Raw genomic sequence first — 44,575 nt, forward strand, 5'->3', positions numbered from 1 at the left:
CGCATGAGGTAGACGACTCACACCTGATCAACCAGCAACGCCGCCACACCGTCTACGGATGGTGGGCCGACTAGAGAGGAAGCACGTGCATGGCACCGAGCGCCGAGTCTTAGTGACCGTCGCGCACTGACCCGCCAACCCTGGCGGGCCGCGACGGTCGGAGACGAGAACCGACCATGTCCCGCACCAACGCGCACACCCCCGCATGCGTGCTGCAGCTCCGACCGGAGCACCAGATCCACATCAACCACTACTGCGGCCGAAACGGCCGAGCCTGCGACGCCGGCGAGACCGTCACCGCCACCACCCTCACCCCGTGGTGCAGCTGGGACATCCCGTGGCAGGAAGAGCGCCGCCACTGGGGCGGGTACCGGAACGCGAAGAAGGACCGCCACGACGCGTGGTGGGGCCCGGACCGCGCCCACACCCGCGACACCCTCCACGACCTCGTGAAGGCCCACCGCGGCGGCGACCTTCTCGACGACACCGACCAGCCCGACACCGGCCACCGCCACACCCCGTGGCGCGGCGGGTACTGGGACTGACGACCACTGAACGGAGGAACACCGTGACGAAGCTCATCGCGATTGACCCGCCCGGCTGCGGCTGCACCGAGTGCATCGTCGGTGAGTACCGCCCGTTCGACCATGCCACCGCCGGTGAGCTGTACCTGCTGCTCACCGGCGAACTGGGCGACAACGTCGGGTACATCTCGGCCGGCGAGATCTCCGACGAGATCGACAGATTCACCGGCATGGACTGGAGCCTCGCGATCCAGCAAGCGAACGAAATCAGAAACGCCAATCTCAGCCTGCGGTAAGCAGGCGCGCCGGCCGTCAGGTCGGCACTCGGCCCATTTGAGTAATGAAGCTCGGGGAGGTTCTCAGCCTCCAGGGAGCCGGTTCAAGTCCGGCATGGGTCACCAGCGGTGTAGGGCAGTCCGGTAGCCCGCCTGGCTCATTCCCAGGAAGTCGCGGGTTCGAATCCCGTCACCGCAACCAACCAAGCGGCCGCGCATGAACGCGACGACCGACTTCGAAAGGACCACCTCATGGACCGCCCCGCCCTCGAGCGCAAACACGCCGACCTCGGCCTCCGGTTCACCCCCGGCGGTCTCGGATCCTTCCCGGTGCAGGCGTACGGGTGGTTGGGGGAGGACCGGTTCTACTTCCGGTTCCGGCACGACTGCGCGCAGTTGCGGGTCGGGCCGGTGGACGCGGCGTTGAACGAAGCGGAAGCGCTCCGGAGCGTGCAGCAGGAGGTGGCGTTCCGTGAACGGGACCAGATCAAGCTTGCGCTGCTCGGTCCGGACGCCGATGAGATGGAGCGCCGCTGGGCGGAGGTCCTCTCGTCCCGCCGGATCGGCAAGCGGCCGCAGCACGCAGGCACTCCGGACTTCTACCCGAACCGCGTGACCCGGCACGCGTTCCGTTCCAATGTCACCGGTGAGGAGTACGCCGGGACCTTGGAGCGGGGCGAGTTCGTCGCGCTGTTCGAGGAGATGATGCTGGACCTGCAGCCTGTACCGGAGGAGCAGCAGATCAACGAGCACACCATCGAGTGGCTCCGGAAGGGCGGCCTCTGGCCGCTCGGGACGCTCTGACCCGCTGCGAGCTGTTCCCGCGCATGTAGTTCACGGCGGCACGGCACCACCCCTTGAGGGCCAGGTGCTCTGCCGCCCCACTTTGCCGACGTGGCCCAACTGGTAGGGCATCTGCTTCCCAAGCAGAGGGTTGCGGGTTCGAGCCCCGTCGTCGGCTCCAGTCAGTCCCGGTCGCCGCGGCCTCCGCCGTCGCCCCACCAGCCATCGTTGGTGTCGTCGTCGCGGTCCCGGCCGTGACGACCCCCACCCTCGACCGGCGCCGGCTCCTCAGTCGGCTCAACCTCCGGCTCAGGGACGTACTCATCCTCGGAGCTCGCCTGCTCCTGCAGCTCGGTGATCTGCTGCTGCAAGCGCGCCTGCTCGTCGAGGAGGCGTTGACGTTCCACGGCGTCCGCTGCAGCCTCAGCGAGAGCGATCTCAGTGTCGATCTGCTTGTCGAGATCCTGGCGGACGAGCTCCATCGCGTCGACGATCTTCCCAAACCGGGTGTCGTCGACCTTCCCGGCTCCCCGGGCGGCGGTGAGAGCCGCGCCGAGCTCATCGAGCGCCCCGATGGCGGACTTCCAGTCACCTGCAGCGGAAGCTGTGCTCGCGTCCACGACGTACCCGCGCAACGCGGCCGCGGTCGCCTGGTCGTACGCCGGCGCACACGCGGACAGGAAGAGGACCGCCGCCACAGCCATGACGGCGCGCACGCCCGAACGCATCCCAACTCCTCTTGCCCGGATACGAGGATACGTGCCGCGGAGAGCGCCTCCGTACCTGAGCCGCGCATGAACTGATCGACTAGAGGAGCAGCATGGACGAAGACGATTGGGCAGCCGAGTACCGCGCGACCCTCGAGCCACAGCAGACCTACCCGCCCGGCACCGCCTGGGCTGACCTGCCGGACACCATCGAGCGGAAATGCTGCCTGTACAAGTCCTGCGGCAACACGACAATCGTGAAGACGGCCGTCCCGTTGATCGACCTGGACAGCCCGACAGGTTCGCGGCACGGATACGTGTACGCCCGCGAAAGCAACGGCGACTACTACTTCCGGGTGTGCGACACCGTCGACGAGCTCATCGAACGGGTGTGCGACACCGTCGACGAGCTCATCGAACGGGTGAACGACCCGACGTACTGGCCGGTCCGGGAGGGCTGACCGACCGCCGCCTTCTGGTGGCGGGCCACGGGGTGTGGCGAAGTTTGGTATCGCGCGCCGTTCGGGACGGCGAGGCCGCAGGTTCGAACCCTGTCACCCCGACGCGGGAGGGTCACACCTTCCACAACGACGCCGTCAAGCGGCCGAGCCATCTGGGTGCGGCGGGGCGGACGGCGTCGTCCGGGCCTCTAGCTCAGTTGGTAGAGCAGCGTCCTTTTAAGTCGCGGGTCGTCGGTTCGAGCCCGACGGGGCCCACCCACACGCACCGGTAGCTCAGCCCAGCAGAGCACCCGCCCGACACGCGGAAGGTCGCAGGAGCGAAGCCTGCCCGGTGCACCACCACCGCCCACGCGGCGCACTACGTGCGGATGTCTTCCAGCAGTCCAGGATCCCCGGCTTCCACCCGGGCAACGCCGGTGCGAATCCGGTCATCCGCTCCAGTCTCAGAGTTCCCCAGCCTCAGCGCGGCGGAGGATCTCGTCCATGCCGGTCACCACGCCGTTCCAGTCCTCGCGGAGCATCTCCATCCACCGCGGGGCGACCTGAGCTGGTGGAGCACCGACAGAGAGCCCAAGGTCAGCGAAGCGGCGGCTGGAGGGGTCACCTTCCGCGCCTTCCTCTCCGAGTCCGAGCACAGACGTCCACCGGTTCCTGAGGGTGGTGAGGTCGAAGAACGCGATCTGGTGCGCCCGGACCCGAATCACCAGCCCGTCGGGGTGGTAGTCGGATTGCCGAATGGACGCCTGCACACCGGGCCACATCGCGCGCAGGCGACCGTCGATGTCCTGCATGATCTTCTTCTCGAAGAACCCAGCCACGTCGCGTCCCTTCATCGTCGGTGGATGGAGCCTATCGGTGCCGGCCAACCGGCAGTGATCGTCTTTTGCCACCCCCAACACTGGGAGTCCCATCCGCACGCCACCCTCGGTACCGTCGGAAGGCCCCCGCGCCCTACGGCGGACCTGAACGGAGATCAGTCATGGTCGACATCACTCCCGGATCGGCAGACGGGCCGAGCGGCGCAACGGACAGCCACCCGGTCTCGGATCCCGTCCCGGGGGACGCACCCGTCGAGGCGACGGCGGCAACGCCGGCGCCGGGAGGACCACCTCCGGCTCCGCCGAGCACGGTAGGTCCCGTCTGGAAGGCGCCGTGGTTCCTACCGACCGTGGTCGGCGCGGGCGCCCTGGTTGTCGGAATCCTCGTCGGCGTAGCGATCGGCGTCCCGGTCGGATCCTCTGCAACCGAGTCGCGGCTGAAGCAGGAAGCGGCGTCCGCCGCTGCCGCCGCGGAGAAGGCAGCGGAAGAGGCGAAGTCCACGTTCTTCGCTGACGCCGTCAAGAAGTGCAACCTCGTCGCGTACGCCGACGTCGAAGATGACGGCACCACCCTGATCATCGACGGTGAAGGGGAAGACGCGCTGTCAGGCGACATCGACTTCACCGGCCTGGACTGCGTCATCGACGCGGTCGGCACGCCGAGCCGTGTAAGGGAGCTGATGTACGAGACCCGCAGCCTCGACGGTCGCCAATCAGGCAACTGGGAGGCGGAGGACGCCGAGATCGAGGCGTCATGGTCGTACCACCCGGACGATGGACTGGACATCATCTTCGAGCTCGTAAACTGATCCACGGCCTGGGCGGCCGCAACGCCCCACGCGGATGTAGCGCAGCTGGTAGCGCGTCACCTTGCCAAGGTGAAGGTCGCGGGTTCGAACCCCGTCATCCGCTCAAATATCTGGCCGGTTGGGCGCCATCAGCCCCGGCCGACGCCGCCCCACCCAACACGTCATCACGCGGCTGTAGCTCAGCGGAAGAGCGCCCGGTTTCGGCCCGGGGTGTCGGGAGTTCGAATCTCTCCAGTCGCACCGCCCGCGCATGTACGTTCCCCACCTGTGAGGAGCCGCATGCCGACCAGCACCGACCGTGCCGAACGCCCGGCCCGTCGGCCGGCGCGCACCCCGATCAGGGAGTTGAACCTCTACGACCTCGCCCGCCAGCGAACCACCGAGTCGGTCGGGGAAGCGGAGATCGACTGGATCCCCTCTGGGAAGTACCTCGACCAGGTTGCCGCGGTCATGGCTGGCGTCGGGCAGGACCGTTCCAGCGACTGAGCTTTCAGGGCGCGGCGAGCACCGTGGACTGCGCGGCAAGTTTCCGTGCGGCTGACCGCGGTGACCCCAACGCAGAGGTGAGCTTGGACGTCCTGGTGACCGTTGCGGTGTCCGCCGCCGGGTACCAAGTGAACACAGCCTCCCACCACTTCAACTGGCACCGGTAGTACGCGTACATGCGGGTTTCGTCGGCGGCAACGAGGATCGCGGCGTGCTCCTCACCGGGCATCAGGTGGCACCCCACGTCCGCCACCCTCAACTCGTTCGCCACGAGCTTGTCCAACTCGATCACCGTCGCAAACGTGTTCTGACGCTCCATATCGGATGATGGCACGGCGGCTCCTTCGGGTTCCCAGTTCCGAGCACTGTACTGCTTCGCCGGCACCGTTCGGGAACCCATCTCTCGCCCCTGTAGCTCAGTTGGCAAGAGCGTCCCACTCGTAATGGGAAGGTCACCGGTTCGATTCCGGTCAGGGGCTCCACGCGCTCGTAGTTCAGCGGAGAGAACGCTGGCTTGCGAAGCCAGAAGTCGCAGGTTCGAATCCTGCCGAGCGCACCAATTACCTCACAGCCCGAGACCCGAAACCGCCTGCCGGGTACGCGGTCTTCCCCTACGACCGGTCGCCCGCGCATGTGACGGGTGATGGAACCGCTCACCTCGACGCTCACATGCCGGCTCTACACGTTCGCTCGACGTGCCGGCACCGCCCTGGCTGAGACGTACGACGTCACCGACCGCCGCGGCGACCTCATCGGGTACGTCCGGCTCCGCCACGGGGTCTTCAAGGCGGTCGCCTACCCGGCGAACGGCTCGAAACCCCTCGCCCTCGAGGTGGAGCTCGGCGGCCGGCGAGCCACGTTCACCACCGACCGGGAACGCCGCCGATACCTGGCGAAAGCAGCGACCGCCATCCGCAAAGCCATCAAGACCGCAGCCAAGGAGGCCGCCAGATGACCGCTACCCTCACCCGAACCCAGACCCGCGCTCTCGCCACCATCGCCGAGATCATCGAGGTCGCCCCGATCCCCGACGCCGACGCGATCGAACGAGTCCGCGTGCGCGGCTGGGACGTCGTCGTCAAGAAGGGCGAGTTCCGCCCCGGCGACCTCTGCGTCTACATCGAGGTGGACTCCCACCTTGATGTCACCGACCCGAGGTTCGCGTTCCTCGCACCGCGGGGCACCCGCACCACCCTCGAAGGGTTCACCGGGCATGTCCTGAAGACCGCGAAGCTTCGCGGCCAGTACTCCCAGGGGATCGTGTTCCCGGTCGCGGAGTTCCCGGAGGTCGCCGGGTACGCGGCCGGTGACGACGTCACCGACGTGCTCGGGATCGTCAAATGGGAGCCGCCGATCCCCGCCGCGCTGGCCGGCCTCGCCCGTGGTGCGTTCCCATCCGGGATTGCCCAGACCGACGAGGAGCGCATCCAGAACCTCGCGCTCATCCTCACCGCACGCGACCATGACTGGATCCCCACGGAGAAGGTCGACGGCACGTCCATGACGGCATTCATCGAACCCGACTACGACGGTATCGCCGGCCGGAACTGGGACCTTCAGTTCGCCGAGAACCACTCCATGTGGAAGTTGGCGTTCGAGCATGATCTCCATGGCGCCCTTCGCCGGGCGTACCCCGACGCGACCAAGGCTGCCGTGCAAGGGGAGCTGTTCGGCGCCGGCGTCCAGGGGAACCCGCTGAAGCTGAACGAAGCGCGGTTCGCCGCGTTCACCGTCCAGGTCGACGGCGTGGAGATCCCCCGAGGCGAGTGGCCGGCGGAGGTCGCCGCCCTCTCCGTCCCGGTTTATGACCTCCCGTACCCGGCCACCGTCGACGAGGCGCTCGCGCAGGTCGAAGGCCTGAAGTCGCTGATCGCTCCCGACCGCGCCGCCGAAGGCATCGTCTGGCGGGCCGCGGACACGGCGCAGGTGAAGGCGGGGGACTACTACGTCCGTGCTTCATGGAAGGCCATCTCGAACAGGTACGCCATGAAGAACGATCGCTGACCTCACAACTTCCGCCGGGTGGCACCGGTGGGCGCGCGCCAGCGTACGGCGCCCGGATCGACGGCCGGAACTGGCATCCGTCGAGGCTTGGCCGGTCATCAGGCACAACCCTCCTCGAGGTGACGTATCGAGGCGCGCAGGGGGCCACCGGTAATACCGGCCCGTGCATCAGGAAGCGAACCCCTGGCCGTGACCTTGCCGCCAACAAGGAAGCCGGCACATGGTGGCTGTAGCTCAGCGGTAGAGCGCCCGGTTGTGGTCCGGGAAGTCGCGGGTTCGAACCCCGTCAGTCACCCCACGCACGCGTAGCTCAGCGGCAGAGCACCTCGTTTACACCGAGGATGTCGGGGGTTCGATCCCCTCCGCGTGCACCAGTCCGCGCATGGTGTGACCACGGCCGAAGATCGGCCCACCCCGACTCGAAGGATCACGGATGCCCGGCCCTCTCCATCTCGTCTCGCTGATTGCCGCGGCAGCAGCGGCGTTCGCTGCGGCGCTCTTCGGACTCTTTGGAGTCGTAAACGCCCAAGTGGCTGAAGACCAGGACCGCGTCCACCTACGCGAGTACGCCTCTGACGTCTACGCGGTCGAGCTGTCCGACGCCCAGGCCGACGACCTCACCAAGGAGTCGCTCACGAAGCGCATCCGGGAGACATCCGTGACCCAGGACGGCGTCCGCTACACAGTCCACGCGGTACGGGACGCCGACGACGATTACATCCTCGTCCTCCCAGACGGGAGCGAACTCCCGAAGCGCTGAGTACGGCCGGACCCGCGCATGTGATCGTCATGAAGGATCGCATCGGAGCATCAGCCCTCACGCTCGGCGGTGTCGGGCTCATCGGCGAGATCGGGTTCATCACCGCTGACATCAACGGCGCCGACCCCGACCTCGCAAACATCGGTGCGGTGGTCAGCCTGGGCGTCGTGTTCGTCGCCCTCGTCCTCGGACATGTCGCAGACCGGCTCCGCGAAGACTCCACAGCACCGTCCGCTCCCGTCCAGTGGTGGGAGTGACCAAGCCCGCTCACAGCTGATGTGAGCGCCACGCCCTAGTAGCTCAGAGGCCAGAGCAGCCGCCTTGTAAGCGGAAGGTTCGCGGGTTCGACTCCCGCCTGGGGCTCTCAACAACCGACCTGGAGACCACGATGTCCAAGCTCCGCGCCTCCATCGAGGAGGCCACACACCACTTCCGTCACAACGGGATGAGCTCCACTGACGCGAACCGCCTCGAGGGTGAGCTCCACAGAGAATTCGGGCTTGGCCTCCACACCGTCGTCGTGAGCTTCGGCGATGAGGTCGTCACCTCCTGGATCACCGACCGCTACATCAGCCCGTACTCCGACCCGCGAGCACCAGACGTTGAAGCCGCCGCGTGGCTCCGGGAGAAGCTCGGCATCCAGGTCCAGGCCGGCGGTGACCGCGAGTGGGGGTCCGACACCCTCCGCAGGTACGCGTCCGCTGAGACCGTGCAGAAGTGCGGCCTCTGACCGGGTAGGCAACGGTGGGGCAGGATGGTCGCATGGCCGACGACGCCCTCCAGTACGCGCTCCGCGCTGAATGCGAGGCGCCGCTCGACCTATTCGCGGCCGCGAACCACGAACTCGTCGAATGGTGGACGTTCACGGTCGTAGCGTTCGGTGAACCTGACGATGATCCCGGTGAGACCGCCGCGGTCGCCCAGGTGGCGGTCATCCGCAACCTCGACGACGACCCGACCGTCTGGTGGACCTTGCTTGACAGCGACTCTGCCGATCTCGCCGAAGCCGGCGCCGGGCTGCACGAGAAACTGCTCGAGGACCCGGACTGGTTCGCCGACACGTGGGCTGACCACCTCGTCATCGTCGACCATGTCACCGTCGAGGCTGCGCACCGCGGCCGCGGGCTCAGCGGGCAGATCATCCAGGCGATCGAGCGGATGTTCCCGGACGGGCTGTTGATCCTCATCCCCTCCGATCTCGACGAACGTGGGACCGTCCCGGCCGACCCGGCGCATGTCAGCCCGGCCGATCCGCGCCGCAGCCCGGAGAACTACCGGAAGCTCCGTGAGCACTGGCAGTCCGTCGGGTTCGAAGACCTCGCCGGGAAGACGATGTACCTGCCGCGGGAACGCGGCTGAGCCCGTCGATCGTCGAACGTCCGCGCATGGACGTCATGGCATCACCACGCCTCCGTGGCCGAAAGGACAAGGCAGCGGCCTTCTAATCCGCAGAGTGCAGGTTCGAGTCCTGCCGGGGGCGCCAACACGGCTGGCGGCCGACTCCGCCGAAACACCACCCCGCGCCAAGGCGCCAGACGAAAGGGACGACCATGTCCAACACCCAGTTCCCCGTCGAGCTTCGCGGCGCGAAGTCGCCCACGCTCCTCTGGGCTCACGAGCACGAGATCGAGCAGGCCGCTCTGCAGCAGCTCCGCAACATCGCAGCCCTGGAATGGGTGCACAAGCTGGCCGTGATGCCGGACGTTCATTTCGGGCTGGGGGCTACGGTTGGCTCGGTCATCGCGATGGAGCAGGCGATCAGCCCGTCCGCCGTCGGCGTCGACATCGGCTGCGGTGTGTCCGCTGTCCGCACGAGCCTGACCGTCTCCGACCTCGACGACCTTCACGGCCTCCGCCTGAAGATCGAGGAGGCGATCCCGGTCGGGTTCAACGGACACGACTCCGCGGTGAACGTCCGCCGCCTCGGTCTCGACCGCGGCTGGGACAACTTCTGGGGTTCATTCCGCGACCTCCACTCCGGTGTCCAGAAGCTCGAAGGCCGCGCCCAGGCGCAGCTCGGGTCGCTAGGCGGCGGGAACCACTTCATCGAGGTGTGCTCAGACTCCGAGGACCGGATCTGGCTTACTCTGCACTCCGGCTCCCGGAACATCGGGAAGGAGCTCGCTGAGCGTCACATCCAGATCGCGAAGAAGCTTCCGCACAACCAGGACCTGCCCGACCGTGACCTGGCGGTGTTCTTCCGAGACACCCCGGAGATGCGGGCGTACCGTCACGACCTCGAGTGGGCTCAGGAGTTCGCGCTCCGTTCCCGCGCGGTCATGATGGGCCTGTTCAAGGAGCAGGTCGCGAAGCACTTCGAGTCGAAGGGCGTCACGTTCGACGAGCCGATCAACGTCCACCACAACTACGTTGCGGAGGAGGAGATCGACGGCCGAATGATGCTCGTGACCCGGAAGGGCGCGATCCGCGCCGGCGGGGGAGAGCTCGCGCTCATCCCCGGCTCGATGGGCACCGGATCGTACGTGGTCCGTGGTCTCGGGAACGACCTGTCGATGCAGTCCGCGTCACACGGCGCCGGCCGCCGCCTGTCTCGCGGGGCAGCAAAGCGCGCGTTCGCCGGAGACGACGACGGTGCATCGGCGATCGCCGAGCAGCTCGGCAACATCGAGTCCCGCCGCGACAGCGGCATCCTCGACGAGCTCCCCGGGGCGTACAAGGACATTCACAGCGTGATCGACGCCCAGTCCGACCTGGTCGAGGTCGTCGAGCACCTCGAGACGCTCATGTGCGTGAAGGGGTAGGAGCAGTACGGCGGAGCGTTGCGGTGAACCCGTAGCGCTCCGCCATCCGGTCCGAACCCGCAGTTCCATTCGCCTCACCGAGACAGGAACCCCTCGAATGTCCACTAGCACGACGACCTCCCGCGACCTGACCGGTCTTCCGATCGATCAGCGCGGCCATAGGCACATCTCCCGACGAAGCGGCGAACCGCCCGTGGCGTTGCAGTTCGGCTCGGAAGGCGAGGACGGCGCCAAATGGTTCGGGCTAGACCTGTTCGGCGCCGTGTTCTCCTGCGAGCTGTGCGACGCCTACGCTTCCTGGACCGTGGTGGAGGACAGCGACGGGAACCCCGTTTCCGTCGCCGCGAAGACAGAATGCTCGCTTCCTGAGGGGATCACCACGGTCATCGAGCTGGCGGTGCCGAGCGGCAAGATGATCGTCAACGACGACCTGCGCCCGCTCTACAGCTGGAGCGATCCTGAACGCGGCAAGCCCAGCTACAACTCTGTCGCCGGACAGGCGCTGGCTATCGAAGAGATGGCCGAGCAAGGCTGCGCGTACGGTCCGGTTCTCAACAGCAGCCCGTCGCTGATCCGCACCGGCGACGACCAGTACATCATCAGCCACTACGACTCCGAGCTCGGCCCAGGCGAAGATGACAACCCGCACGGCGAAGCGCTGGCATCGGTCTGCACGGACCTGTGGGCGTACTCCATCGCCGACTACGACGACTGGTTGTCGAAGCTCACCGAATGGCTGGCACAGCCTGATGCCGACCTGGAGAATTCCTGGCGGATGAAGGATCTCGCCGCCTGGTTCAGGAGCGGTGCTGACCCGAAGGACCTTCCGTGGACGATCACCGTTGTCGACGTGACCCCCGGCGTGTACCGGTTCACCCACCACACAGGTGAGGCCGCCTTCGATCACGACGCTTGGCCGGCGATCTTCGCGCACGTCGAACGGATCCGCTGACCCACCGACGGCGCGTCTGGGGACTGTGCCACTCGAAGAGGGGCCACACGTTTTCTCCGTGGCAGCACGCGGTCTGGGAGGCTTGCAGGATGTCCACCATTCCGCCACCTCCGGGGCAGCAGCCGGAGCCCGCAGCATCTCAGCCGACTGACCCGTATGGCGCACCGCCGGCAGGTCAGCCGTATGGCGCCCCGGTCGCCGCTCCGACGTTCCCGTACGGGGCGCCGCAGCCGGTCGGGCCAGCGCCGTCAACCACGAACGGACTCGGGATCGCATCGATCATTCTCGGCGGTGTCGGGCTGCTTCTCGCGTTCATCCCGTTCGTGGGGCTGTTCGGTGGGTTCCTCGCGTTTGTCGGGCTGGTTCTCGGCATCATCGGAATCCTGCAGAAGAACAAGTCGCGGGTCACCGCGATCATCGGAACGTCCCTGTCCGGGCTGGCGTTGCTCCTGTCGATCCTGATGGCGATCACGTACGCGGCCGTCCTGGTCAACGCGGTCGACGAGGCCGGCATCGACGCTCCCGCTGTGGTTGAGGAAGGCGACGACGCCGCGCAGCCCGCAGATGAGACACCCGCGGAACCCGAGCTCGGCACCCGTGAGAACCCGGCGCCGTTCGGGTCCACCGTCGTCGTCGACACCCTCGACGGGCCCGTGTGGGAGGTCACCGCGGGTGCCCCGAATCTCGACATCACCGCCGACGTGAAGGCTGCCAACCAGTTCAACGACGACCCGGCACCGGGTAACGCGTACGCGTCCCTGCCTGTGACGATCAAGTACGTCGGTGAGGAGTCCGGCGCGCCATTCGATCTGTCGTTCACCTACGTGAGCCCGGCAGGGCAGTCGTACGACGGCTCCTACGTGGTCATGGACGGGCAACTGTCCGACATCTCCGAGCTCTACACGGACGCGAGCGGCACCGGCACGGTCATCATCGAGATCCCCGTCGAAGGCGCCGCAGCCGGGGTCTGGGGCGTGGAGTACATCCTCGCCGGCGAGCCGATCTTCTTCGGCAACGCCCAGTAGGCGAAACGCACCATCGAGGGTCGGGTCGCACAGCGCGGCCCGGCCCTCACCCATGCCGGAACCCGCGCATGGTGCATCCAACAGGACGAGCTGAGCACCGGCTGTCCTGTCACCCGGCCAGGCGGCGGTCCATCCCCGCCTGGTCGGAGCCATGATCCCCCATGGTGTAACGGCAGCACGGCAGCCTTTGGAGCTGTCAGGTCTTGGTTCGAATCCAGGTGGGGGAGCGTGATCCGGGCACGGATCTGGCAACATAGGCACGCGCTCCAGCGCCCCACACCCGAAGGACGACGTTGATCCGCACCCCCTCGAAGCCGCGCCCTGAGTGGCGTTCCAGGTTCGACAGCATCGGCTTCACGTTCTACGACATGGAGTCCGAAGGTGGCCGCCCGTACTGGCAGGAGGAGGCCGCGTACGGCTTCACTCTCGGCGAGGTGGACGCCCTCGAAGCGGTGACGAAGGAACTCTTCGGCCTGTGCATGGAAGCTGTCGAGCACATCGTCCGTAACGGCCGGTTCGCGGAGTTCGGGATCCCGACGTTCCTGCACGAGCTCGTCGCACGCTCCTGGGATGAGGACGACCCCACCGTGTACGGCCGGTTCGACCTCGCGTACGACGGCGGCGACACGATCAAGATGCTCGAGTTCAACGCCGACACCCCGACATCGCTTGTCGAGTCCGCCGCCGCGCAGTGGCAATGGCTGGTCGAGTCCCGCGGAGAGGACGCCGACCAGTTCAACGCCATCCATGAGCTCCTCGTCGAGCAGTGGGAGCACATCCGCACGGAGCGGCTCGCCCTGCCAGCCGGTGCCCGCCTGCACCTCGCGTCGCTTCACAACACCGGCGACGGCGAACTGATCGTCGAGGACGCCGACACAGTCGGCTACATGGCGGAGACGGCGAAGGCCGCCGGGTTCGACACGAAGCAGATCTTCATGGAGGACGTCCAGTTCGACGTCGACCGGCGCCGCTTCATCGACTCCGACGGCGAACCGATCGAGCGGATCTTCAAGCTGTACCCATGGGAGTGGATGGTCCGCGAGCAGTTCGCGGAGCTTCTCACCTCCACCCGCGACAGCACCGTCTGGATCGAACCGATCTGGAAGATGCTGCTGTCGAACAAGCAGCTGCTCGTGGTGCTGTGGGAGCTGTTCCCCGGCCATCCGAACCTGCTCCCGGCGTACACCTCACAGGAGATGCTCGCAGGCCGTGAGTATGTCTCCAAGCCGAAGCTCGGCCGGGAAGGCGCGAACGTCACCATCTACGACCAAGGCGGCCGCCCCGTCGCCCAGCAGGGCGGCGAATACGGCGAGGAAGGGTTCGTGTTCCAGGAGCGCGCCACACTCGGCCAGGTCGACGGGAAGACCGTCATCGTCGGCTCCTGGGTCGTCGGGGAGACCCCTGCCGGCATCGACATCCGCGAGACCAGCGGCCCGATCACCGGCGACCTCGCCGAGTTCGTCCCGCACTACATCATCGACGCCGAGGAGAGCCGTTGACCGCCACCCGCCGCCGCGGACAGCTCGAGCTGTCCGGAGTCGCAACCCACCGACCGTCCGCCCCGAAGATCGCCACGGCGATCGGTGTGGCCGGCGCCATGTTCCTCCTCGCCGGCTGCGCGACATTCCCGGAGGACGGGGAAGTCGTCACCGGCGCCGACGGTGAGAACTACGTCCTCCCGGACGGCACGGAGCGTCCGGTCTACCGGTCGAAGGAAGACTGCATCGCCGACGTCACCGAGCAGATGAAGAAGCTCGCCGACGCCGGTGAGCCCGTCCAGGGGGACCCTGACCAGTTGTGCGAGTCATCCGACGGGTATCACGGCCACTACGGCGGCGGGGCCCTCTGGCTCGGTCCGCTCCTGTTCTCCGGCTCCCGATGGGATTCACCGCGTGTGAGCTCCTGGGCGCCGGTCACCCAAGGCGGGTTCGCGAAGCCCGGCTCCGTCGCGCACTCCGACGTCGTCGAGAAGGCCCCGGCCGGGGCGAAGGTGGGCACCCGGGCACCGCTGTCCGGCGGGTTCGGGTCGTCAGGGAAGGCAGCTGGATTCGGGTCCTCGGCGAAGTCCGGCTCGCATTCCGGGTCGTTCGGCGGGTAACCCGCGCATGTAGACATCGAACAGGGTCCTCACGGGTCCTGGACCGGTCGTCTCACCGCGACCGCGGCATATCGCGGGATTAGATACCCCGCACGCCCTCAACGGTCGGAAGGCCGGTGAGGTGCGGGCCCATAGCTCATCAGGTAGAGCGTCTCGCTGGCAGCGAGAAGGTAGCAGGTTCGAGACCTGTTGGGTCCACAAGGTCAGGGCAAACCTGACCCCACGCAGCGACAAGGGTCACCTTCGGCTGCCGCGTTCACGCCCCCGTAGCTCAGTGGTACGAGCGCTCCCTTGGTATGGGAGAGGTCCCGAGTTCAATCCTCGGCAGGGGCTCGAGACCGGAAAAGCCGGTCTTACGCAGCGTCAATTCTGGCGACCGACGCTGCGGCACCGGGGTGTAGCTCAGCTTGGTAGAGCGCCCGCTTTGGGAGCGGGAGGTCGCAGGTTCGAATCCTGTCACCCCGACGTGGAACACAACACCGCCTTCGCGAAGGACGCCTAAGAGCCATGCTCACCTTCGACTGGGTGACCTCCGACCACCACTTCTCTCACGCCCGGATCATCGAGTTCTGCGACCGGCCGTTCTCCTCGGTCGGCCACATGAACGGCGAGTTGATCCGCCGCTGGAACAGCGTCGTCGGACCAACCGACACCGTCCTTCACCTAGGCGACCTGAACCTCGGCCCGTTCGACCAATCGCTCGCGCTGACGATGGCGCTGAACGGCGACAGAGTGCTCATGCCCGGGAACCACGACCGAGTGTCTACCGCGACGAACAAGCCCGCGTACGTCGAGACGTTCCGGAAGCGGTACGAGTCTGCCGGGTGGACGGTCGTTGACGAGATCGTCGACGTCGAAGTTTCCGGACAGCGCCGGCTCCTCGCGAGCCACTACCCCTACCGGGGCGACTCCCGCAAGGACGTCGAACGGTACGCCGGCCACCGCCCGGTCGACACCGGCCTTCCGCTCCTCCACGGGCACACCCATTCGAAGGAAGCGACCCGGCCCGGCAGCCGCGAGTTCCACGTCGGCGTCGACGCACACGACTTCACCCCCGTGCACGTCTCGGTCATCGAGGCGTGGCTCGACACGCTGCCCTGACCGGAAGCACAGTCCCGCCGCGCATGGATGGTGCATGACGGAGAACACCACCCCACGGACCTGGGACGTGCACGGCATGGACTACGGCCCTGACACGCGCGGGACCCGGTACCGGCACTTCGGCGAACACCGCTGGGTGCGGCTCTGGGGCGACCACCCGATCGTTCCGGGGCGGCTCATCGAAGATCCCGACGGAGGCCTCATGGGCTGGCTCGACGCCGACCAGCCAGGACGGGGAATCCACATGGTGGAGCTCCGCCAGCTGTTCCCGATGCAGTTCCCCTACGGCGTCCAAACCGAAGTGGATGCCGGTGGAGGGGAGCCGATCCCACTCCGGTTCGAGCCCCTAGAGGCGGCAGAGTCCAACTGATCCACCGCGGCCAACTGGCCGCATGTCTCACCCCTGAAGATCGCCGCCCAGGCCGTGATCTCCATGGCGTCTTGCCCGAGTGGCTAGGGGCTCGCCTGCAAAGCGAGAGACGTCGGTTCGAACCCGACAGACGCCTCGATCTTCATCCACTGTGGGGTCTTCGACGACGACGACCAACGCCCAGAAAGTAGCAACACCGACCGAACTACCCGAACACCGAGAGAGGAAAGAACCCCGTGACCGCCGCAGTCGTCGTGCTGAACGCCAGCTTCGAACCGCTCGGGATTGTCTCGCTTCACCGAGCGATGGCGTTCCTGCTGAAGGAGCGCGCCGTCATCGTCGAAGCGGTCCCCGGTCAGACGGTCCGGTCAGCGACAGCGGAGTACCCGTTCCCTCGAGTTGTGCAGTTCCGGGAGATGGTGCGCGTCCCCTACAAGTACGGTGTGCAGCCATGGACTCGCGAAGGTGTCCTGCAGCGCGACCGTGGTCTTGGGTGTGCGTACTGCACCAAGCCAGCACGGCCGACGACGATCGACCACATCATGCCGAAGTCGCGGTTCGTCGGGAACCCGAACACCTGGCTGAACACGATCGCAGCTCACACCGAGTGCAACGGCCGGAAGGCCGACCGCACCCCGCTCGAGGCGGGCATGCCGCTGCGCTACCAGCCGCGTGAGGTGACTACGAGGGACACGCTGCTCGTCGCGATGGCAGAGGTCGGCGCTGACCTGGTCGCCTTGGGGCTCGCCTAGTCGTCGTCCGCGGGGTCCTTCTCGACGGCGTCCTCGTCCCAGCGCCCGCCGGAGAGCAGGTTGAGGTACGCGGCGAACGCCGCCGGTTCCTCTTCCGGCGTGATGCCGTGCTCGGCCCTGTACTCCGCCCAGCTCTGCCGGTCGTTCACCTTTCAACGGTGGGCGACCGGCACGGGCTGGCGCAAGCCCTTGCCCGGCGCGAGCCCCTGGGCATGCGAGAAGCCCCGCCCCCGATGTTGCTGGGGCGGGGCTTCTCGTTTTCGCGCTGGACCTACGCGCTGAATGCGCCGCGCTTGCGCGCGACGAGGAACACGCCACCTGCGGCGATCAGCGTCAGGGCCGCGGTGAGCGGGCCTGCGAGACCGAAGCCGGTGTCGGGGTGGCCCTCCTCGGCGACGGCCGCAGCGGCTGCAGCCTTCACCGTGATGGTGCCGGACTGGTACTCGACGCCTGCGGTGTCGACGAGCACGATGTGGTGCTCGCCGGCCGGGGCGTTCGCCGGAATCTTCACGTAGCCGTCGATCTTGCCGTCGGCGTCAGCGGTGAGCTCGCCGAGGAGGATCGGGTCGGAGTGCAGGTAGACCTTGACGACCTCGTTGGCCTTGAAGCCCGAGCCGGTCACGCGGAAGTCCTCACCGGCGACAGCGTCAGCTGCCGGGACGGTGTTGGCTGGCTTCGGGGCCTCGGCGCCGGGGTTCTCCGTGCCGGGGTTCTCGGTGCCGGGGTTCTCGGTGCCAGGGTTCTCCCCACCGGGGTTCTCCCCACCGGGGTTCTCGCCGCCGGGGTTCTCCCCACCGGGGTTCTCGCCGCCGGGGTTCTCGCCGCCGTCACCGGGCTCCTCGCCGCCGTCACCAGGCTCCTCGCCGCCGGGGTTGCCCCCGCCGTCGCCAGGCTCCTCGCCGCCGTCACCGGGCTCCTCGCCGCCGTCACCAGGCTCCTCGCCGCCACCGGGCTCCTCGCAGTCCTCGGCCGTGGCCGGGCGCGACTGCTCCTCGGTGTCGCCGATCGCGGTCTCGCCGGGGACGAACGACTGCGTCGGGACGTCCCAGACCCAGTCGTAGCTCTCGGCGCCGTAGTGCGTCCATGCGAAGACGCCAGCCTCACAGTCGAGCGTCTCGGGGCCGTCGTACGCGGCTGCCGTGGTGACCGGGTCGGGCTTGACGTCGTCGGCGCCAGGACCGCAGTCAGCGGCTGCGCGCTCGTCGACAGTGGCGTCACGGGTGGTGTCGGTGACGTCGCCGCCGGTGGTGCCGGCGGGGTCCTCGATCCACGTGTCGGTGCCGCCGTCATCTGCCTCATCCCACACCCAGTCCTGCAGGACGGCGGAGGTGATGCGGATCGGGATGCTGCCGTCGAGACAGTTGGCGGGGCCGGTGGCCTCGGTGATCTCAGCGGTCACCTCGACGGCGTCCGGCTTCGGGCTGTCGGGCGCGGCGAACGCCGGCGACACGAATGCCCCAGCGACGCCCGAGCCGACCAGGACACCGGTCAGCGCGAGTGCGCCGAGCCGGGTGGTGCTCTTCTTCATGTTGGTCCTTTGGTGGATTGCGTGATTCGCGGCGGCCGCCAGCAGCTGCAATATGCACACGGACGCCGCAGGAGCATTCCCAGCGGGAACGCACCGTTGCCTCCTCATGCACACGCCGCCGCAAAACCGGGAGGATTCCCGGACACGGACGCCGAGAACCACATGCGCGGGAATCCCGCGCATGAACTTCGTATGCGCCGCCACCGGATCTTCACCATCGCCGGCGAGCTGCTCCTCACCGCTGGAGTGCTCGTCCTGCTGTACCTCGGATGGAAGCTGTGGTGGCAGGACACGATCGCCGCGCAGCAGCAGACCGCAGCGGCGTCGGCGCAGTCCGAGGAATGGATCGACGAGTTCGACCATTCCGGCCGGACCGGCGTCGACTTCGACAAGTACGACCCGCCGGTCGGCGTCGCCCCGGCCACAGATCAGGGGTTCGCGGTGCTGTACGTCCCGAGGTACGGCGCTGACTACCGACGCAACATCGCTGAAGGGTTCAGCGACCAGGTGCTCGACAGCTTCGACCTTGGCATCGGCCACTACCCGGGCACCCAGATGCCCGGTGAGGTGGGGAACTTCGCGATCGCCGGTCACCGCTCCGCGTACGGCGGGGCGATGCACTGGATCGACCAGCTGCAGCCCGGGGATCCGATCATCGTGCAGACCGCCGACGGCTGGTACACGTACCGGTACCGGAGCTCGGAGATCATCGAACCGTCCGAGATCGAGGTGGTGCTGCCCGTCCCGCGGCAGCCTGGCGTCGCGCCGGTGAAGCGGACGATCACCCTGACCACCTGCGACCCGCTGTACTCGTCCGAGCACCGCTGGGTGGCGTACGGCGAGTTCGAGTCGTTCTCCGCACCGAACGACCCGCCCGCCGATGTCGAACACCTCGTCAACCAGTAGCCGGAGGCCCACCATGTACGCAGCCTTGTTCCGCACCCTTCCAGGTCCGCTGTGGCTTCGGATCGTCCTCGTCGTGATCCTCGCCGCGGCGATCGTGCTCGCCCTGTTCGCCTGGGGATACCCGTGGATGGACACGATCATCGACCCGCAGGACGTCACGGTCGCCGACCCGGCCGCGCATGAGTAGTGGCATGACCACCATCGCCGCCGACCTCGAGGTCGAGCAGATCAACATCAAGTTCAAGCGACTCCACCCCGACGCAGTCATCCCGAAGCAGGCGAAGTACGGCGACGCCGGCGTCGACGCCCGCTCCGTCGACACGTACGTCCTCGAGCCCGGCGACACCGTCCTCGTCCACACCGGCTTCGCGGTCGAGATGCCGTACGACACCGTCATGCAGGTGTGCTCCCGTTCCGGGCTCGCGCTGAACCACTCGATCATCGTGCTGAACGCCCCCGGCCTCGTCGACGCCGGCTACCGCGGCGAGATCATGGTCATCCTCCATAACGCCAGCCGGAAGCAGTTCACCGTGAACCCCGGCGACCGGATCGCACAGCTGATGTTCCAGCGGTACCTCGTCCCGGTGTTCGTCGAGACCAACGAACTGTCCGCTTCGGATCGAGGCGCCGGAGGCGCCGGCCACACCGGAATCGCCTGATCCGCGAGGGTCCTCGGCTGGGTGTGAAACCTGAGTCACAGACCACTCTTCTCCCAGCTTTTCCCCAGCCGTTGACGCCCGAAACGGCCGCCCCGCAAACATCTGGCGTCATACGCTTTCAGACGTCCAGTGCAGGGCATGCGCTGGGCAGCAAGGGTGCCCGACCACAGTTTCGGGTTCTGGGGTCGGGCGGGCTGAGAAGGGGCCGCTTTCATCGGGTGAGTGGCCCCTTCTACCCCCACGGTCGCCGCATGGCCCAGAGGTATGCAACACCTCGACCTCCCCGCCGCCGAGTCCGCCCGCGATGACATCGCCTCGCTTCCGCCTGCAGCTCGAGCGGAGATCTCCGCCCACGCGCTCAGCACCGTCGACTACACGTACTGGCTGAAGAAGGCTGCCGCGACCGCCGTCGCAGCCGACCCGGACGCCGAAACGTTCCTGTCGACACTCGACCCCGACCCCGGCGTGAACGGCCCGGCCGTCGCCGCCCTCGTCGAGCCGCTGATCGGACGAGGTGTCCACCGGGCGCAGCTGTGGCTGCTCACCGGCGCGTACGACGGGCATCTGGCCGCCGCTGCCGCGTGATTCCGCGCATGGGAGTGGCATGAGCATCCCCTTCACCGTCCTCCTCGACATCGACAAGCCGATCGCGATGTGGGAAGAAGGCGTCGTCGACCTGGCACGGGAGATGCACCCCGACGTGGAGGTCGCTGATGCCGGCACCCGTGAGGTGTATGACTTCCTGCCCGTCACTCCGGAGCCGGAGCGTTCGTCCCTCCTCGCGGCGATGAACGCGCCCGGACTGTATCGAGGGTTCCAGGTGGTCGAGCATGCCCTCGAGACCATCGACCTGCTGCTCTCCGACGGGGTGAACGTCAAGCTCTGCTCGACACCATCACCGACGAACCCGACCTGCGCGTCCGACAAGTACTGGTGGGTCGGGGAACTCAGCAGGGAGCTCGTCAAGCGAACCACCCTGACGTTCGACAAGACGATGTGCATGGGCCACGTCCTCGTCGACGACAAGGACGTCATCACCGGCGACAACCCGAACCCGATGTGGGAACGGATCATCTACGACGCGCCGTACAACCAGCACGCGACCGGCCTGCGCCTGTACGACTGGCGCGACCTGCCGGCCATGCTCGAACCGATCCGGTTCTCGTACGAGCGGCGTGCAGCATGACCGGACCAGCCGTCCTCACTCGCGCCGCCTCCGAGGCCGCGTGGCTCGAGCGAATGCGGAACCACCCGATGCGGGGCCTCATGCCGTTCACAGTCCTCATGGACATGGATGGGCCGACAACCCACTGGTACCGGTACATCGTCGACGAGACGAAACGCCGGAACCCCGGCCTCCACGTCCACGAGCCGCACGAGCACACCAGCTGGAAGATGCTCTCGGAGCTGCCTGCCGACGAAGCTGCCGCGATGAACGAGGTCATGAGCAGCCCTGGACTGTACCGGACTATGACCGCCACCCCCGGCGCTAAGGAAGCGATCGCGGGCATGTTGGAGCTCGGCTGGCTCGTGCGGTTCTGCAGCACAGCGTCGCTGGACAACCCGACCTGCGCGTCCGACAAGCTCGTCTGGCTGGAAGAGGAGTACAGCCGCGACCTTGCCAAGACGGCGATCCTCACCGGTGACAAGACCTTCGCTCTCGGCCATGTGATCGTCGACGACAAGGACAAGATCACCGGCGACAACCCGAACCCGGTGTGGCTGCACACCGTCTTCGATGCCCCGTACAACCAGGGAGCACAGGGGCCGAGGATTGCCGCCGACTGGTCCAACTGGTACGAGGTGCTCGGCCCGCTCGCTGAGGCAGCCACGGCCTGATGAGCGGACGTCGGCGCGCGCGGAGCCGGACACACCCGATCACCGTCGGGTTCGAGGTGCTCCTCACCGTCGGCGTCCTCACCTGCGGATACCTCGGCTGGAAACTCACCCCGGATCCGCCCGCACCGCCGGTCCAGGTTGAGGCGGCAGGTCTCGCGAGCGACGACTGGGAAGCGGAGTTCGCGTCCCTGTCACGCAGGACCGGCCCAGAACTCGAGCGAATCGCTGACGAGGAGTACCGGAACCTCAACACCGACCCAGCCGACATCGGCACGGTCGTCGGAGTGCTGTACGCACCGAGGCTAGGGGACCAGTTCAAGGTGACGATCCTCGAAGGCACGAACAAGGACGACATCCTCGACACCGGCGCCGCCGGCCGCTACCAGCAGACCGCGCAACTCGGCGGCGCCGGGAACGCGGTGATCACCGCTCACCGTTCCGCGTACGGTTCGCCGTTCTGGAACCTTGCCGAGCTCCGCGTCGGCGACCCGATCTACGTCGAAACCGTCGACGGCTGGTACGAGTACCGGTACCGGAACTCCGCGTACGTCGACCCGTCCCAGATCTCCGTTCTCAACGACTGGCCGGACACCGAGAACATCGGGTTCGACCACCTCCTCACCCTCATCTCCTGCAACCCGCGATACGTGGCCAGCGAACGCCTCGTCGCGTACGCCCTGCTCGAGTCGTTCACGCCACGGAGCGAACCCGCACCGGCGGACGTCGCACCTCTCCTCGACATCGAACCTGACCGTGGGGTGCACTGGTGACCGGCAAGGGCACGGTCGCGATCGCCGCGGCCGCTGCAGCATCGATCGGCGCTGCCGCGATCCTCTGGGCTCTCGTCCTCTCCGCGCCGGCACCGGAACCTCCACAGGTCGTGCTCATCGTCCCCACGCTCGAGCCCGACGCGCCGGCGGCACCGCCTCCGGTGTACGCAGCGGAGATGACCGACTCCGGCGCCAGGCGGTTCTTCGACCACGTCGCCACCCAGGTCGCCGCGACGGGGAGCATGGACGGCGGCGCCTACGCTGCAGCGTTCGTCGCTGCCGGAGTGCCAGGCGAACTCGTGGAAGCAAGCGAATCGGTCACCACCGACGGATATGCGGCTGAGACCGTGCAGTTCTCCGTCCGCTGGGCCGACCGGTGCGTGATCGGCGACGTCGGCCACGGCACCTACACCTCGCAGGTCGAACCAGCGTTCCACTGGGGCACCTGCCTGGCCGGGAACACACGCCCGCGCACCTGGTAGTCGCCGCATGCCTCCCCGATAAGCGCGCATTGCGCGGCTTCCGGGACGGCAAGGAGTGCGCAATCGACACCGCGGACGATCTGAACCGTCTACGCGCCTGCGTTCACTCGATCCCGGACGACCCGCCCGTCTACGGGACGTGGTGGGCTGGAGATGAGGGTCGCTGGCTGTACGACCAGATCGCTGAACGGTTCGGGACACCGATCTCCGCGTGGCTGCGGCGGCGGTTCGGGACGCCCTGCGACCCCTACGACGTGGCGAACACCGCTGTCGACATCCTCGCAAGGCCCACCTCCCTCTCCGGCCTGCAGTCCGCGTACGAGCCGTGGACGTACCTGTACTCGATGATCCGGCGGGAGCTCAGCAAGCAGCTCGGCGGGTTCTTCCGGGTGGATGTCGGCGGTGACCTCAGCCGGGTGTGCGAGGAGGCGCGCGAGGAATCTCCGCTCACCCCCGTCGACGAAGCCGTCGACCAGGTGACTCGGATCCTCGCCCCACACGCGGGGATGCCACCGAACCGGCTCCGCGAACTCGTCGCGTACTTCGCCGACCACGGAGACCGGAACCTCTCGCACCTCCACTCCGTCGCCGCACGCGACCCTGAGCTCCTCCAGCGCGGATACACGAAGGGTCAGATCCTCGCCGCCGCGAACGCGGTGCTCGGCGCCCGACCTCGGCATTGGGAAGCGTCCATCCTCGGCGAAGTGATCCGGGACCGCGACTGGACGCCAGCAGCATCACCGGCGCACTGGCGGGCGATCGAGAAGTTCGGACGGCGGATGCGCCAACCAGAAGGGACCGACGTCCAGGAGTTCGCACGCGCCGGCTGATGAGCGTCTTCGCCGCATGTCCACCCGATGCCCGGCAGCCCCGCGCTGCCCGAACCGGAGGACCCACACCATGACCGATTCGTCCGTCACCAACCCGTACGAGGTCGACATCCTTCGCGGACGCCGCGCAGGCGACGAAGTGGTCGCTAAAGCACTCGACACCCTCGCAACCCTCCTCGCCGGCGGTGACGAACGGGCAGCGCTCGAAGCTGCAGCGTCACGGTTCCAGAGCTACGACATCGGCAGGTCGTTCGCGCGCGCCACCGCCGGGCTCGACCTCGGCACGATGACTCTCCGCGAAGTCCTCGCAGCCGAACCGGTGATCCCCGAATCCGTCCGCCGGCTCGTCGAATACGACCTCAACACCCCGGTCGAAAACATCCTCGCCCGCGCGGCGCAGCGGATCACCGAGCACCGAACGCTGCAGCGTCGCCTCTGGACGTCCTCACTCCCTGGCTTCGTCGCATTCACCGCCGCAGCCGCGCTCGTCTGGGTGGACGCGACGTACATCATCCCGGAGTACGTGAACACCTTCGCCAACCTGAACGCGGACGTTCCACCCCTGGCTTCAACGGTCGTCGACGCCGCATCCGTCGCCCAAGTCGTCGCCGTGTGGGCTCTCGGAGCTGTCGTCGCGGCCGTCCTGTTCCTCGCGACGTTCGGCCGTGCCGTCCCGGCGGTCCGCGCAGCCGTCGAACGGGCGTCGTTCCTCATCCCCGGTGTCGGACCTGCGATCAAGCTGGCTGCCGTCTCCCGGTTCCTGGAGGTGCTCGGCGACCTGCTGGCGGCTGGCGCACCAGAGCGTGAAGCACTCCGCGCAGCCGGCGAAGCGGCCGGGCCGGAGACGTTCCGCCGGGCCGGGAACGCAGCCGAAAGTGTCGCGGACCTCGCTTCGGTCAAGCTGCTCCCGGAGTCGGCGCGGTTCCTGTTCAACGCGAACGCTGGCGCGGTCGACCAGATCGCCCGGCGCTCCGCCCAGAAGTACCTTGCAGCCTCCAACGAGCAGCTCGACGTGTTCTCCCGCGTGGCCGAGCCGTTCGGGAGCGTCGCCGCGTACACCCTCGCCGTCGTTGTGGTGCTCGCGTCCGTCGCCCCGCTGTTCGCTATCGCCCCAGCGTTGGCTGCCTTCACCGGCTGATGAGCGTCACAGCCAACCCCGACCTCACGTCGCACGGAAGGCCTCTCGCTGCACCGGCGCCATGGATGGTCGCCACCCTCACAGCCGCTGCAACGAACGCTGCAGCGATCCCTGCCGGGCCGGTGTACCAGCTGACCCTGACCGCCGTCGCGTTCGTCGCTGGCCTCCTCGGGCAGGTCGAACCTCGCGGCGGGACGCTCAACGCCTGGCAGCTGCTCTCGTTCACCGCGGTGGTCGCCGGGACTGTGGCGACAGCGCAGGCACTCGGGACCGGGAGGGCTCCAGCGCTTGTGGCCATCGTCGTCGCATCCCTCACCGCGATCGTGTTCCTGGCGATGTCCGCAACCGGTGGGGCTGCGTCCGGCGATGTGAAGCTCGCCCCGCTGGTCGCCGCGGCAGCCGCGACCATTGACACGATCACCGCCGGCCTCTGGGTGGGATCCACGGTCCTGATCATGGGCGGCGCAACCGTCCTGTCCACGGTCCGTCGCGACAACCCTGAAACACCTCGACCCCTGGCCGCGTTCATGGCGGCCGGCATACCGATCGCGGTCGCGGTGACGTTCTGGTTCAGGCCGGAGTTGGTGGCGCTTCTCGCCTGAACACCCTCGCAAGGTTCAACCCGCGCATGAGCGTCCCGACATGCCCGGCAGAAGCTGGGCTTCGACGACCGGAAGACCCGAATGCGTGAACCCGACAGCCGCTCACAGCAGCCGAACACGAGGTGGTGCTGACGTGGCGGCCGGACACCTCGGCGAGCTCGCCCGGCCGGAACCAACCGGTGATCCCGTGCGTGACCTTGCCGCGTCCAGCTTCCAGGTGTTCGACGTGGTGCTCGACACCGAGGACGGCCGCGCCGTCATCCTCGACGGTACCGGGCATGCGCCCGACGAGATCGTCACGTTCGTCACCCACTCGGACGCGCCGCACACCTTCGTGCAGTACCCCGGCCTGGCCTCGGTGATCCGGGTCGAGCAGGGCCTGTTCGCGTGGCGTGACGACGAGCTCGTCGAATCCCCGCGCGGGCGCCCCGTGACGTTGGTCACGGAGATCCGGAAGACCGCACTGTCCGGCCGACCAGTCCTCGAGGACGACGCACCCGACGGCCCGCGCATGTTCGTCACGCACCTGAACCCCATGGAGGCCGCAGCGTGACCGACACCGCCGAGCTCAGCCGCACCCGAACGAAGATCGACCTGGTCGGATCCTTCGACAACCTCGTCTCGTTCATCGGCGAGCCAGAAACGTTCGACGTGCGCACGCAGGTGCATCTCGCAGATGCGTTCGCGCAGATGGAGCAGGCGAAGCAACGCCGCATCGGCAACCTCCTCGAGCTGGCATCCCAGACCTCCGACGCCGCCGTGAAAGCGCGGCTGCAGCGCATCGCAGCGGAGCTCCTCGGGGTGGAGGGGGTGGCGCCGTGACCTTCACCGTGCTGATCACCGGCAGCCGAGAGATCAAGCATCGCGAGACGATCGCCGCCGTCCTGAAGCAGACATGGATCGACGCGGGACGGGTCCCGCTGCACCTCATCGCCGGAGGCGCCCGAGGCGCCGACCGGATGGCCGCGGCCATTGCACGGCAGAACCCTGGCCGTCTCACCGTCGAAGAGCACTACGCGAACTGGCACCCGAACGGCCGCGACAAGCCGAAGGACAACTACGCCGGGTTCACCCGCAACCAGCTGATGGTCGACCTCGGCCCCGACATCTGCCTCGCATTCCTGAAACGCGGGGAACGCAACAGCGGCACCCGCGACTGCATCCGCCGAGCCAAGAAGGCCGGCATCCCCGTCATCGAAACCTGGGAGGACTGAATGACCTACGCCAGCACGTTCGAGCACCACGGTGCCGACTACGCGATCATCCACATCGACGGCCGCGAGTTCCGGCTCCTCGAGCAACGCCAGGAGCACTGGGGGACCACCAACGGCATCTACGTCACGACCCTCGAGGCGGACCCCTCGTCGACACCCACCATCCTCGCCAACATCGCGAGACGCTGGATCGACGAGAACCCCGCAACTCTCGACGTCGGCGTGAAGGTGAAGGTCGGTAGCCTCTACGGGGTGTTCCTCGGCCGTGATTCCGGGACCTGCGTCGTCGCACTCGAAGGACGCCGCGGACCTGCCCGATATCCCGCTCGGATGGTGCGCCCCGCCTGAGGTAGTCTCCGTTCGAGATGGAGCTGCCCAAACGAAACACCACCCATCAGGTCATCGACGAGCTCGATGTCCGCGCTGTCGCGTCCCTGATTCAGAACCCGCAACGCGGCAAAGCAGTGCTCGTGGTCACAACACCAGGTCAGACGGGTGTGCCGACCTTTGACGTCGACCGTCTCGTGCACGACGTCGAACCGGACGCCGCGGTCTTCGTGATCCCAGCCGGGCCGCTCTCATTCCACCTCACGGCACACCTGCCCGAAGGCATGGCCGTGTACGGGGGAGCTGCACGGGTGTTCCCGCCACCGCCATTCACATCCGAAGACGCACCCGTGTTCCTCGCCTACGACAAGACCGAAGCGGCAGCCAAACACCACGCTGTCGTCCGGTGCGCTTTGGACGCGACGCGTGGGGTGCAGTCCAGGCGGGGGATCTACACCACTGAAACCGTCCCCAGCTCATCTGCGGCGACGGAGCCACCGGTCGTTGCAGCACAGGCGGCGGCTGGAGCAGGGTCACCGGCCGAGCGACGGACCGCGCTGCAGCAAGCATTGGCCGCCAACCATCAGCTTCGCGCGACCATCGACCAACTTCAGACGTTGCACAACGACGAGCTCCGGAAGGAGATCGCCGCCGGGAACGAGCTCCGCACGCGCCTCGCCGCGAAGACCGGCAAGCCGGCAGCGTCGAAGGCCCGCGAGAAGGTGACGGTCGCCGCGCAGCCGGTCCTCTGGGACGCATTCACCAACCCGGAGGACGCGGTCCGCCACGCCATTCTCGTCACCTGGGTGGACCGGATCCCCGCTGGTCAGAAGCTGGACAGCCCGCTCCCGCAGTACACCGTCGGGGAGGAGTTCGCCGAGACGCTCAAGCCTCAGGAGCCGTCGATTCAGACGAAAGCCCTGCGGTGCATCGTCGACGTGCTCACCGGCTCGCAGGGAACCCGCGGAACCCACCCGCTCCGCCTCGGCATGGCCGGGAACGAGCAGCCGGTGATCCGTGAGGACGGTGCCGTGTGCATGCGGGCGTACGTGGAGACGAACACCCCGGCCGCCCGCCGGCTGCACTTCTGGAAACTGCAAGACGGGTCCGTGGAGCTCTCCCGGGTCGTCAAACACGACGACCTCACACCCTGAACCAGCCCAAGGATTGCGGGACCGCACACATCTCCCTATGACACCAACCCGGGGAGGTGCAGATGCGCCGTCGTGCTACCACGTTCCTCGCGACCCTCCTCGCCACCCTCCTGATCGCCCCCTCGATCGCACACGCCGGCTCGAAGGAAGACGAAGTCTTCTCCCTCGTCAACCAGCACCGCGCGAACGCCGGGCTGCCGGCCCTCATACGGGACAGCACCCTCGACGCGGCCGCGCTCGAATGGGCGCAGTACATGACCCGCACCGGCGACTTCAACCACTCCAGCAACGACTGGCGTGCAGCCAGGATCCCCGGCGGTTGGCGGAGCAACGGGGAGAACATCGCCGAGGGGTTCGGCACGTCCACGTCCGTGATGGACGCGTGGATGTCGTCACCAGGCCACCGGCAGAACATCCTCCAACCCGTGTACACCCGCATCGGGATCGCATTCGACCCAGCCGGGTACGAATGGGTCCAAGTCTTCGCCGGGTACACCTCCGATGGAGCGCCGGCGCCCGCTCCGCCGCCCGCACCGGAACCCGAACCGGATCCGGAACCTGCCGACGATCCCGAGCCCGCCTCCGCCGATCAGCACTCCGCACACGGCGGCCCCGGAGACGGCGGTCCGCCCGCAGCGGCGCCGGAAGAGCAGAAACCCACCCTCACGCGCCCAGACATCCGTGGGCCGAGCTCACCGCTGACCAGCACCGACCCCGGCAGCCAAAACGTGAAGGCTGAGTTCGTCACCGCGTCGGGCGGGATGATCGGCTCCATCGGGCCGGTCACCGCTTACACGTCCACGTTCCGCTCACCCTCCCCGGCGCCGATCCTCGCGATCAGCGTCGCGTTCGCCGGCCTCACCGCGCTGCTCGCCATCGCCGCCGGTACGCTCGTCCTCGCAGCACTCCGCAGAGACCGCAGGTACCGATAGCCCGCGCATGAGGTCTCCAAGAGAAGGAGACCCCACCCATGAGCGCACCCGTGTACGCGTACTGCGAGACGATCACGGCAGGACCGACGACCCGGAACCACATCCGCCCGATCACCGAAGCCGGGCTGAAGACGGGCGGCGGCGCTGACACGGTCGCGATCTGCGGCCGCGAGGTCGCTTGGGACCTCCGCACCGCGGACATCTACCACCTTCCCGGCGTCACCGCCGAGGGCGTCGACTGGATCTGCGCGAACTGCCGCGCTGAGGCGGAGCGGATCGCCGCGGCAACACCGAAGCCGGCACCCAAGGCAACCCTGCTCGAGCGGATCACCGGCCGGGCGCGTTCGTGACCCTCGAACTGCCTACGTTCGGTGACGCGTTCGCCGACGTGGTCGCCGGGCTGCCCGCCTGGGCGTGGGTCGCCGCAGCCGCCGTCGGAGTCCTCGTCGTCTGGAACCTCGCACGAGCGATCCGCCGCGGCATCCGCCGGGCGGTCGGCGCGGGCTTCCTCGCGATCGCCGTCTTCGGAGCGATGCCGGGCATCCCCGCGATCATCGCTGCCACCCAGACCAATGAGTCTCGTGTTGCCGCCGTCACCGGGTACATCGAGCAGCGCTACGGCGTCCCGATCGACGAGGAAGCCGCCGCCGAGCTCCTCTCCGGCGACGTCCCCAGCGACCTCTCCGGCATCCTGTACGTCGTCGAGCCCGCCGGCGATCTCCTCGAACTGGCCAACGAAGGCTGACCCGGCACGGTTCCCGCGCATGTGAGTCGCACCGGGCATACCTCGCGCCCGGAACGAAGGAGCAACACGTGCACGAGCCCACCCACGAGAACCTCGAACTGACCAGCCGCGGCCTGGACATCCGGTTCCTGATGCCGTCGATCGCGATGGGCGCCGCGGCGTTCGTGTCGACCATCATCCTGTTCGCCGCTTTCGCGAACGCCAACCCGGTCACCGCATGGATCGGGTTCGTGCTTTACCTGGTCTCCAGTGTCGGGTTCGTGGCCGCGCTCATCTACAACGGGCTGCAGCTGAAGGTGATCGACCAGGCACGCGCAGGACAACTCGCCGACTACATCTTCGAACGTCACGGCCTCGACCTCAGCGAAGACGCCGCGAAGGCGTTCCTGAAGCGCCACGAGATCGCCACCCGCCTCGGCACCATCCGCCTCGTCGCGCACGTCGACGGCGGCTGGGTGCTCACCACCGGCGCCGGGAAGACCCTCACCTCCGGCATCGACCTGACCGGCGCCGCGGCCGCCGCGGCCTGATGGACACGATCCGGCTCGAAGATCTCGTCTGGGGCGGTGCCAGCGGTCTCGACGCCGCCGGCGCCGCCGAGGTGTCCGCGCTTCACGCCGCGCTCGTCGCAGCTGGCGGGCTCCCGGCGAACGTCATCGCCGAAGCCCACCAGCTCATCGCCGAGCGTCGCATCAACGGACTCCCGATCACAGTGATCATGGACGACGAAGAACTCCCCATCCCGCTGCCGCACTCCGACGACCTCCTCGCGCTCGGCCGTCCGCCAGCCCGGCAGCTGCGGATGGCGCTGGCGGCCTGATCCGCGAACCGCGCATGGTACGGGCATGATGAACGTTGTGAACGAGATGCGGACCGAACTCCCCATGAAGGGGATGGACACCGCCCTGCTGTCCGACGCCATCATCCACGAGCTCAACGACCCGGACTCCGTCCAGACCATCCGCGACGCGATCTCGTTCGCCGCCTACTACCACCGGAACGACACCCGAGCACAGCGCGGCCCGCTCCCACGCGGGCCGTACATCGAGCACCCGCTGAGGAACACGCTCCGCCTGGTCCGCTACGGCGTCCGGGACGTCTCAGTGATCGTCGCGTCGATCCTGCACGACACCGTCGAAGACCACGCCGCCGAGATCGGCGAGGAACACTGCACCGACGCGAACGCCGAGGGTGCGCTGAAGGTGATCCGGTCGATGTTCGGCGAAGAGGTGGCCAACATCGTCCGAGGGGTCACCAACCCGGACCATCCTGCCGGGTTGACCCGTGCGGAGAAGCACGACCGCTACCGTTCACACGTCGCCGAGGCGATCGCCGACCCGAAAGTCGCGCTCGTCAAGGTCAGCGACTTCGTCGACAACGCCTGCAGCCTCTCCTACACCGCCGACGGCAACGCCCGAATGACCCGGAACCTCGCCGCGAAGTACGAACCGCTCTTCCCGGTGTTCGAAGACCGGATGGTCCACCCTGACATCATCGCGCTCGGCGCCAACACAGGCGAGATCCGCCGCCACCTGCAGCACGGTGCCGTCACCCTCGCCGCGGCGGCCGCCGCGGCCGCTGAGGCGGTGAAGTGATGGCGGACACCCGCACCGTTCACGCCACCCACCCCGACGGCACCCAGGTGGTGCGGTACGACCGTGCCGGCAAATGGTTCGAGGAGCACCCCGCACGGCAGTACCGGCGGCTTCACCTCTGGGATGCCGTCAGACGTTCGCTCGAGCTTGAAGCGGACGGCGGGCAGATCCTTCTCGGACGACACGGCGGAACCCGATTCGACGCGAAGGTCCGCGAAGAACGCATACAGCGCGCCAAAGCCGTCCGCGCGGCCAACCCTGACGTCTGCGGAGCGCTCATCCCCAGGAGGGTGCGGCCGGACGAATACGTCTGGGAGCCGTGCCAGAAGCCATTCGCGCACGACGACCGCGGCCACTCCCCAGAACTGCCGGCATGAGCGTCCCACTGCCGATCTTCGGTGAACTCGTCGACGGCGACATGGACCTGATCCGCGCCGCCAAGCAGGCCCTCGACGTGCCGTTCCTCGTCAGCCCCCGCCCGGCCAACCCCGAGCTCCGCGGGAACCTTCGCGTCCTCGCCATCCGGAACCGACCCACCTACCTCTGCGAGAACGTCCTCGTGCCAGACCCGCACGACGCCACCGCCCTCAGGTCGGCGCTCGCGTGGACACTGCGCGTCACCGACACCCACCACCTGGCGCTCACCGTGGACGAGATGGTGCTGCCGCTGCTCCGCGGCGCCTTGGGTCCCGGGGTGCGCGAGCTCATTGACGAGCCGGCCCCGGCGCCAGCCACTCCGGAAGGGAAGGTCCAGCCGAGGCAGTTCGACGGATGGGCGGCCGCGTCAGAGGTTTTCGCCAACGCCTGACCCTCCCGCCGCGCATGACTGGGCCATGGAGACGAACCAGCCCATCGACCTCACCGCTGTGGACACCGCACTCGCGCGACTGCAGGACACCGTCGAGTCCGCCAGCACCTCACCTGATATGGCTGAGCCGGCAGGCACCGACCTTGCGATCTCCGGTGTCGACACTGCGCTCGCGCTGAAGGAGCGGATGGCGCTGCAGGCGCGCGCCGCGATGAACGCGCAGAAAGCGGCGATGGAGCAGCAAGCGGAGGTGCGGGGCGCGCTCGAACAGGCCCGCCGACAGGCTGATGCGATGATCTCCGAAGCCCGCCGCCGCGAAGCGGAGATCATGGCGAAGCTCGCTCCGATCCTCGAGCAGGCCAAGCTCGCCGCCGAAGGCATCGAGGCGTTGAACCTCTACCTCGGCCGTGACGAGTGGGTGCACACCATCCGGGAGGGCGCGCCCGCGCCGGCGTCCGAGCCGATCACCATCCGACAGAGCGTCGTGGCGTTCGACGAGGAGACCGCGCTGCGCGCCGAGGACGGCGGCATCGACCACATGAACATCAACGAGTTCGACGCGTGGTTGCTCGCCGACCCCGCCAACGTCGATCAGGTGGTGCCCGAGCAGAAGTGCGTCGTCGCTGCGATCGCCAAACGCGCCCTGGTGTTCACCGGCAACCCATGGGAGGACAACGCCCAGAACAAAGCCAACCACGAGTCCTGGCTCATAATCCGCAACGGCGAGAACCTCTACCGGATCAACATCTCCGAGGAGTTCACTGTCGGTGAGCGCCTCGTCCCGAAGGCCGACGAGTTCACCTCGCTGTTCCTGGCCCGCGGCCGGGACGGTGAGCTCGAGCCGCTCCGCCCCGGCACGACAGAGTGGGTGAAAGCGGAGAAGCAAGCGAACGCGCGCACCCGCCACTACATGAAAATCGCCCTCTGCGTACAGGGGCTGATCGATAGGGCGGCCTACCTTCGACCTCTGCCCGGCCCCGTCTCCGTGATCGAGCAGGCGTCGTACGACGCCGGCCACGTCCGGGTGGTCACCGATGGGGAGAACGCCATCGACTCAGGTCGGGCGCCTTTCAACGATTGGCTGGCTGAGAAGCTCAAGATGCTCCGACCCGGCATCCGAGTCGTCGGACACTACCCGTACCGGTACGAAGAGAACCCGTACGGACGACGGGTCTCCAACGTCCACCCGAGCACGGCGCACACGCCGGAGAGCATGGAGGTGCAGACGATCTCCAGGCTCGACAGCGACGGCCAGGCGGTCTTCACCTACGACCGCACCGACAGCGTCTGGACCGAGTACGGCTCCCGGCAGGCGAGAAGCAAAGCCAGCTACACGATCTGGAAGGACACCGCGACGGTCGTCCCCATCGACTTCGTCACCGAGGAGGAGCTGCACTACTACCTCGAGTCCCGCTCCGAGCGCCGGCACTACGTGAAGATGTTCCCCGCCCTCCGCGCCGCCCTCGAGGTGCTGAGCCGCGAACGCAAGGAGGAGGCACCGTTCCGAGCGCTCCTGTCCGCGGAGCTGCAGAAGAAGTTCAACTCCGACGCGGTCGACGCAGATCGCCAGACCGACGAGCTCGTCCGCTGGTGGAAGGTCGCCAACAAGTGGAACCGCGCGCTCAACGGCGCACCGGACGACGAAGCGAAGGCGGCACGGGTGATCCTCAAGGAAGCCACCCGCCGCGCGAAGATCGCCGAAGCCGGCGGCGACGACAAGATCGTCGAGAAGCTCCGCGCTGACCACGACGACGTCCTCGTCATCGCCAGACGAACCAATGACCTCGTCGTCGTGCAGCGCATCAACCGGAAGTGGCCGTGCCAGGACGACAAGTACAGGACCAAGGTCGCCGTCGAGAACTTTTTCGTTCGGATCACCGTCGTGAAGCCCTCCGGTGACGTCGTGGAGGTTCGGGACTGGCAGCACCTCACGCGCTCCGCGATCGCCAAGTGGCAGGTTCTCTGGCAGGACGCCGCATGGGAGCAGTGGGACATCAACGGCTCCTGGGCGTCGCACCTGACCGACCCGGAGATCGACGAGGTGATCGAGAAGGCCCTCGCGTTCGCCGCCGCGAACGGGTGGACCCCGATAAGCATCAGCCTCTCCGAGGACAGCATGTACACCCTCGCGATCCGGGGAAAGCTGCACTACGTCGACGGCCACGCACCGGTTGCCCCGGCTGAAGGGGAGGAGCTCACCGGCACCTACGACAAGAGCTTCACCAGCAAGTCCAGGGACATCGGTGCGCGCGAAGCGGGCAAGTTCGAGACCAACAAGTACTCGCACGACGAGAACTGGACCCGACCGTACCGCAACCACTGGCGCCCCGACGAGCCCGCCCCCGGAACACGGATGCTGGCGCCGTGGGAGTCCGACAGCGAGCGGCACCGTATCGTCTGGGTGGACGAGGACGCCGTGGAAGCCGCCCGGTCCGCGGCGGACGAGTGGAACGTCGCCGACCTCCGGCGGAGCGACCTGGCCACCGAGGCCACCAAGCTGTTCAGCGCCATCGAGCACGGATGGCTGGACCGTGAATGGGAGCGGCGCCGTCTTCGCTTCATCGAGGACTACGGCGACGCGTCACTCTGGGACGACCACAAGAAGGCAGTCACCGTCCACCTGCCCACCGACCACCGCGGTGCCAAGCGCGGGGCGAAGCCGACCAGCTGGGCGGGGCTCCGCGCCGAGATCACCGACGCGGTTCAGGGACGTCGCGACATCCGCGGGCTCACCGTCGCCGAAGCGTTCGGCGCTGCAGCCGTGAAGGACTGGCCGGACGAGATCGCATCCCTCAGCTTCCCTGCTGCAGCTGAATAAGCGGAGGGCCGCCTCAGAGCACCGAACGGTGCGTCCGCGCATGTACCACCCGTGACGAAACCGACCCTCGATAACCTCACCGCCCGCCTCTCAGAGGCAGAGCGTGTCCGCGACGAGCTCCGAGACCACCTCTCCGCGGCGCTCGACGAGATCTACGCGCTCCGCCGTGGCGCAGCGTTCGAGGCGGCAGGGCTGAAGGCGACACTCGACATGAAGTCGTTCCCGAAGTCGCGGCGAACGGTCACCGAGCAGCAGACCGACCGGCTGATCAAGTCCGCCCGCGGGAACGCCCAGCTCGCCTACGCGGGGGAGTACTCCATCCACCTTGACGCGGCCACCGAGGCCGCCGGCGCGGAGAACCACCTCACCATGTCGATGTGGGTCAGCGACCGCGGACGCCGCTGAATGCCGCACACAAACTCCTGCATGACGAGCACGGCGCCACAGCGCACGCGACCCGCAACGGCCGCGGAGCTGTGACCGAACTCATCTACTTCTCCAGCGTGTCCGGCAACACACACCGGTTCGCGGAGAAGCTCGGCCGAGACTCGGCCAGGTTGCCGCTCAGAGCGAACGACCCGGCCATCGAAGCGGTTTCGCCGTATGTCTTACTCCTGCCGACCTACGGCGGAGGAAACGACGGTGGAGCAGTCCCGAAGCAAGTCATCCGCTTCCTCAACAACCCCGACAACCGGGCGCTGCTGAAAGGCGTGATCGCGGCCGGCAACACCAACTTCGGCGACGCCTACTGCAAAGCAGGCGACGTCGTCGCGCGGAAGTGCAACGTCCCGTTGCTCTACCGCTTCGAACTATTCGGAACCCCAGACGATGTCCGCATCGTCGGCGAAGGATTGGACTCCTTTTGGAAACAGCAGTGATCGGCGCGGCCGACAGAACCCAGCAGTACGACTACCACGCGCTGAACGCGATGCTGAACCTGTACGACGACAACGGACAGATCCAGTTCGGCAAGGACCGTGAAGCGGCCCGGGAGTACTTCCTCCAGCACGTCAACCAGAACACGGTGTTCTTCCACTCGTTCGAGGAGCGCCTCGAGTACCTCATCGAGAAGCAGTACTACGAGCCCGAGCTGTTCGACGTCTATGGCGTCCCGTTCGTCAAGGAGCTCACCAAGAAGGCGTACGCGAAGAAGTTCCGCTTCGAGACGTTCCTCGGCGCGTTCAAGTACTACACCAGCTACACCCTGAAGACCTTCGACGGCCGCCGCTACCTTGAGCGGTTCGAGGACAGGGTCGTCATGACCGCCCTCCTCCTCGCCCGCGGCGACCAGAAGCTCGCCGAGCAGCTCGTCGAGGAGATCATCTCCGGCCGGTTCCAGCCCGCCACCCCGACGTTCCTGAACGCCGGCAAGGCACAGCGGGGCGAGCTCGTCTCGTGCTTCCTGCTCCGCATGGAAGACAACATGGAGTCGATCGCCCGCGGCATCAACTCGGCGCTGCAGCTGTCCAAGCGCGGCGGCGGCGTCGCACTGCTGCTCTCCAACATCCGCGAGTACGGCGCCGCGATCAAGCAGATCGAGAACCAGTCCTCCGGTGTCATCCCGATCATGAAGCTCCTCGAGGACTCGTTCTCCTACGCGAACCAGCTCGGGGCACGCCAGGGTGCCGGCGCCGTGTACCTGTCCGCGCACCACCCGGACATCATGCGGTTCCTCGACACCAAGCGCGAGAACGCTGACGAGAAGATCCGCATCAAGACGCTGTCGCTCGGCGTCGTCGTGCCCGACATCACGTTCGAGCTCGCGAAGAACAACGAGGACATGTACCTCTTCTCGCCGTACGACGTCGAGCGCGTCTACGGGGTCGCGTTCGCCGACCTGCCGATCTCCGACCACTACCGGGAGATGGTGAACGACGCCCGGATCAAGAAGACGAAGATCAACGCGCGGGAGTTCTTCCAGACGATCGCGGAGCTGCAGTTCGAGTCCGGTTACCCCTACATCGTGTTCGAGGACACGGTGAACAAGGCGAACGCCATCAAGGGCCGGATCAACATGTCGAACCTGTGCTCCGAGATCCTCCAGGTGAACACCCCGTCGGCATATAACGAGGACCTCTCCTACGAGACCGTCGGCCGGGATATCTCTTGCAATCTCGGGTCATTGAACATCGCCCTGGCGATGGACGGCGGCAACCTCGGGAAGACCGTCGAGGTCGCCGTACGTGGGCTCACCGCGGTCTCCGACCTGTCGAACATCGGCTCCGTCCCGTCGATCGTGAACGGCAACGACAAGTCGCACGCGATCGGCCTCGGCCAGATGAACCTGCACGGTTACCTTGCCCGCGAGCACATCTTCTACGGCAGGGAGGAGGGCATCGACTTCACGAACATCTACTTCTACACGGTGCTGTACCACGCGCTCCGCGCGTCGAACGAGATCGCCCGCGAGAAGGGCGAGACGTTCGCCGGGTTCGAGGATTCGAAGTACGCCACGGGCGAGTTCTTCGACAAGTACACCGAGCAGGCGTGGGGGCCGCAGACGGAGAAGGTCGCCGGGCTTTTCGAGAAGGCCGGCGTCGACATCCCCACCCAGGAGGACTGGCGGAAGCTCGCCGCGAAGGTGAAGAAGCACGGCCTCTACAACGCGTACCTGCAGGCGGTGCCGCCCACCGGATCGATCTCGTACATCAACAACTCGACGGCGTCGATCCACCCGATCGCCGCAAAGGTGGAGATCCGCAAGGAAGGGAAGCTCGGGCGCGTCTACTTCCCGGCCCCCTTCATGACGAACGACAACCTGGACTACTACCAGGACTCGTACGAGATCGGCTACGAGAAGATCGTCGACACCTACGCTGCGGCGACGCAGCATGTCGACCAGGGCCTCTCGCTGACGTTGTTCTTCAAGGACACGGCGACGACGCGCGACATCAACAAGGCGCAGATCTACGCGTGGAAGAAGGGGATCAAGACGATCTACTACATCCGACTGCGACAGATGGCGCTCGAGGGCACGGAGATGGAAGGCTGCGTCAGCTGCGCGCTCTGAGGTTTCCTCGCTAGAACGGCCGTCCGGGAAACCGGGCGGCCGTTCCGCGCATGAGGCTGGCGACAAGGAACCACTGCCCGCCCCCGACGAAGGGAGACCGCCATGCCGTACCAGCTCGACAAGGAGCCGCTGGAGGTCGTGAAGGCTGTCCGTGACTGGCAGGGTGATGTCTTCGGCGGTGCGACTGGTGCGCAGATCGAGCAGTTCAAGCCGATCGCACACGATGTGGTCGCCACCATCACCGGGCTAAAGGCCGAGCGGGACGTCGCCCTCGGCCACATCGCTGCGGCGCTCACGGCTCAGGCGGCAGGTGACCTCGACCAGGTCGGGAAGCTGCTCGCCCTCGCCAACCACGCCCTGATGGTGCGGATCCCGGTGACCACCATCTGAGTCCCGGCCCGACTATCTTCGCCGCATGTCTCCCAGGCGCGGGCGACCGCATCCGACCACGGAGGGCAAGCGATGAGCACCGGAAGCGAGTTCACACCGCGAGGTGACCGCGAGACGCGGTTCGAGAACGGGAAGGTCCGCCTCGACGAGACACCGGTGGTCCGCCCAGACGGGTCGGAAGGGTTCATCACCACGGTCCACGCCGGCACCGGCTTCGGTGTGGTGGCGATCCCGCGGACCGTCGGGCGCGGCATGAACTTCTACGGGCTGGTCCGCCAGCACCGGCCGGTCACGAACGACTACTCGCTCGAGTTCCCTCGCGGCTGGGCGGCCGACCTGTCCGCCGCTGAGGCGGAGCGTGAGCTCGTCGAGGAGATCAACTGCGAGGTGCTACCGAACCCGGTCCGGATCGGACAGTTCCGGCCGGAGCCTGGGCTCCTCGACACCAACGTCGCCGTGTGGCTGTTCGAGACGAACCCCGGCGAGGACCTGCTGTACCGGGAGGAGAAGTCCGGGGCTACGCACCTGTGGGTGAACGACTCGACCCTCACGAGCCTGGTCACTTCCGGCACCATCACCTGCGGGATCACCCTGGCCGCATGGGCGCTGCTGCTCGCGTCCGGCCGGCACCTTTCCTGAGCTGCCGACAGCGGATTCCGCGCATGTACGCCTCAGACATCTGAGGCGAAAGGGCCCCCATGACCACCACCAGTGTGACCACCTCCGCGACGATCTCGAAGGTCGTCGAACTGCCCACCAAGGCATCCGTCATCTTCACCCTCGTCGGCCCCGCCGCGAAGGCGTTCGCCGACTGGGCGAAGACCTCCACGCACGTGAAGACACTCGAAATCTCTCGTACCTCCGGCCGGTTCAAGACCAAGGCCGGGCAGCTGCGAGGCCTCAGCCCCCGACTGGAGGCGCTCGGGTTCTCGATGGAGGACGCCAGCCCGTCCGTCCGGGTCACGAAGAAGGCCGCCGGGGGACTCGAGCGGACCATCCTCGCCAGCGCGATCGACGAGGCCCGCGAGTCCGCGAGCCGCTACCTCGCGGACGGCTACGAGCTCGGCGCCGCCCACGTAGACGAGGAGTTCGCCTCGACCGGAAACGTCTGGGTGCGACCAAACAAGAAGCCAGCCACCGTGAAGGTGGTCGCCTCGATCATCGTCACGAGCACCATCACCCCCATCCAGTAAGGAAGCACCTTCGCATGACCTCGCAGCACCTCGCCCGCCCCATCAACTGGAACCGCATCCAGGACGACAAGGACCTCGAGGTGTGGAACCGCCTCGTCAACAACTTCTGGCTGCCCGAGAAGGTGCCGCTGTCGAATGACGTGCAGTCGTGGGCGACCCTCACCCCGGAGGAGCAGCAGCTCACCATGCGGGTGTTCACCGGCCTCACCCTGCTGGACACGATCCAGGGCACCGTCGGTGCGGTGTCGCTGATCCCTGACGCGATCACCCCGCACGAGGAGGCCGTCTACACGAACATCGCGTTCATGGAGTCGGTGCACGCGAAGAGCTACTCCTCGATCTTCTCCACGCTCTGCTCCACGAAGGAGATCGACGAGGCGTTCCGCTGGTCCACAGAGAACCCGAATCTGCAGAAGAAGGCGCAGATCGTCCTCGACTACTACCGCGGCGACGACCCGCTGAAGCGGAAGGTCGCATCGACCCTGCTCGAGTCGTTCCTGTTCTACTCCGGCTTCTACCTGCCGATCTACTGGTCGTCGAAGGCGAAGCTGACGAACACCGCGGACCTGGTCCGCCTCATCATCCGCGACGAGGCCGTCCACGGCTACTACATCGGCTACAAGTTCCAGAAGGGCCTCGAGCTCGAGACACAGGAGCGCCGCGACGAGATCAAGGACTACACGTTCAACCTGCTGTTCGAGCTGTACGAGAACGAGGTCCAGTACACCCAGGACCTCTACGACCAGCTCGGCCTCACCGAGGACGTGAAGAAGTTCCTCCACTACAACGCGAACAAGGCGCTCATGAACCTCGGCTACGAGCCGATGTTCCCGAAGTCCGTCACCGACGTGAACCCGGCGATCCTGTCGGCGCTGTCACCGAACGCAGACGAGAACCACGACTTCTTCTCCGGCAGCGGATCGAGCTACGTGATCGGCAAGGCAGAGGTCACCGAGGATGAGGATTGGGACTTTTGATTTTTCCCAATCTCACCGGTATATAGGCAGATCGCGTATGGTTGCCAGCATGCCTGTCGGCGTCGATCTCCTCATGGACGCAGCCTCCCACGAACTCCGCGGCGCGGTGTACGCCAGTCACTACGGCAACCCGAAACGCGTAGCCGAAGCGCTGGGAATCGACTACAGCAACTTCACCCGCAACCTCAACGGAGAGGTGCCCCTCAAGCTCGCCACCGTGTTCGCCGTACTCGAACTGGTAGACATCCCGGTGACGGAGTTCTTCAGTCGCGTCGAGCAGACAGCCATGCGCCTCGGCGCGCAACGTTAGCGGCCCCGATCGCAGCGCCCTCGGCCGTCGCTCCTCGGCCCTCGGAAGGCACCGTCATGATCATCGGCGGTGCCTTCTTCTGATCGAACTGCCCCTCAACCTCGCTCAGAAGAACCCACCGCACCGGACGTTCGTCGCCGGCGCCACCTCGTACTCCACCACCAGTTCGTCTGCCACGAACCGGCCCGGGGTGACGGCCTGAACGCCGACCGGAACGCTTCGTTCACCACCGATCAGCACGTCATCTGCGTACGAGTCATCCCCGAAGCCCTCTCGCTGTCGGCCGATGTCAAAGGACTCCGGATACTTGCCGTCTGCGTCGTCGTTGTCCCAGCCGTACACCCCGAACTGGAATTCCTCGCTGGCTGGCCCACACAGCGTCAATGGCGCGGGGAGCCGAGACCGAGGGATCGAATCGCCATCCTCGAGGCCGATCGGGGTAGGACCGGTCCACGAATGCGCCGACTGACGAAACTGGCTCGCGCTGTTGAACAGGACCGCCGCGACTTGCACCTCAGCGGCTTCATCATCAGGGTCACCGTCATCCTTCACCTGGATGGAAGTGATCGTTACCGTCACCGGACGCTGGTTGACTGCCACGGACGGCTCTCGGGGCGCGCAAGGAGTATTCGCCGGATGTGGACTCACACCGGGCCGGACTGAAAGTGCCAGCAGCAGGCCGGCGCGGCGCTCCTCCCCAGCGAACTGAACCAACCGGCACCACTCGTACCCCGTCTGTAAGACGGCCAGCGCACGCGCTCGTTCGAACTTGGCGACGGAGTTCTCGCTACTGCCTGGGCTGTCCTTCGCGAGATCGTTATGGGTGAATCCCGAGACGAACCCCATGCCGTTCGAAGCCTTGTAGTAGGGGATGGTGCATTCGTGGTCGGCCGAACCGGTCCCACTCTCAAGGAGCCTGACCTGCGCGCCGCCCTCTTTGGCCCACGTCCGAACAAAACCATCCCGAGTGAGCGTTCCCGACGCGATCCCACCCCAATCGTCGTTCGCCAACATGATGCCGGACCGCACAGTCAGACCGTTCCGTGCAGACCATGGTTTCGAAAGCGTGGGCGCACCGCTGATGTTGACGAGATCAGCGGCCTCCACTTCGACACGCTGGGTGGTCGGGTCATCGTTGAGCGGAAATCCAAGCTCGACCCAGTTGGAGTGACTATAGAAGTCCTGCGCCCCATGCAGCGCCACGCCGAAATCCCAGTACGCCCGAAACAGGTCATAGTCCTCGAGCGCGAGTTTCGCTCCTGCATACTGATGCATGATGTTGGACGCGCCCTCGTCGAACTCGCAATCGTCGAAGTGGTACTGGTCGTAGCCTTCCCGCAAGCCTTCATCCGCCCACACGTGTCCGTAGTCGATGGCGTCGAGCACACCATCGGAGATGAAACGGTCGTATCCGCCCGCTCGTTCGATCCCGAGACCGTCTGCGGTGTTCTGCCTGTGGGTCCCAGAACCGAACCCCGTCGCTGGAGCGGCGACGATCACCGATCCGCAGACAATGGCGGCTGCGACGGAGATCATGATCTTGCGGCGCGCACGCGCGCCACGTTGAGTCATCGGCTTCCCGCTTCGAATGAATGACACGTTCGACGCCCACGATCCTCCGTCACACCCAACCCGTCAATCACCCGGGCTGCAGTACGACACCGAACCCAAAGGAGCCCAAGTCCGGGCAACCATCCGCCCCTGAACTGGGGAGTTCCTCTCAGCTTCCTCACAGGAGTACCGTCGGCGACATCGTCCGACGGCCCGGGGAGGGCAACATGATCGCGTACGGAACGACACCTGGCATGTGGGCCGCGTACGGCATCGCAGTCGTTCTCGGCGCGATCGGAGGCCTCGTCGCAGAGCTCATGCTCCGCGGGCAAGCCGGCCAACTGGAGAAGCCCCGCCCGAAGCTCAAGAACTTCTGGGATCTAGGGTTCTGGGCGAACATCATCATCGGCGCAGCAGCGGCCGCCGGGTTTCTCCTCTTCCTGCCACCCGAGACCATCGGGACCGGCGCGAAGGCCCACCAGATCTATCGGATCGAAGCTCTGGTCAGCACCTCCCTGATCGTCGGCACGGTCGGAGGCGCAATCCTGGCTGCGATGGCGGAGCGGGTGAAAGCGGCCATCAGCGGTGAGAAGGCTAGGGATGTGAAGGCGACATCGATCGCGACACTCGAGTCACTGCTGAAGGTGAACGGGAAAATCCCAGACAGTTTCGCACCGGACTTCACAGTGGATCCGAAGGCTATCCAGACGGCAATCGACCAGATCAAAGCGATCGACCTCAGCTCCACTGCACGCGACGACGAGTAGCGACGTACTCTGACGGGATGGAGCTACCCGACGCGCTCCACCCACCGTTCGAGCTTGCCCTCGCCCGCCCAGTCACGCTGCGCGCAGCCCCGAAGGTTGGCGCCGGATGGTCTGCGGAGCCGAAATGGGACGGCTTCCGCACTGCGCTCGCCTCCGAATCAGGCGCGGTCACCTTGTGGTCCAGGCAACGCAAGAATCTGACGCGATACTTCCCGGAGATCGTCGCCGCGGCCGCCGCAGTGATCCCAGACGGGTGCGTCGTCGACGGGGAGATCGTCGCCTGGCGGGACGGGCGGCTCGACTTCGACGACCTGCAACAACGGCTCGGCGGCGGCGCGACCCGCGTCACCCAGCTCACACGAACCCAGCAGCTGTCGTACGTCGCGTTCGACCTGCTCGCCGCTGCCGGCCGCGACATCCGGGAGGTCGCGCTGACCCACCGGCGGGCGCTCCTCGAGCAGCTCGCCGACGGCTGGCCACCTCCGCTCACCCTGTCTCCGTCAACCACGGACCCTGACGAAGCTGACGACTGGTTCAAAACGATGCCCGCCGTTGGCGTTGAAGGGCTCATGCTGAAAGACCTCAGCCGCGGCTACCCGGCCGGCCGCCGGGACTGGCTGAAGCTGAAGCATCGCGACACCGTCGAGGTGATCGCCGGGGCGGTGATCGGGTCGCTGCAACATCCGAGGGAAGTGATCATTGGGATGCCCCAAGGTGGTCGGCTCCGCGTGACCGGACGGTCCACCACCCTGGATCAACAGGCGTCACGGGCCCTCGCCGAGGAAATCAGCCCGCCGGCAGGGGAGCATCCGTGGCCGAACGCGCTCCGCCCCGGAATGTTCGACCGGTTCGCGAAGGACCGCACCCCAGTGAAGATCACGTTGATCGAGCCGATCGTCGTCGAGGTCTCCGCGGACGTCGCAACATCAGGTGGCTCGTTCCGGCACTCCGTGAGGTTCGTCCGCGCACGCCCTGACGTACCGGTGGAGGAAGTCGGTGACGGCCGGGCCTGACCGGCATGTGGCGTAGCCGCTCACCTACCTCCTGACACAGGAGGTGGGATTGGGTCGTCACAGGATGCCCGGCGCGCCTTGGCGTGCGCTCCCCGTGTCCGGCGACCCGAAGAAGGCGATCGCCATGGCGATGGCCGTCAGCCTGTTGTGGGTGAACGCCGCAGCACCGGCCACCGTCGCCGTCCGATACGTGGCCGCACCGAGCTCCGGTCCGCGAGCACCAGGACAGAAGGTCGACGTCTCAGAGATGGCGATCGTCGCCCCTGCAAGCCGAGACGGGTTCGTCGTCGAAGCACCGCCTCCACCTCCACCACCTCCACCGCCGCCCGC

At 66.9% G+C, this 44,575-nt stretch carries 62 protein-coding genes and 20 tRNA genes; 76 read left to right on the forward strand and 6 right to left on the reverse strand.

What is annotated here, in order from left to right; genetic code table 11:
* Positions 1-176: 176 nt before the first annotated feature.
* The 6 genes from GH736_RS01035 (at position 177) to GH736_RS01060 (ending at position 1,763) form a co-directional block, all read left to right on the forward strand.
* Positions 177-545, forward strand: coding sequence for a hypothetical protein (locus tag GH736_RS01035; protein ID WP_159599432.1), 369 nt, complete (start codon positions 177-179; stop codon positions 543-545).
* A 23-nt stretch (positions 546-568) separates the two neighbouring features.
* Positions 569-820, forward strand: coding sequence for a hypothetical protein (locus GH736_RS01040; RefSeq protein ID WP_159599434.1), 252 nt, complete (start codon positions 569-571; stop codon positions 818-820).
* 30 nt (positions 821-850) lie between these two features.
* A tRNA-Glu gene (locus GH736_RS01045) sits at positions 851-925 on the forward strand.
* Positions 925-1,001 (forward strand) — tRNA-Met (locus GH736_RS01050). The genes GH736_RS01045 and GH736_RS01050 overlap by 1 nt, the downstream gene beginning before the upstream one ends.
* A 50-nt stretch (positions 1,002-1,051) precedes the next feature.
* On the forward strand, positions 1,052-1,603 hold the full coding sequence (locus tag GH736_RS01055) for a hypothetical protein (protein WP_159599436.1): 552 nt from the start codon (positions 1,052-1,054) through the stop codon (positions 1,601-1,603).
* Positions 1,604-1,687: 84 nt separating this feature from the next.
* A tRNA-Gly gene (locus tag GH736_RS01060) sits at positions 1,688-1,763 on the forward strand.
* A gap of 1 nt (position 1,764) precedes the next feature.
* Here GH736_RS01060 and GH736_RS01065 read toward each other — a convergent pair.
* Positions 1,765-2,310: a hypothetical protein gene (locus tag GH736_RS01065; RefSeq protein ID WP_159599438.1), complete on the reverse strand. Its 546-nt coding sequence runs from the start codon at positions 2,308-2,310 to the stop codon at positions 1,765-1,767.
* A gap of 92 nt (positions 2,311-2,402) precedes the next feature.
* On the opposite strand from GH736_RS01065, the gene GH736_RS01070 reads away from it, so the two are divergent.
* The 5 genes from GH736_RS01070 to GH736_RS01090 all read left to right on the forward strand — a co-directional run bounded on the left by GH736_RS01070 (position 2,403) and on the right by GH736_RS01090 (position 3,190).
* Positions 2,403-2,750, forward strand: coding sequence for a hypothetical protein (locus GH736_RS01070; protein WP_159599439.1), 348 nt, complete (start codon positions 2,403-2,405; stop codon positions 2,748-2,750).
* Between the two features lie 28 nt (positions 2,751-2,778).
* Positions 2,779-2,852: transfer RNA gene (locus tag GH736_RS01075), tRNA-Pro, on the forward strand.
* 80 nt (positions 2,853-2,932) lie between these two features.
* A tRNA-Lys gene (locus GH736_RS01080) sits at positions 2,933-3,005 on the forward strand.
* Positions 3,006-3,012: 7 nt separating this feature from the next.
* Positions 3,013-3,089 (forward strand) — tRNA-Val (locus tag GH736_RS01085).
* Positions 3,090-3,114: 25 nt separating this feature from the next.
* A tRNA-Gly gene (locus GH736_RS01090) sits at positions 3,115-3,190 on the forward strand.
* A gap of 3 nt (positions 3,191-3,193) precedes the next feature.
* On the opposite strand, the gene GH736_RS01095 is transcribed toward GH736_RS01090, so the two are convergent.
* Positions 3,194-3,661: a hypothetical protein gene (locus GH736_RS01095; RefSeq protein ID WP_159599440.1), complete on the reverse strand. Its 468-nt coding sequence runs from the start codon at positions 3,659-3,661 to the stop codon at positions 3,194-3,196.
* 257 nt (positions 3,662-3,918) lie between these two features.
* Here GH736_RS01095 and GH736_RS01100 point away from each other — a divergent pair, with 257 nt between their 5' ends.
* The 4 genes from GH736_RS01100 to GH736_RS01115 all read left to right on the forward strand — a co-directional run bounded on the left by GH736_RS01100 (position 3,919) and on the right by GH736_RS01115 (position 4,863).
* Entirely contained in the window at positions 3,919-4,377 is a 459-nt protein-coding gene (locus GH736_RS01100; RefSeq protein WP_159599441.1) for a hypothetical protein, read from the forward strand.
* Positions 4,378-4,407: 30 nt separating this feature from the next.
* Positions 4,408-4,480, forward strand: a tRNA-Gly gene (locus tag GH736_RS01105).
* A gap of 65 nt (positions 4,481-4,545) precedes the next feature.
* Positions 4,546-4,617: transfer RNA gene (locus GH736_RS01110), tRNA-Arg, on the forward strand.
* Positions 4,618-4,656: 39 nt separating this feature from the next.
* Entirely contained in the window at positions 4,657-4,863 is a 207-nt protein-coding gene (locus GH736_RS01115) for a hypothetical protein (RefSeq protein WP_159599442.1), read from the forward strand.
* A 4-nt stretch (positions 4,864-4,867) separates the two neighbouring features.
* On the opposite strand, the gene GH736_RS01120 is transcribed toward GH736_RS01115, so the two are convergent.
* On the reverse strand, positions 4,868-5,197 hold the full coding sequence (locus tag GH736_RS01120; RefSeq protein ID WP_159599444.1) for a hypothetical protein: 330 nt from the start codon (positions 5,195-5,197) through the stop codon (positions 4,868-4,870).
* A 71-nt stretch (positions 5,198-5,268) separates the two neighbouring features.
* Here GH736_RS01120 and GH736_RS01125 point away from each other — a divergent pair.
* From GH736_RS01125 to GH736_RS01245, 25 genes are all read left to right on the forward strand, one after another.
* Positions 5,269-5,345 (forward strand) — tRNA-Thr (locus tag GH736_RS01125).
* Position 5,346: 1 nt separating this feature from the next.
* Positions 5,347-5,422: transfer RNA gene (locus GH736_RS01130), tRNA-Arg, on the forward strand.
* Between the two features lie 84 nt (positions 5,423-5,506).
* Positions 5,507-5,818 carry a hypothetical protein gene (locus GH736_RS01135; protein WP_159599446.1) on the forward strand — a complete coding sequence of 104 codons (312 nt, stop codon included), beginning with the start codon at positions 5,507-5,509 and terminating at the stop codon, positions 5,816-5,818.
* A complete protein-coding gene (locus GH736_RS01140) occupies positions 5,815-6,867 on the forward strand; it encodes an RNA ligase (ATP) (RefSeq protein ID WP_159599448.1) in 1,053 nt (350 codons plus the stop codon). The genes GH736_RS01135 and GH736_RS01140 overlap by 4 nt, the downstream gene beginning before the upstream one ends.
* A gap of 223 nt (positions 6,868-7,090) precedes the next feature.
* Positions 7,091-7,165 (forward strand) — tRNA-His (locus GH736_RS01145).
* A gap of 1 nt (position 7,166) precedes the next feature.
* A tRNA-Val gene (locus GH736_RS01150) sits at positions 7,167-7,241 on the forward strand.
* 59 nt (positions 7,242-7,300) lie between these two features.
* Complete coding sequence (locus tag GH736_RS01155; protein ID WP_159599450.1) at positions 7,301-7,627, forward strand: hypothetical protein; 327 nt, start codon at positions 7,301-7,303, stop codon at positions 7,625-7,627.
* Positions 7,628-7,656: 29 nt separating this feature from the next.
* A complete protein-coding gene (locus tag GH736_RS01160; RefSeq protein ID WP_159599452.1) occupies positions 7,657-7,884 on the forward strand; it encodes a hypothetical protein in 228 nt (75 codons plus the stop codon).
* A 32-nt stretch (positions 7,885-7,916) separates the two neighbouring features.
* A tRNA-Thr gene (locus GH736_RS01165) sits at positions 7,917-7,990 on the forward strand.
* 25 nt (positions 7,991-8,015) lie between these two features.
* On the forward strand, positions 8,016-8,357 hold the full coding sequence (locus GH736_RS01170; RefSeq protein WP_159599454.1) for a hypothetical protein: 342 nt from the start codon (positions 8,016-8,018) through the stop codon (positions 8,355-8,357).
* Positions 8,358-8,389: 32 nt separating this feature from the next.
* Positions 8,390-8,986 carry a hypothetical protein gene (locus GH736_RS01175; RefSeq protein WP_159599456.1) on the forward strand — a complete coding sequence of 199 codons (597 nt, stop codon included), beginning with the start codon at positions 8,390-8,392 and terminating at the stop codon, positions 8,984-8,986.
* Between the two features lie 48 nt (positions 8,987-9,034).
* Positions 9,035-9,110 (forward strand) — tRNA-Arg (locus tag GH736_RS01180).
* Positions 9,111-9,177: 67 nt separating this feature from the next.
* Positions 9,178-10,389, forward strand: coding sequence for an RtcB family protein (locus GH736_RS01185; RefSeq protein WP_159599458.1), 1,212 nt, complete (start codon positions 9,178-9,180; stop codon positions 10,387-10,389).
* A 97-nt stretch (positions 10,390-10,486) separates the two neighbouring features.
* Positions 10,487-11,341 (forward strand): hypothetical protein, encoded by an 855-nt coding sequence (locus GH736_RS01190; RefSeq protein WP_159599460.1) that lies wholly within the window; start codon positions 10,487-10,489, stop codon positions 11,339-11,341.
* Positions 11,342-11,430: 89 nt separating this feature from the next.
* Complete coding sequence (locus GH736_RS01195) at positions 11,431-12,366, forward strand: DUF4190 domain-containing protein (RefSeq protein ID WP_159599462.1); 936 nt, start codon at positions 11,431-11,433, stop codon at positions 12,364-12,366.
* Between the two features lie 155 nt (positions 12,367-12,521).
* A tRNA-Gln gene (locus GH736_RS01200) sits at positions 12,522-12,593 on the forward strand.
* Between the two features lie 66 nt (positions 12,594-12,659).
* The gene (locus GH736_RS01205) at positions 12,660-13,865 is read left to right on the forward strand and encodes a glutathionylspermidine synthase family protein (protein ID WP_203230610.1); all 1,206 of its coding nucleotides are present in this window, start codon (positions 12,660-12,662) and stop codon (positions 13,863-13,865) included.
* Entirely contained in the window at positions 13,862-14,464 is a 603-nt protein-coding gene (locus GH736_RS01210) for a hypothetical protein (RefSeq protein WP_159599464.1), read from the forward strand. The genes GH736_RS01205 and GH736_RS01210 overlap by 4 nt, the downstream gene beginning before the upstream one ends.
* Positions 14,465-14,589: 125 nt before the next feature.
* Positions 14,590-14,662 (forward strand) — tRNA-Ala (locus GH736_RS01215).
* A 62-nt stretch (positions 14,663-14,724) separates the two neighbouring features.
* Positions 14,725-14,797: transfer RNA gene (locus GH736_RS01220), tRNA-Thr, on the forward strand.
* 58 nt (positions 14,798-14,855) lie between these two features.
* Positions 14,856-14,929: transfer RNA gene (locus tag GH736_RS01225), tRNA-Pro, on the forward strand.
* Between the two features lie 42 nt (positions 14,930-14,971).
* Positions 14,972-15,565, forward strand: coding sequence for a metallophosphoesterase (locus GH736_RS01230; protein WP_159599466.1), 594 nt, complete (start codon positions 14,972-14,974; stop codon positions 15,563-15,565).
* A gap of 34 nt (positions 15,566-15,599) precedes the next feature.
* Complete coding sequence (locus GH736_RS01235) at positions 15,600-15,935, forward strand: hypothetical protein (RefSeq protein ID WP_159599468.1); 336 nt, start codon at positions 15,600-15,602, stop codon at positions 15,933-15,935.
* A gap of 65 nt (positions 15,936-16,000) precedes the next feature.
* Positions 16,001-16,071 (forward strand) — tRNA-Cys (locus GH736_RS01240).
* A 100-nt stretch (positions 16,072-16,171) separates the two neighbouring features.
* Positions 16,172-16,687 (forward strand): HNH endonuclease, encoded by a 516-nt coding sequence (locus GH736_RS01245; protein ID WP_235933787.1) that lies wholly within the window; start codon positions 16,172-16,174, stop codon positions 16,685-16,687.
* Here the strand turns inward: GH736_RS01245 and GH736_RS01250 are convergent.
* Positions 16,684-16,836, reverse strand: coding sequence for a hypothetical protein (locus tag GH736_RS01250; protein WP_159599470.1), 153 nt, complete (start codon positions 16,834-16,836; stop codon positions 16,684-16,686). The genes GH736_RS01245 and GH736_RS01250 overlap by 4 nt on opposite strands.
* 122 nt (positions 16,837-16,958) lie before the next feature.
* Positions 16,959-18,215, reverse strand: coding sequence for a hypothetical protein (locus GH736_RS01255; RefSeq protein ID WP_159599472.1), 1,257 nt, complete (start codon positions 18,213-18,215; stop codon positions 16,959-16,961).
* Positions 18,216-18,407: 192 nt separating this feature from the next.
* On the opposite strand from GH736_RS01255, the gene GH736_RS01260 reads away from it, so the two are divergent.
* The 33 genes from GH736_RS01260 to GH736_RS01415 all read left to right on the forward strand — a co-directional run bounded on the left by GH736_RS01260 (position 18,408) and on the right by GH736_RS01415 (position 40,914).
* Complete coding sequence (locus GH736_RS01260; protein ID WP_159599474.1) at positions 18,408-19,121, forward strand: class E sortase; 714 nt, start codon at positions 18,408-18,410, stop codon at positions 19,119-19,121.
* Positions 19,122-19,134: 13 nt separating this feature from the next.
* Complete coding sequence (locus GH736_RS24400; protein WP_203230611.1) at positions 19,135-19,308, forward strand: hypothetical protein; 174 nt, start codon at positions 19,135-19,137, stop codon at positions 19,306-19,308.
* 4 nt (positions 19,309-19,312) lie between these two features.
* Positions 19,313-19,780 (forward strand): dUTP diphosphatase, encoded by a 468-nt coding sequence (gene dut, locus GH736_RS01265; protein WP_159599476.1) that lies wholly within the window; start codon positions 19,313-19,315, stop codon positions 19,778-19,780.
* A 264-nt stretch (positions 19,781-20,044) separates the two neighbouring features.
* Positions 20,045-20,365: a hypothetical protein gene (locus GH736_RS01270; protein ID WP_159599478.1), complete on the forward strand. Its 321-nt coding sequence runs from the start codon at positions 20,045-20,047 to the stop codon at positions 20,363-20,365.
* A 19-nt stretch (positions 20,366-20,384) separates the two neighbouring features.
* Complete coding sequence (locus GH736_RS01275) at positions 20,385-20,966, forward strand: 5' nucleotidase, NT5C type (protein WP_159599480.1); 582 nt, start codon at positions 20,385-20,387, stop codon at positions 20,964-20,966.
* A complete protein-coding gene (locus GH736_RS01280; protein WP_159599482.1) occupies positions 20,963-21,619 on the forward strand; it encodes a 5' nucleotidase, NT5C type in 657 nt (218 codons plus the stop codon). Before GH736_RS01275 ends, GH736_RS01280 begins: the two co-directional genes overlap by 4 nt.
* A complete protein-coding gene (locus tag GH736_RS01285; protein ID WP_159599484.1) occupies positions 21,619-22,389 on the forward strand; it encodes a sortase in 771 nt (256 codons plus the stop codon). The genes GH736_RS01280 and GH736_RS01285 overlap by 1 nt, the downstream gene beginning before the upstream one ends.
* Positions 22,386-22,871 carry a DUF6993 domain-containing protein gene (locus GH736_RS01290; RefSeq protein WP_159599486.1) on the forward strand — a complete coding sequence of 162 codons (486 nt, stop codon included), beginning with the start codon at positions 22,386-22,388 and terminating at the stop codon, positions 22,869-22,871. Before GH736_RS01285 ends, GH736_RS01290 begins: the two co-directional genes overlap by 4 nt.
* A 254-nt stretch (positions 22,872-23,125) precedes the next feature.
* Complete coding sequence (locus GH736_RS01295; RefSeq protein ID WP_159599488.1) at positions 23,126-23,701, forward strand: hypothetical protein; 576 nt, start codon at positions 23,126-23,128, stop codon at positions 23,699-23,701.
* A 70-nt stretch (positions 23,702-23,771) separates the two neighbouring features.
* Positions 23,772-24,839 carry a type II secretion system F family protein gene (locus tag GH736_RS01300; RefSeq protein WP_159599490.1) on the forward strand — a complete coding sequence of 356 codons (1,068 nt, stop codon included), beginning with the start codon at positions 23,772-23,774 and terminating at the stop codon, positions 24,837-24,839.
* Between the two features lie 65 nt (positions 24,840-24,904).
* On the forward strand, positions 24,905-25,441 hold the full coding sequence (locus tag GH736_RS01305) for a hypothetical protein (protein WP_159599492.1): 537 nt from the start codon (positions 24,905-24,907) through the stop codon (positions 25,439-25,441).
* Between the two features lie 133 nt (positions 25,442-25,574).
* On the forward strand, positions 25,575-25,994 hold the full coding sequence (locus GH736_RS01310; RefSeq protein ID WP_159599494.1) for a hypothetical protein: 420 nt from the start codon (positions 25,575-25,577) through the stop codon (positions 25,992-25,994).
* Complete coding sequence (locus GH736_RS01315) at positions 25,991-26,263, forward strand: hypothetical protein (protein WP_159599496.1); 273 nt, start codon at positions 25,991-25,993, stop codon at positions 26,261-26,263. Before GH736_RS01310 ends, GH736_RS01315 begins: the two co-directional genes overlap by 4 nt.
* The gene (locus GH736_RS01320; RefSeq protein WP_203230612.1) at positions 26,260-26,655 is read left to right on the forward strand and encodes an SLOG family protein; all 396 of its coding nucleotides are present in this window, start codon (positions 26,260-26,262) and stop codon (positions 26,653-26,655) included. The genes GH736_RS01315 and GH736_RS01320 overlap by 4 nt, the downstream gene beginning before the upstream one ends.
* On the forward strand, positions 26,656-27,003 hold the full coding sequence (locus GH736_RS01325) for a hypothetical protein (protein ID WP_159599498.1): 348 nt from the start codon (positions 26,656-26,658) through the stop codon (positions 27,001-27,003).
* Positions 27,004-27,020: 17 nt separating this feature from the next.
* Complete coding sequence (locus GH736_RS01330; protein ID WP_159599500.1) at positions 27,021-28,136, forward strand: hypothetical protein; 1,116 nt, start codon at positions 27,021-27,023, stop codon at positions 28,134-28,136.
* 62 nt (positions 28,137-28,198) lie between these two features.
* Entirely contained in the window at positions 28,199-29,068 is an 870-nt protein-coding gene (locus tag GH736_RS24405) for a CAP domain-containing protein (protein ID WP_203230613.1), read from the forward strand.
* Positions 29,069-29,106: 38 nt separating this feature from the next.
* Positions 29,107-29,418: a hypothetical protein gene (locus GH736_RS01340; protein WP_159599502.1), complete on the forward strand. Its 312-nt coding sequence runs from the start codon at positions 29,107-29,109 to the stop codon at positions 29,416-29,418.
* The gene (locus GH736_RS01345; protein WP_159599504.1) at positions 29,415-29,813 is read left to right on the forward strand and encodes a hypothetical protein; all 399 of its coding nucleotides are present in this window, start codon (positions 29,415-29,417) and stop codon (positions 29,811-29,813) included. The genes GH736_RS01340 and GH736_RS01345 overlap by 4 nt, the downstream gene beginning before the upstream one ends.
* 68 nt (positions 29,814-29,881) lie before the next feature.
* The gene (locus tag GH736_RS01350; protein ID WP_159599506.1) at positions 29,882-30,343 is read left to right on the forward strand and encodes a hypothetical protein; all 462 of its coding nucleotides are present in this window, start codon (positions 29,882-29,884) and stop codon (positions 30,341-30,343) included.
* Entirely contained in the window at positions 30,343-30,633 is a 291-nt protein-coding gene (locus GH736_RS01355) for a hypothetical protein (RefSeq protein ID WP_159599508.1), read from the forward strand. The genes GH736_RS01350 and GH736_RS01355 overlap by 1 nt, the downstream gene beginning before the upstream one ends.
* 25 nt (positions 30,634-30,658) lie before the next feature.
* The gene (locus GH736_RS01360; RefSeq protein ID WP_159599510.1) at positions 30,659-31,408 is read left to right on the forward strand and encodes an HD domain-containing protein; all 750 of its coding nucleotides are present in this window, start codon (positions 30,659-30,661) and stop codon (positions 31,406-31,408) included.
* Positions 31,408-31,785 carry a hypothetical protein gene (locus tag GH736_RS01365; RefSeq protein ID WP_159599512.1) on the forward strand — a complete coding sequence of 126 codons (378 nt, stop codon included), beginning with the start codon at positions 31,408-31,410 and terminating at the stop codon, positions 31,783-31,785. The genes GH736_RS01360 and GH736_RS01365 overlap by 1 nt, the downstream gene beginning before the upstream one ends.
* Positions 31,782-32,216 carry a hypothetical protein gene (locus GH736_RS01370; protein WP_159599514.1) on the forward strand — a complete coding sequence of 145 codons (435 nt, stop codon included), beginning with the start codon at positions 31,782-31,784 and terminating at the stop codon, positions 32,214-32,216. Before GH736_RS01365 ends, GH736_RS01370 begins: the two co-directional genes overlap by 4 nt.
* A 25-nt stretch (positions 32,217-32,241) precedes the next feature.
* A complete protein-coding gene (locus GH736_RS01375; RefSeq protein WP_159599516.1) occupies positions 32,242-35,034 on the forward strand; it encodes an ATP synthase subunit B family protein in 2,793 nt (930 codons plus the stop codon).
* Positions 35,035-35,085: 51 nt separating this feature from the next.
* Positions 35,086-35,439, forward strand: coding sequence for a hypothetical protein (locus GH736_RS01380; RefSeq protein ID WP_159599518.1), 354 nt, complete (start codon positions 35,086-35,088; stop codon positions 35,437-35,439).
* Between the two features lie 71 nt (positions 35,440-35,510).
* Positions 35,511-35,912, forward strand: a complete 402-nt coding sequence (nrdI, locus tag GH736_RS01385; RefSeq protein WP_159599520.1) for a class Ib ribonucleoside-diphosphate reductase assembly flavoprotein NrdI — start codon at positions 35,511-35,513, stop codon at positions 35,910-35,912.
* Positions 35,909-38,044, forward strand: coding sequence for a class 1b ribonucleoside-diphosphate reductase subunit alpha (nrdE, locus tag GH736_RS01390; protein WP_268891225.1), 2,136 nt, complete (start codon positions 35,909-35,911; stop codon positions 38,042-38,044). Before nrdI ends, nrdE begins: the two co-directional genes overlap by 4 nt.
* A 102-nt stretch (positions 38,045-38,146) precedes the next feature.
* The gene (locus tag GH736_RS01395; protein ID WP_159599524.1) at positions 38,147-38,434 is read left to right on the forward strand and encodes a hypothetical protein; all 288 of its coding nucleotides are present in this window, start codon (positions 38,147-38,149) and stop codon (positions 38,432-38,434) included.
* 72 nt (positions 38,435-38,506) lie between these two features.
* Complete coding sequence (locus GH736_RS01400) at positions 38,507-39,073, forward strand: NUDIX hydrolase (protein WP_159599526.1); 567 nt, start codon at positions 38,507-38,509, stop codon at positions 39,071-39,073.
* Between the two features lie 59 nt (positions 39,074-39,132).
* A complete protein-coding gene (locus tag GH736_RS01405; protein WP_159599528.1) occupies positions 39,133-39,627 on the forward strand; it encodes a hypothetical protein in 495 nt (164 codons plus the stop codon).
* A 14-nt stretch (positions 39,628-39,641) separates the two neighbouring features.
* Positions 39,642-40,604, forward strand: a complete 963-nt coding sequence (gene nrdF / locus GH736_RS01410) for a class 1b ribonucleoside-diphosphate reductase subunit beta (protein ID WP_159599530.1) — start codon at positions 39,642-39,644, stop codon at positions 40,602-40,604.
* A gap of 49 nt (positions 40,605-40,653) precedes the next feature.
* Positions 40,654-40,914, forward strand: coding sequence for a hypothetical protein (locus tag GH736_RS01415; RefSeq protein WP_159599532.1), 261 nt, complete (start codon positions 40,654-40,656; stop codon positions 40,912-40,914).
* Positions 40,915-41,019: 105 nt separating this feature from the next.
* Here GH736_RS01415 and GH736_RS01420 read toward each other — a convergent pair whose 3' ends face one another.
* On the reverse strand, positions 41,020-42,486 hold the full coding sequence (locus tag GH736_RS01420) for a hypothetical protein (protein ID WP_159599534.1): 1,467 nt from the start codon (positions 42,484-42,486) through the stop codon (positions 41,020-41,022).
* 206 nt (positions 42,487-42,692) lie between these two features.
* On the opposite strand from GH736_RS01420, the gene GH736_RS01425 reads away from it, so the two are divergent.
* The 3 genes from GH736_RS01425 to GH736_RS24410 all read left to right on the forward strand — a co-directional run.
* Complete coding sequence (locus tag GH736_RS01425; RefSeq protein ID WP_159599536.1) at positions 42,693-43,232, forward strand: DUF4257 domain-containing protein; 540 nt, start codon at positions 42,693-42,695, stop codon at positions 43,230-43,232.
* 17 nt (positions 43,233-43,249) lie between these two features.
* A complete protein-coding gene (locus GH736_RS01430) occupies positions 43,250-44,245 on the forward strand; it encodes an ATP-dependent DNA ligase (protein WP_159599538.1) in 996 nt (331 codons plus the stop codon).
* A gap of 64 nt (positions 44,246-44,309) precedes the next feature.
* The coding region (locus tag GH736_RS24410) for a hypothetical protein (protein ID WP_203230614.1) at positions 44,310-44,575 on the forward strand (266 nt) is incomplete at its 3' end.

The sequence above is a fragment of the Agromyces humi genome, assembly GCF_009720255.1.
GTDB classification, from domain to species: Bacteria; Actinomycetota; Actinomycetes; order Actinomycetales; family Microbacteriaceae; genus Agromyces; species Agromyces humi.

What these genes read in the sequence shown, in the direction of transcription:
- GH736_RS01400 (WP_159599526.1), top strand. Translation starts at nt 38,507, where the DNA reads ATGAGCACCGGAAGCGAGTTCACACCGCGAGGTGACCGCGAGACGCGG.
- GH736_RS01370 (WP_159599514.1), top strand. Translation starts at nt 31,782, where the DNA reads ATGAGCGTCCCACTGCCGATCTTCGGTGAACTCGTCGACGGCGACATG.
- GH736_RS01255 (WP_159599472.1), bottom strand. Translation starts at nt 18,215, where the DNA reads ATGAAGAAGAGCACCACCCGGCTCGGCGCACTCGCGCTGACCGGTGTC.
- GH736_RS01185 (WP_159599458.1), top strand. Translation starts at nt 9,178, where the DNA reads ATGTCCAACACCCAGTTCCCCGTCGAGCTTCGCGGCGCGAAGTCGCCC.
- GH736_RS01330 (WP_159599500.1), top strand. Translation starts at nt 27,021, where the DNA reads ATGGAGCTGCCCAAACGAAACACCACCCATCAGGTCATCGACGAGCTC.
- GH736_RS01415 (WP_159599532.1), top strand. Translation starts at nt 40,654, where the DNA reads ATGCCTGTCGGCGTCGATCTCCTCATGGACGCAGCCTCCCACGAACTC.
- GH736_RS01190 (WP_159599460.1), top strand. Translation starts at nt 10,487, where the DNA reads ATGTCCACTAGCACGACGACCTCCCGCGACCTGACCGGTCTTCCGATC.
- GH736_RS24405 (WP_203230613.1), top strand. Translation starts at nt 28,199, where the DNA reads ATGCGCCGTCGTGCTACCACGTTCCTCGCGACCCTCCTCGCCACCCTC.
- GH736_RS01170 (WP_159599454.1), top strand. Translation starts at nt 8,016, where the DNA reads ATGTCCAAGCTCCGCGCCTCCATCGAGGAGGCCACACACCACTTCCGT.
- GH736_RS01375 (WP_159599516.1), top strand. Translation starts at nt 32,242, where the DNA reads ATGGAGACGAACCAGCCCATCGACCTCACCGCTGTGGACACCGCACTC.
- GH736_RS01155 (WP_159599450.1), top strand. Translation starts at nt 7,301, where the DNA reads ATGCCCGGCCCTCTCCATCTCGTCTCGCTGATTGCCGCGGCAGCAGCG.
- GH736_RS01135 (WP_159599446.1), top strand. Translation starts at nt 5,507, where the DNA reads ATGGAACCGCTCACCTCGACGCTCACATGCCGGCTCTACACGTTCGCT.
- GH736_RS01160 (WP_159599452.1), top strand. Translation starts at nt 7,657, where the DNA reads ATGAAGGATCGCATCGGAGCATCAGCCCTCACGCTCGGCGGTGTCGGG.
- GH736_RS01395 (WP_159599524.1), top strand. Translation starts at nt 38,147, where the DNA reads ATGCCGTACCAGCTCGACAAGGAGCCGCTGGAGGTCGTGAAGGCTGTC.
- GH736_RS01230 (WP_159599466.1), top strand. Translation starts at nt 14,972, where the DNA reads ATGCTCACCTTCGACTGGGTGACCTCCGACCACCACTTCTCTCACGCC.
- GH736_RS01275 (WP_159599480.1), top strand. Translation starts at nt 20,385, where the DNA reads ATGAGCATCCCCTTCACCGTCCTCCTCGACATCGACAAGCCGATCGCG.
- GH736_RS01360 (WP_159599510.1), top strand. Translation starts at nt 30,659, where the DNA reads ATGATGAACGTTGTGAACGAGATGCGGACCGAACTCCCCATGAAGGGG.
- GH736_RS01425 (WP_159599536.1), top strand. Translation starts at nt 42,693, where the DNA reads ATGATCGCGTACGGAACGACACCTGGCATGTGGGCCGCGTACGGCATC.
- GH736_RS01340 (WP_159599502.1), top strand. Translation starts at nt 29,107, where the DNA reads ATGAGCGCACCCGTGTACGCGTACTGCGAGACGATCACGGCAGGACCG.
- GH736_RS01300 (WP_159599490.1), top strand. Translation starts at nt 23,772, where the DNA reads ATGACCGATTCGTCCGTCACCAACCCGTACGAGGTCGACATCCTTCGC.
- GH736_RS01325 (WP_159599498.1), top strand. Translation starts at nt 26,656, where the DNA reads ATGACCTACGCCAGCACGTTCGAGCACCACGGTGCCGACTACGCGATC.
- GH736_RS01175 (WP_159599456.1), top strand. Translation starts at nt 8,390, where the DNA reads ATGGCCGACGACGCCCTCCAGTACGCGCTCCGCGCTGAATGCGAGGCG.
- GH736_RS24400 (WP_203230611.1), top strand. Translation starts at nt 19,135, where the DNA reads ATGTACGCAGCCTTGTTCCGCACCCTTCCAGGTCCGCTGTGGCTTCGG.
- GH736_RS01285 (WP_159599484.1), top strand. Translation starts at nt 21,619, where the DNA reads ATGAGCGGACGTCGGCGCGCGCGGAGCCGGACACACCCGATCACCGTC.
- GH736_RS01355 (WP_159599508.1), top strand. Translation starts at nt 30,343, where the DNA reads ATGGACACGATCCGGCTCGAAGATCTCGTCTGGGGCGGTGCCAGCGGT.
- GH736_RS01270 (WP_159599478.1), top strand. Translation starts at nt 20,045, where the DNA reads ATGCAACACCTCGACCTCCCCGCCGCCGAGTCCGCCCGCGATGACATC.
- dut (WP_159599476.1), top strand. Translation starts at nt 19,313, where the DNA reads ATGACCACCATCGCCGCCGACCTCGAGGTCGAGCAGATCAACATCAAG.
- GH736_RS01280 (WP_159599482.1), top strand. Translation starts at nt 20,963, where the DNA reads ATGACCGGACCAGCCGTCCTCACTCGCGCCGCCTCCGAGGCCGCGTGG.
- GH736_RS01055 (WP_159599436.1), top strand. Translation starts at nt 1,052, where the DNA reads ATGGACCGCCCCGCCCTCGAGCGCAAACACGCCGACCTCGGCCTCCGG.
- GH736_RS01235 (WP_159599468.1), top strand. Translation starts at nt 15,600, where the DNA reads ATGACGGAGAACACCACCCCACGGACCTGGGACGTGCACGGCATGGAC.
- GH736_RS01095 (WP_159599440.1), bottom strand. Translation starts at nt 3,661, where the DNA reads ATGGGACTCCCAGTGTTGGGGGTGGCAAAAGACGATCACTGCCGGTTG.
- GH736_RS01365 (WP_159599512.1), top strand. Translation starts at nt 31,408, where the DNA reads ATGGCGGACACCCGCACCGTTCACGCCACCCACCCCGACGGCACCCAG.
- nrdF (WP_159599530.1), top strand. Translation starts at nt 39,642, where the DNA reads ATGACCTCGCAGCACCTCGCCCGCCCCATCAACTGGAACCGCATCCAG.
- GH736_RS01115 (WP_159599442.1), top strand. Translation starts at nt 4,657, where the DNA reads ATGCCGACCAGCACCGACCGTGCCGAACGCCCGGCCCGTCGGCCGGCG.
- GH736_RS01070 (WP_159599439.1), top strand. Translation starts at nt 2,403, where the DNA reads ATGGACGAAGACGATTGGGCAGCCGAGTACCGCGCGACCCTCGAGCCA.
- GH736_RS01305 (WP_159599492.1), top strand. Translation starts at nt 24,905, where the DNA reads ATGGTCGCCACCCTCACAGCCGCTGCAACGAACGCTGCAGCGATCCCT.
- GH736_RS01035 (WP_159599432.1), top strand. Translation starts at nt 177, where the DNA reads ATGTCCCGCACCAACGCGCACACCCCCGCATGCGTGCTGCAGCTCCGA.
- GH736_RS01420 (WP_159599534.1), bottom strand. Translation starts at nt 42,486, where the DNA reads ATGACTCAACGTGGCGCGCGTGCGCGCCGCAAGATCATGATCTCCGTC.
- GH736_RS01065 (WP_159599438.1), bottom strand. Translation starts at nt 2,310, where the DNA reads ATGCGTTCGGGCGTGCGCGCCGTCATGGCTGTGGCGGCGGTCCTCTTC.
- GH736_RS01405 (WP_159599528.1), top strand. Translation starts at nt 39,133, where the DNA reads ATGACCACCACCAGTGTGACCACCTCCGCGACGATCTCGAAGGTCGTC.
- GH736_RS01430 (WP_159599538.1), top strand. Translation starts at nt 43,250, where the DNA reads ATGGAGCTACCCGACGCGCTCCACCCACCGTTCGAGCTTGCCCTCGCC.
- GH736_RS01140 (WP_159599448.1), top strand. Translation starts at nt 5,815, where the DNA reads ATGACCGCTACCCTCACCCGAACCCAGACCCGCGCTCTCGCCACCATC.
- GH736_RS01195 (WP_159599462.1), top strand. Translation starts at nt 11,431, where the DNA reads ATGTCCACCATTCCGCCACCTCCGGGGCAGCAGCCGGAGCCCGCAGCA.
- GH736_RS01260 (WP_159599474.1), top strand. Translation starts at nt 18,408, where the DNA reads ATGCGCCGCCACCGGATCTTCACCATCGCCGGCGAGCTGCTCCTCACC.